Annotated in this window: 62 protein-coding genes, 1 pseudogene and 1 riboswitch (1 of these 64 cut by a window edge); of the genes and pseudogenes, 38 read left to right on the top strand and 25 right to left on the bottom strand. The window is 74.0% G+C overall.

Annotated features, from left to right (window positions below):
• Nucleotides 1-75 precede the first annotated feature (75 nt).
• The 8 genes from E6U81_RS00810 to E6U81_RS00775 all read left to right on the top strand — a co-directional run bounded on the left by E6U81_RS00810 (nt 76) and on the right by E6U81_RS00775 (nt 8215).
• A complete protein-coding gene (locus E6U81_RS00810; protein ID WP_136228081.1) occupies nt 76-492 on the top strand; it encodes a hypothetical protein in 417 nt (138 codons plus the stop codon).
• Nucleotides 489-1850 (top strand): NADH-ubiquinone oxidoreductase-F iron-sulfur binding region domain-containing protein, encoded by a 1362-nt coding sequence (locus E6U81_RS00805; RefSeq protein WP_136228080.1) that lies wholly within the window; start codon nt 489-491, stop codon nt 1848-1850. The genes E6U81_RS00810 and E6U81_RS00805 overlap by 4 nt, the downstream gene beginning before the upstream one ends.
• Nucleotides 1847-2038, top strand: a complete 192-nt coding sequence (locus E6U81_RS00800) for a ferredoxin (RefSeq protein ID WP_136228079.1) — start codon at nt 1847-1849, stop codon at nt 2036-2038. Before E6U81_RS00805 ends, E6U81_RS00800 begins: the two co-directional genes overlap by 4 nt.
• Nucleotide 2039: 1 nt before the next feature.
• Complete coding sequence (locus tag E6U81_RS00795) at nt 2040-4115, top strand: acetate--CoA ligase (protein WP_136228078.1); 2076 nt, start codon at nt 2040-2042, stop codon at nt 4113-4115.
• A gap of 34 nt (nt 4116-4149) precedes the next feature.
• A complete protein-coding gene (locus E6U81_RS00790) occupies nt 4150-5322 on the top strand; it encodes an acyl-CoA dehydrogenase family protein (RefSeq protein ID WP_136228077.1) in 1173 nt (390 codons plus the stop codon).
• Between the two features lie 64 nt (nt 5323-5386).
• Entirely contained in the window at nt 5387-6559 is a 1173-nt protein-coding gene (locus tag E6U81_RS00785) for an acyl-CoA dehydrogenase family protein (RefSeq protein WP_136228076.1), read from the top strand.
• An 85-nt stretch (nt 6560-6644) separates the two neighbouring features.
• The gene (locus tag E6U81_RS00780; RefSeq protein ID WP_136228075.1) at nt 6645-7607 is read left to right on the top strand and encodes a 3-hydroxybutyryl-CoA dehydrogenase; all 963 of its coding nucleotides are present in this window, start codon (nt 6645-6647) and stop codon (nt 7605-7607) included.
• Nucleotides 7604-8215 carry a TetR/AcrR family transcriptional regulator gene (locus E6U81_RS00775; protein WP_136228074.1) on the top strand — a complete coding sequence of 204 codons (612 nt, stop codon included), beginning with the start codon at nt 7604-7606 and terminating at the stop codon, nt 8213-8215. The genes E6U81_RS00780 and E6U81_RS00775 overlap by 4 nt, the downstream gene beginning before the upstream one ends.
• A 39-nt stretch (nt 8216-8254) precedes the next feature.
• Here E6U81_RS00775 and E6U81_RS00770 read toward each other — a convergent pair whose 3' ends face one another.
• Together E6U81_RS00770 and E6U81_RS00765 are read right to left on the bottom strand one after the other, a co-directional pair.
• Nucleotides 8255-9046 carry an N-acyl homoserine lactonase family protein gene (locus tag E6U81_RS00770; protein ID WP_136228073.1) on the bottom strand — a complete coding sequence of 264 codons (792 nt, stop codon included), beginning with the start codon at nt 9044-9046 and terminating at the stop codon, nt 8255-8257.
• Between the two features lie 53 nt (nt 9047-9099).
• Nucleotides 9100-9771 carry a TetR/AcrR family transcriptional regulator gene (locus E6U81_RS00765; protein WP_136228072.1) on the bottom strand — a complete coding sequence of 224 codons (672 nt, stop codon included), beginning with the start codon at nt 9769-9771 and terminating at the stop codon, nt 9100-9102.
• Nucleotides 9772-9839: 68 nt separating this feature from the next.
• On the opposite strand from E6U81_RS00765, the gene E6U81_RS00760 reads away from it, so the two are divergent.
• Together E6U81_RS00760 and thpR are read left to right on the top strand one after the other, a co-directional pair.
• The gene (locus E6U81_RS00760; protein ID WP_136228071.1) at nt 9840-11468 is read left to right on the top strand and encodes an FAD-binding oxidoreductase; all 1629 of its coding nucleotides are present in this window, start codon (nt 9840-9842) and stop codon (nt 11466-11468) included.
• Nucleotides 11469-11538: 70 nt separating this feature from the next.
• Nucleotides 11539-12144, top strand: coding sequence for an RNA 2',3'-cyclic phosphodiesterase (thpR, locus tag E6U81_RS00755; protein WP_136228070.1), 606 nt, complete (start codon nt 11539-11541; stop codon nt 12142-12144).
• Between the two features lie 156 nt (nt 12145-12300).
• On the opposite strand, the gene E6U81_RS00745 is transcribed toward thpR, so the two are convergent.
• Both E6U81_RS00745 and E6U81_RS00740 read right to left on the bottom strand, forming a co-directional pair.
• Nucleotides 12301-13140 (bottom strand): class I SAM-dependent methyltransferase, encoded by an 840-nt coding sequence (locus tag E6U81_RS00745; RefSeq protein ID WP_136228068.1) that lies wholly within the window; start codon nt 13138-13140, stop codon nt 12301-12303.
• 92 nt (nt 13141-13232) lie between these two features.
• A complete protein-coding gene (locus tag E6U81_RS00740) occupies nt 13233-14405 on the bottom strand; it encodes an alpha/beta hydrolase (protein WP_136228067.1) in 1173 nt (390 codons plus the stop codon).
• Nucleotides 14406-14579: 174 nt separating this feature from the next.
• Here E6U81_RS00740 and E6U81_RS00735 point away from each other — a divergent pair, with 174 nt between their 5' ends.
• The 4 genes from E6U81_RS00735 to E6U81_RS39575 all read left to right on the top strand — a co-directional run bounded on the left by E6U81_RS00735 (nt 14580) and on the right by E6U81_RS39575 (nt 17403).
• On the top strand, nt 14580-16037 hold the full coding sequence (locus E6U81_RS00735; protein ID WP_136228066.1) for an NUDIX domain-containing protein: 1458 nt from the start codon (nt 14580-14582) through the stop codon (nt 16035-16037).
• A complete protein-coding gene (locus tag E6U81_RS00730; RefSeq protein WP_136228065.1) occupies nt 16034-16609 on the top strand; it encodes an NUDIX domain-containing protein in 576 nt (191 codons plus the stop codon). The genes E6U81_RS00735 and E6U81_RS00730 overlap by 4 nt, the downstream gene beginning before the upstream one ends.
• A gap of 1 nt (nt 16610) precedes the next feature.
• Nucleotides 16611-17165, top strand: a complete 555-nt coding sequence (locus E6U81_RS00725) for an AAA family ATPase (RefSeq protein WP_240803544.1) — start codon at nt 16611-16613, stop codon at nt 17163-17165.
• Nucleotides 17166-17247: 82 nt separating this feature from the next.
• Complete coding sequence (locus tag E6U81_RS39575; protein ID WP_168714514.1) at nt 17248-17403, top strand: DUF6131 family protein; 156 nt, start codon at nt 17248-17250, stop codon at nt 17401-17403.
• 23 nt (nt 17404-17426) lie between these two features.
• On the opposite strand, the gene E6U81_RS00720 is transcribed toward E6U81_RS39575, so the two are convergent.
• Both E6U81_RS00720 and E6U81_RS00715 read right to left on the bottom strand, forming a co-directional pair.
• Nucleotides 17427-17813 (bottom strand): VOC family protein, encoded by a 387-nt coding sequence (locus tag E6U81_RS00720; protein WP_136228064.1) that lies wholly within the window; start codon nt 17811-17813, stop codon nt 17427-17429.
• 31 nt (nt 17814-17844) lie between these two features.
• Nucleotides 17845-19065 (bottom strand): aromatic acid exporter family protein, encoded by a 1221-nt coding sequence (locus E6U81_RS00715; protein ID WP_136228063.1) that lies wholly within the window; start codon nt 19063-19065, stop codon nt 17845-17847.
• A 161-nt stretch (nt 19066-19226) separates the two neighbouring features.
• Between E6U81_RS00715 and E6U81_RS00710 the strand changes: the two genes are divergently transcribed.
• On the top strand, nt 19227-19412 hold the full coding sequence (locus tag E6U81_RS00710; RefSeq protein ID WP_136228062.1) for a hypothetical protein: 186 nt from the start codon (nt 19227-19229) through the stop codon (nt 19410-19412).
• 38 nt (nt 19413-19450) lie between these two features.
• On the opposite strand, the gene E6U81_RS00705 is transcribed toward E6U81_RS00710, so the two are convergent.
• Nucleotides 19451-19825: a hypothetical protein gene (locus tag E6U81_RS00705; protein ID WP_136228061.1), complete on the bottom strand. Its 375-nt coding sequence runs from the start codon at nt 19823-19825 to the stop codon at nt 19451-19453.
• Nucleotides 19826-19969: 144 nt separating this feature from the next.
• Here E6U81_RS00705 and E6U81_RS00700 point away from each other — a divergent pair, with 144 nt between their 5' ends.
• Both E6U81_RS00700 and E6U81_RS00695 read left to right on the top strand, forming a co-directional pair.
• Nucleotides 19970-20506 carry a histidine phosphatase family protein gene (locus E6U81_RS00700; RefSeq protein ID WP_136228060.1) on the top strand — a complete coding sequence of 179 codons (537 nt, stop codon included), beginning with the start codon at nt 19970-19972 and terminating at the stop codon, nt 20504-20506.
• Between the two features lie 134 nt (nt 20507-20640).
• The gene (locus E6U81_RS00695; RefSeq protein WP_136228059.1) at nt 20641-20868 is read left to right on the top strand and encodes a hypothetical protein; all 228 of its coding nucleotides are present in this window, start codon (nt 20641-20643) and stop codon (nt 20866-20868) included.
• 29 nt (nt 20869-20897) lie between these two features.
• On the opposite strand, the gene E6U81_RS00690 is transcribed toward E6U81_RS00695, so the two are convergent.
• Nucleotides 20898-21353, bottom strand: coding sequence for a DUF5709 domain-containing protein (locus tag E6U81_RS00690; RefSeq protein WP_136228058.1), 456 nt, complete (start codon nt 21351-21353; stop codon nt 20898-20900).
• Between the two features lie 64 nt (nt 21354-21417).
• A complete protein-coding gene (locus E6U81_RS00685; protein ID WP_136228057.1) occupies nt 21418-21765 on the bottom strand; it encodes an STAS domain-containing protein in 348 nt (115 codons plus the stop codon).
• 101 nt (nt 21766-21866) lie between these two features.
• On the opposite strand from E6U81_RS00685, the gene E6U81_RS00680 reads away from it, so the two are divergent.
• Nucleotides 21867-22769: an oxygenase MpaB family protein gene (locus E6U81_RS00680; protein WP_136228056.1), complete on the top strand. Its 903-nt coding sequence runs from the start codon at nt 21867-21869 to the stop codon at nt 22767-22769.
• On the opposite strand, the gene E6U81_RS00675 is transcribed toward E6U81_RS00680, so the two are convergent.
• On the bottom strand, nt 22748-23056 hold the full coding sequence (locus E6U81_RS00675; protein ID WP_136228055.1) for a hypothetical protein: 309 nt from the start codon (nt 23054-23056) through the stop codon (nt 22748-22750). The two genes, E6U81_RS00680 and E6U81_RS00675, sit on opposite strands and share 22 nt — an antisense overlap.
• An 86-nt stretch (nt 23057-23142) precedes the next feature.
• Here E6U81_RS00675 and E6U81_RS00670 point away from each other — a divergent pair, with 86 nt between their 5' ends.
• The 4 genes from E6U81_RS00670 (at nt 23143) to E6U81_RS00655 (ending at nt 26433) form a co-directional block, all read left to right on the top strand.
• Nucleotides 23143-23541, top strand: coding sequence for a hypothetical protein (locus E6U81_RS00670; protein ID WP_136228054.1), 399 nt, complete (start codon nt 23143-23145; stop codon nt 23539-23541).
• Nucleotides 23542-23694: 153 nt separating this feature from the next.
• Nucleotides 23695-25128 carry a carotenoid oxygenase family protein gene (locus tag E6U81_RS00665; RefSeq protein ID WP_136228053.1) on the top strand — a complete coding sequence of 478 codons (1434 nt, stop codon included), beginning with the start codon at nt 23695-23697 and terminating at the stop codon, nt 25126-25128.
• A gap of 181 nt (nt 25129-25309) precedes the next feature.
• Nucleotides 25310-26182 (top strand): isocitrate lyase/PEP mutase family protein, encoded by an 873-nt coding sequence (locus E6U81_RS00660; protein WP_136228052.1) that lies wholly within the window; start codon nt 25310-25312, stop codon nt 26180-26182.
• Nucleotides 26179-26433 (top strand): hypothetical protein, encoded by a 255-nt coding sequence (locus E6U81_RS00655; RefSeq protein WP_206309803.1) that lies wholly within the window; start codon nt 26179-26181, stop codon nt 26431-26433. Before E6U81_RS00660 ends, E6U81_RS00655 begins: the two co-directional genes overlap by 4 nt.
• A 102-nt stretch (nt 26434-26535) precedes the next feature.
• Here the strand turns inward: E6U81_RS00655 and E6U81_RS00650 are convergent, their stop codons facing one another.
• Nucleotides 26536-26739, bottom strand: a complete 204-nt coding sequence (locus tag E6U81_RS00650) for a hypothetical protein (RefSeq protein WP_136228051.1) — start codon at nt 26737-26739, stop codon at nt 26536-26538.
• A gap of 151 nt (nt 26740-26890) precedes the next feature.
• Here E6U81_RS00650 and dacB point away from each other — a divergent pair, with 151 nt between their 5' ends.
• The 3 genes and pseudogenes from dacB to E6U81_RS40700 form a co-directional block, all read left to right on the top strand.
• Nucleotides 26891-28516 (top strand): D-alanyl-D-alanine carboxypeptidase/D-alanyl-D-alanine-endopeptidase, encoded by a 1626-nt coding sequence (gene dacB / locus E6U81_RS00645; protein ID WP_136228050.1) that lies wholly within the window; start codon nt 26891-26893, stop codon nt 28514-28516.
• 56 nt (nt 28517-28572) lie between these two features.
• A complete protein-coding gene (locus E6U81_RS00640) occupies nt 28573-29067 on the top strand; it encodes an NUDIX domain-containing protein (RefSeq protein ID WP_136228049.1) in 495 nt (164 codons plus the stop codon).
• A gap of 49 nt (nt 29068-29116) precedes the next feature.
• Nucleotides 29117-29359 (top strand): annotated as a pseudogene (locus E6U81_RS40700) (helix-turn-helix transcriptional regulator); the annotation flags it as partial.
• Nucleotides 29360-29631: 272 nt separating this feature from the next.
• Here the strand turns inward: E6U81_RS40700 and E6U81_RS39570 are convergent.
• The 4 genes from E6U81_RS39570 to E6U81_RS00620 form a co-directional block, all read right to left on the bottom strand.
• Nucleotides 29632-29931: a hypothetical protein gene (locus tag E6U81_RS39570; RefSeq protein ID WP_168714513.1), complete on the bottom strand. Its 300-nt coding sequence runs from the start codon at nt 29929-29931 to the stop codon at nt 29632-29634.
• Nucleotides 29928-30581 carry an Asp23/Gls24 family envelope stress response protein gene (locus tag E6U81_RS00630; protein ID WP_240803543.1) on the bottom strand — a complete coding sequence of 218 codons (654 nt, stop codon included), beginning with the start codon at nt 30579-30581 and terminating at the stop codon, nt 29928-29930. The genes E6U81_RS39570 and E6U81_RS00630 overlap by 4 nt, the downstream gene beginning before the upstream one ends.
• Nucleotides 30572-31159 carry a sigma-70 family RNA polymerase sigma factor gene (locus E6U81_RS00625; RefSeq protein ID WP_240803542.1) on the bottom strand — a complete coding sequence of 196 codons (588 nt, stop codon included), beginning with the start codon at nt 31157-31159 and terminating at the stop codon, nt 30572-30574. Before E6U81_RS00625 ends, E6U81_RS00630 begins: the two co-directional genes overlap by 10 nt.
• A gap of 128 nt (nt 31160-31287) precedes the next feature.
• The gene (locus tag E6U81_RS00620; protein WP_240803541.1) at nt 31288-32121 is read right to left on the bottom strand and encodes a class I SAM-dependent methyltransferase; all 834 of its coding nucleotides are present in this window, start codon (nt 32119-32121) and stop codon (nt 31288-31290) included.
• 138 nt (nt 32122-32259) lie between these two features.
• On the opposite strand from E6U81_RS00620, the gene E6U81_RS00615 reads away from it, so the two are divergent.
• The 5 genes from E6U81_RS00615 to E6U81_RS00595 all read left to right on the top strand — a co-directional run bounded on the left by E6U81_RS00615 (nt 32260) and on the right by E6U81_RS00595 (nt 36140).
• On the top strand, nt 32260-32784 hold the full coding sequence (locus E6U81_RS00615; RefSeq protein WP_136228047.1) for a hypothetical protein: 525 nt from the start codon (nt 32260-32262) through the stop codon (nt 32782-32784).
• Nucleotides 32785-32841: 57 nt separating this feature from the next.
• Nucleotides 32842-33576 carry a helix-turn-helix domain-containing protein gene (locus tag E6U81_RS00610; protein ID WP_136228046.1) on the top strand — a complete coding sequence of 245 codons (735 nt, stop codon included), beginning with the start codon at nt 32842-32844 and terminating at the stop codon, nt 33574-33576.
• 63 nt (nt 33577-33639) lie between these two features.
• Nucleotides 33640-34599 carry a DMT family transporter gene (locus tag E6U81_RS00605; RefSeq protein WP_136228045.1) on the top strand — a complete coding sequence of 320 codons (960 nt, stop codon included), beginning with the start codon at nt 33640-33642 and terminating at the stop codon, nt 34597-34599.
• Nucleotides 34596-35525: a 2-dehydropantoate 2-reductase gene (locus tag E6U81_RS00600; RefSeq protein WP_136228044.1), complete on the top strand. Its 930-nt coding sequence runs from the start codon at nt 34596-34598 to the stop codon at nt 35523-35525. The genes E6U81_RS00605 and E6U81_RS00600 overlap by 4 nt, the downstream gene beginning before the upstream one ends.
• Nucleotides 35526-35630: 105 nt before the next feature.
• Nucleotides 35631-36140 (top strand): hypothetical protein, encoded by a 510-nt coding sequence (locus E6U81_RS00595; protein ID WP_240803540.1) that lies wholly within the window; start codon nt 35631-35633, stop codon nt 36138-36140.
• A 70-nt stretch (nt 36141-36210) separates the two neighbouring features.
• On the opposite strand, the gene E6U81_RS00590 is transcribed toward E6U81_RS00595, so the two are convergent.
• From E6U81_RS00590 to E6U81_RS00570, 5 genes are read right to left on the bottom strand one after another with little or no spacing between them, the layout of a single operon-like run.
• Nucleotides 36211-36999 (bottom strand): enoyl-CoA hydratase, encoded by a 789-nt coding sequence (locus E6U81_RS00590; RefSeq protein ID WP_136228043.1) that lies wholly within the window; start codon nt 36997-36999, stop codon nt 36211-36213.
• A complete protein-coding gene (gene mmsB, locus E6U81_RS00585; RefSeq protein WP_136228042.1) occupies nt 36996-37898 on the bottom strand; it encodes a 3-hydroxyisobutyrate dehydrogenase in 903 nt (300 codons plus the stop codon). The genes E6U81_RS00590 and mmsB overlap by 4 nt, the downstream gene beginning before the upstream one ends.
• Nucleotides 37895-38968, bottom strand: coding sequence for an enoyl-CoA hydratase/isomerase family protein (locus tag E6U81_RS00580; RefSeq protein ID WP_136228041.1), 1074 nt, complete (start codon nt 38966-38968; stop codon nt 37895-37897). Before E6U81_RS00580 ends, mmsB begins: the two co-directional genes overlap by 4 nt.
• On the bottom strand, nt 38965-40116 hold the full coding sequence (locus E6U81_RS00575; protein ID WP_136228040.1) for an acyl-CoA dehydrogenase family protein: 1152 nt from the start codon (nt 40114-40116) through the stop codon (nt 38965-38967). The genes E6U81_RS00580 and E6U81_RS00575 overlap by 4 nt, the downstream gene beginning before the upstream one ends.
• 5 nt (nt 40117-40121) lie before the next feature.
• Nucleotides 40122-41621: a CoA-acylating methylmalonate-semialdehyde dehydrogenase gene (locus tag E6U81_RS00570; RefSeq protein ID WP_136228039.1), complete on the bottom strand. Its 1500-nt coding sequence runs from the start codon at nt 41619-41621 to the stop codon at nt 40122-40124.
• Nucleotides 41622-41992: 371 nt separating this feature from the next.
• Nucleotides 41993-42193, bottom strand: a riboswitch (cobalamin riboswitch).
• Nucleotides 42194-42315: 122 nt separating this feature from the next.
• On the opposite strand from E6U81_RS00570, the gene E6U81_RS00565 reads away from it, so the two are divergent.
• From E6U81_RS00565 to E6U81_RS00545, 5 genes are all read left to right on the top strand, one after another.
• Nucleotides 42316-43401 (top strand): PI-PLC domain-containing protein, encoded by a 1086-nt coding sequence (locus tag E6U81_RS00565; protein ID WP_136228038.1) that lies wholly within the window; start codon nt 42316-42318, stop codon nt 43399-43401.
• A gap of 112 nt (nt 43402-43513) precedes the next feature.
• Nucleotides 43514-44743, top strand: coding sequence for a cytochrome P450 (locus E6U81_RS00560; RefSeq protein WP_240803539.1), 1230 nt, complete (start codon nt 43514-43516; stop codon nt 44741-44743).
• Between the two features lie 207 nt (nt 44744-44950).
• A complete protein-coding gene (locus E6U81_RS00555; RefSeq protein WP_136228036.1) occupies nt 44951-45505 on the top strand; it encodes a rhodanese-like domain-containing protein in 555 nt (184 codons plus the stop codon).
• Nucleotides 45506-45629: 124 nt separating this feature from the next.
• A complete protein-coding gene (locus E6U81_RS00550) occupies nt 45630-45881 on the top strand; it encodes an EF-hand domain-containing protein (RefSeq protein ID WP_030652127.1) in 252 nt (83 codons plus the stop codon).
• Between the two features lie 154 nt (nt 45882-46035).
• Nucleotides 46036-46878: a class II glutamine amidotransferase gene (locus tag E6U81_RS00545; protein ID WP_136228035.1), complete on the top strand. Its 843-nt coding sequence runs from the start codon at nt 46036-46038 to the stop codon at nt 46876-46878.
• On the opposite strand, the gene E6U81_RS00540 is transcribed toward E6U81_RS00545, so the two are convergent.
• Together E6U81_RS00540 and E6U81_RS00535 are read right to left on the bottom strand one after the other, a co-directional pair.
• On the bottom strand, nt 46859-47947 hold the full coding sequence (locus E6U81_RS00540; protein ID WP_136228034.1) for a mechanosensitive ion channel domain-containing protein: 1089 nt from the start codon (nt 47945-47947) through the stop codon (nt 46859-46861). The two genes, E6U81_RS00545 and E6U81_RS00540, sit on opposite strands and share 20 nt — an antisense overlap.
• A gap of 86 nt (nt 47948-48033) precedes the next feature.
• Nucleotides 48034-48960, bottom strand: a complete 927-nt coding sequence (locus E6U81_RS00535; RefSeq protein ID WP_136228033.1) for a SigB/SigF/SigG family RNA polymerase sigma factor — start codon at nt 48958-48960, stop codon at nt 48034-48036.
• A 184-nt stretch (nt 48961-49144) separates the two neighbouring features.
• Between E6U81_RS00535 and E6U81_RS00530 the strand changes: the two genes are divergently transcribed.
• Entirely contained in the window at nt 49145-49525 is a 381-nt protein-coding gene (locus E6U81_RS00530; protein ID WP_240803538.1) for a helix-turn-helix domain-containing protein, read from the top strand.
• Between the two features lie 28 nt (nt 49526-49553).
• Here the strand turns inward: E6U81_RS00530 and E6U81_RS00525 are convergent, their stop codons facing one another.
• Complete coding sequence (locus E6U81_RS00525) at nt 49554-49985, bottom strand: SsgA family sporulation/cell division regulator (protein WP_136228032.1); 432 nt, start codon at nt 49983-49985, stop codon at nt 49554-49556.
• 266 nt (nt 49986-50251) lie between these two features.
• On the opposite strand from E6U81_RS00525, the gene E6U81_RS00520 reads away from it, so the two are divergent.
• Entirely contained in the window at nt 50252-50599 is a 348-nt protein-coding gene (locus tag E6U81_RS00520) for an SH3 domain-containing protein (RefSeq protein ID WP_136228031.1), read from the top strand.
• Between the two features lie 19 nt (nt 50600-50618).
• Here the strand turns inward: E6U81_RS00520 and E6U81_RS00515 are convergent, their stop codons facing one another.
• On the bottom strand, nt 50619-52193 hold the full coding sequence (locus tag E6U81_RS00515; protein ID WP_136228030.1) for an amidohydrolase: 1575 nt from the start codon (nt 52191-52193) through the stop codon (nt 50619-50621).
• 64 nt (nt 52194-52257) lie between these two features.
• Nucleotides 52258-52470: an MbtH family protein gene (locus E6U81_RS00510; RefSeq protein WP_060177497.1), complete on the bottom strand. Its 213-nt coding sequence runs from the start codon at nt 52468-52470 to the stop codon at nt 52258-52260.
• A 93-nt stretch (nt 52471-52563) separates the two neighbouring features.
• Here E6U81_RS00510 and E6U81_RS00505 point away from each other — a divergent pair, with 93 nt between their 5' ends.
• Nucleotides 52564-53324, top strand: partial view of an alpha/beta hydrolase-fold protein gene (locus E6U81_RS00505; protein WP_136228029.1) — the 5' portion only. Its footprint extends 334 nt past the window's final position; 761 of the gene's 1095 nt are visible here — the first part of the coding sequence; its start codon is at nt 52564-52566; its stop codon lies off the right edge, out of view.

Raw genomic sequence — 53324 nt, 5'->3', positions numbered from 1 at the left:
GATCCCCGGTCCCCCGCCGACCGGCTCCCGCCGGGCGCCGGGTCGACGGCGGCATCCCATCCCCCGGAGGCACGCATGAGCGGTCGTCGGCGTCTGGACTGGCTCGGGCTCACCCCCGAACCCGAGCGAGAACTCCCCACCGCGGTCGCCGCCCTGCGCGCCTCATTGCCCGGCACCGCCACCCCGCGGACGGCCGAGGAGCTGGCCGCCGCAGAACGCCGCCGCGTGGAGCGCCTGATCCTGCGCGGCAGCCGGCACGGCTGGCTCCGCTACCTCGCGGAGGTCACCGACCTGGTGACCGGCGTCGCCGCCGGGTCCCGTACCGGCGACCGGGCCGCCGCCCTGCTCGCCGGCGAGGTCGTCCTCGACCACCACCGCATGCTCATCGGCCTCCCGGGACCGGGATACGGCCGCACCGCGACGGACCGCACCGCGCTGGAGGGCGCCGTACGGGCCCTGCGCACCCACATCCGGACAGGAGGCAGCCGATGACCACGACCACGATCCGGCTCCCCGCGGCGCAGCCGCCGGGCACCGTCCTCGGGACGGCTCCGGACATCGGCGAGAGCGCCGACGCCTACCGCGCCGCAGGCGGCTACGGCACGGACACCGGCCCCGCCGAACTGCTCGCCCACCTCTCCGCCTCCGGCCTGCGCGGCCGCGGCGGGGCCGGCTTCCCGGCCGCGGTCAAACTGCGCTCCGTACGCGACAACGGCGGCCGCGACGACTGCGGCGGCCGTCCGGTCGTCGTCGCGAACGGCGAGGAGGGCGAACCCGGCTCGGCCAAGGACCGCTGGCTGCTGCGGGCCCGGCCGCACCTGGTCCTCGACGGCCTCGCCCGCGCCGCCGCGATCACCGGCGCGGCCCGCGGCTTCGTCTACCTCTCCGACCCGGCCGCGGGCGAGAGCGTGCGCCGGGCCCTCGCCGAGCACCCGCCGCCGCTCCCGGTCGAGGTCGCCCTGACCGACCACACGTACGTCGCCGGCGAGGAGACGGCGGTGGTCCGCCGGATCGGCGGCGGACCGGCACTGCCCGCCGCCAAGCCGCCCCGCCCGTTCGAGCGGGGGGTCGGCGGCGCCCCGACCCTGGTCTCCAACGTCGAGACGCTCGCCCGGATCGCGCTCACCGCCGCCCGGCCCGACCTGCGGCTCGACATCGCCCGCGGCACCCTGGTGACGCTCTCGGGCGGTCCGGCGGGGCCGGTGCTCACGGAGGTCCCGTACGGGATCCCGCTGCGCTCCCTGGCCTCCCGGCACGGCGTCCCCGACGCAGCCGGGGCGCTGATGGGCGGACTGTTCGGCGGACTCGTCGACGCCCGCGCCCTGGACCTGCCCCTCGAACCGGGAGCGCTCACCGCCGCGGGCACCGCGCTCGGCTGCGGCGCGATCCGCTTCCTCGACGCCGGCGCCTGCCCGGTGACCTGCGCCGCCGACGCGGCCGCCCACCTCGCGGCCGAGAGTGCCCGGCAGTGCGGGGTGTGCGTCTCCGGCACCTCGGCGGTCGGCGACGCCCTGTACGCACTCGCCGCCGGGACCGCCGGCCCGGACACCGCGGACCGCCTCGACCGATGGTCGCGGGGCCTGCCCGGGCGCGGCGCCTGCGGGCTGCTCGACGCCGCCGCCGGTATCGCCGGCAGCCTGCTCCGGGCCTTCCCCGGGCACGTCCGCTCCCATCTCGCCGCACCGTGCCCGGTGTGCGCGGCCGTCGCGCCCGCAGAGGGCCGCCGCCGCCTCACCGTGGCCGTGCCGGAGGTCGCGGACCCGCCGGCGGCCGCCTCCCCCGACCCCCATCCCGCACGCCCGCCCGTCCCGCTGCCGTCGCCGCTGCCCGCGCTGAAAGGAACGCCGTGAAACTCCTGCTGGACTCCACCCGCTGCCAGGGCTACGGACTGTGCCAGGAGCACGCCCCCGACCTGGTCGAACTGGACGAATGGGGCTATGCGAACGTCATCGCCGTCATCGTCCCGCCCGGCGCCGAGGACACCGCCCGGGCCTGCGCCGACAGCTGCCCCAACTCCGCCCTCCGTGTGGAGGGATGACATGGGACGTGATCTGACCTCCCTCTTCGACCCCGCCTCCGTCGCCGTCGTGGGCGCCAGCGACGATCCGGCGAAGTACGGGCACGCCGTCGCCTCCCAGGCCCTGCGCGCACCCGGCCGACGCCCCGTGCACCTGGTCAACCGGCGCGGCGGCACCGTCCTCGGCCGGACGGCCGCCACCTCGCTCTCCGCGATCGGCGAACCCGTCGAACTGGTGGTGGTCTCCGTGCCGGGCGCCGGCTTCGAGGCCGCCGTGGACGAGGCCCTGGCCTGCGGGGCGAAGGCGATCGTCGCCATCACCGCGGGCTTCGCGGAGGCCGGCCCGGCGGGACTGGCCCGCCAGCGGGCGGTCGCCGACCGCGTGCGCGCCGCCGGAGCGGTCCTCGTCGGGCCGAACTGCCTCGGCATCGCCGACAACACCACCGAGCTGTACCTCGCCTCGGACCGGTTCGCGCCCGGCGGTGTCGCCCTGCTCAGCCAGAGCGGCAACCTCGCGCTCGAACTCCAGCTCCGCGGCGAACCGTACGGACTGGGCTTCTCCCGCTTCGTCTCCCTCGGCAACCAGGCCGACGTCACCCTCGTCGACCTCGTCGAGGACTGCGCCCGCCACCGGGCCACCTCGGCGATCGCCGTGTACGCCGAGGACTTCGGCGACGGCCGGGCCTTCGCGGCGGCCGCCGCGGCCGCGGGCAAGCCGGTGGTGCTGCTGACGGCGGGCCGCGGCTCCGCCTCCGCGCGCAGCGCCCAGTCGCACACCGGCGCCCTCACCACCTCGGCCGACGTGGTCTCCGCGGCCTGCCGTGACGCGGGGGTCGAACTCGTCCGCACTCCGCGGGAGATGACCGTCGTACTGGCCGCGCTGGCGGCGGGTCCGCGGACGGCCGGGCGGCGCACCGCGGTCTTCACCGACGGCGGGGGCCACGGCGCGGTCGCCGCCGACGCGGCCGAGGACGCCGGGCTCGACGTGCCGGAGCTGGGCGCCCGGACCCAGGAGCGGCTGCGGAGCGTGCTGTGGGAGCAGTCCTCCGTCGGCAACCCCGTCGACCTGGCGGGCATGGGTGAGCAGCGTCCTCTCTCGTACGCCGACACGGTCGGGGAGCTCCTCGCGGGCGACGAGGTCGACGCCGTCCTGATGACCGGGTACTTCGGCGGCTACGCGGCCTCCGACGGCGGTCTGGGCGGCGGCGCGGCCGGCGGTTCCGTGCTCGCGGACGGCGAGACGCGGGCCGCCAAGGAGATCGTCGCGCACCTGGCCGCCGCGGCGAAGCCGCTGGTCGTGCAGTCGATGTACCCGCGGTCGGCGAGCTGCCGGGTGCTGGCCGAGGCGGGTGTGCCGGTGTTCTCGGCGACCGAGGACGCGGCCCGCGCGCTGGCGGCGATGACCGGCCGGGGGGCGTCCGGGCGGGGCGGTTGCGCCGTGCCGCCGCTGCCGCCCGCCGCCGCGCCGCTGCGGGATCCCGGGTACCACGCGGTACGGGCGCTGCTCGCCGACGCCGGAGTGCCCTTCCCGGCGGCGCGCGAGATCACGGACGAGGCCGGGCTCCTCGCGGCGGCCGCGGAGTTCGACGGCCCGTACGTGCTCAAGGCCCTGCACCTGCTGCACAAGTCCGACGCGGGCGGTGTGGCGCTGCGCCTGGCGGACCGGGCCGCGCTGCTGGCCGCGTACCGGGAGATGCGGGCCCGGCTCGGGGCACCCGCCTACTCGGTCGAGGCGATGGCCGATCCGACGGACGGCGTCGAGCTGATCGTCGGGGTGAACCGCGACCCGCGGTTCGGGCCGGTCGCGATGGTCGGGCTCGGCGGGGTGCTCACCGAGACCCTCCGCGACGTCGGCTTCGCCCTGGCACCCGTACCGGCCGGGCGGGCCGAGGAGCTGCTGCACGGTTTGCGCAGCGCGGCCCTGCTGGGCGGCGTACGCGGCCGGCCGGCCGTCGACGTGGCTGCGGCGGCCGCCGTCATCGAGCGCATCACCGCGGCCGCCGCCGCGCACCCGGAGATCGCCGAGCTGGAGGTCAACCCCCTGCTGGTCCGACCGGACGGGGTCCTCGCCCTGGACGCGCGGGCCGTCCTGCACTGACCGCTCCACCCCACCCCTGTGCTCTGGAGGACACATGGACTTCCGCTACACCCCCGAACAGACCGCCCTCAAGGCCCGGGCCGCCGGCTACGCGCGCCTGCTGATGCGCTACGAGGACCAGTCGGAGGAGGCCGGCGGCCCGCTGCCCGCCGACACCGTCCGAGAGCTGACCCGCGCCGCGATCGACGCCGGGGTCTACGCCATCAACATGCCCGCGGAGTGGGGCGGGGCCGGCCTGTCCCTGCTCGACCAGGTCATCGTCGAGGAGGAGTTCGGCAAGGCCACCAACTGCCTCTGGGACATCCCCTGGCGGCCCGCGAACGTCCTCGCGTACGGCACCGAGGCGCAGCGGGAGAAGTACCTGCTGCCGGTGATCCGGGGCGAGCGGTTCGACGCGTTCGCGGTGACCGAGCCCGGGGCGGGGTCCGACCCCGGCTCGGGCACGAGCACCGCGACCCGGACGGACGGCGGCTGGCTGCTGAACGGCGAGAAGTGGTTCGTGACCTGCGGTGACATCGCCGACTTCCTGCTGGTGCAGGCGGACGCGGGGCCCGAGCGGGCGGCGACGCTGTTCTTCGTGGACAAGCAGGCGCCGGGGGTGGAGATGACGCGCGTCCCGCGGTTCATGCACTCCGCGGTGAACGGGCACCCCGAGTTCACCTTCACCGATGTGTTCGTCGCCGACGAGGACGTGCTCGGCGGCGTCGGCAACGGATACGAGCTGACGAAGGAATGGTTCACCGACGAACGGCTGATGATCGCCGCCCGGACCGTCGGCGCGGCCGAGCGGGCCCTGGAACTCGCCCGGGACTGGGCCGTGGAGCGACGCCAGTTCGGCTCGCCCATCGCCGACTTCCAGCTGGTCCAGGGCATGCTCGCCGACTGCGCCGTCGACATCGCCGTCAACCGCGCCTACACCCACCAGGTGGCCTGGGAGGCCGACCGGCCGGAGACCGACCGCAAGACGCTGCATGCCAAGGCGTCGACGGCGAAGCTCGCGGCGAGCGAGGCGGCCGGGCGGGTCGTCGACCGGTGCGTACAGATCTTCGGCGGCCGCGGCTACGACCGCTCGTACCCGGTCGAGCGCATGTACCGCGAAGTGCGCGTGGACCGGATCTGGGAGGGCACCTCCGAGATCCAGCGGCTGATCATCGCCAACGAGCTGATCAAGCGCGGTACGCGGGCCCTCGCCCTGCCCGGCTCCTGACGGCCTGCCCGGCGTCCCTTCCGAACGACCGCTCCCCCACCACGACCCAGAGGACAGACAGCACATGGACTTCCGTCTCACCGCCCGTCAGGAAGAGCTCCGGAGCGCGGCGCGCGAACTCACCGAGTTCATCATGAAGTACGAGCTCGACTGCGAGGAGAACAACGGCCTGCCCCCGCAGGCGCACACCGAGATCCGCGACGCCGTGCTCGACAGCGGGCTGCAGGCGGTCAACATGCCGGCGGAGTGGGGCGGCGCCGGGCTCACCGTCCTGGAGCAGGTCACCGTCCAGGCCGAACTCGGCCGGCTCACCGGGGCGCTGTGGGACATGGTGTGGCGGCCGGCCAACGCGCTGTCCTACTGCACGCCCGAGCAGCGCGAGCGCTACCTCGTTCCCGTGATCCGGGGCCGGCGCCGGGACTGCTACGCGGTGAGCGAGCCCGAGGCGGGCTCCGACCCGCAGAGCATCCGGACGACGGCGACGCGGGCCGACGGCGGCTGGGTGCTCAGCGGCGAGAAGTGGTTCGTCACCGTCGGGGACCACGCCGACTTCATGATCGTGCTGGCCGCCGCCGGGGAGGAGCGCGCGCCGACGCTCTTCCTCGTCGACAAGGAGACGCCGGGCATCGAGATGACCCGGGTGCCGCGCTGGATGCACACCTTCGTCTACGAGCACCCCGAGTTCACCTTCACCGAGGTGTTCGTCCCCGAGGACGCGGTGCTCGGCGAGGTGGGCCAGGGCTACGACATCACGCGTTCCTGGTTCACCGAGGAGCGGCTGATGATCGCCGCGCGCACCATCGGCGCGGCGGAGCGTGCACTGGAGCTCGCCCGGGACTGGGCCGTGGAGCGACGCCAGTTCGGCTCCCCCATCGCCGACTTCCAGCTGGTCCAGGGCATGCTCGCCGACTGCGCCGTCGACATCGCCGTCAACCGCGCCTACACCCACCAGGTCGCCTGGGAGGTGGACGAGGGCGTCGCCGACCGCAAGACGCTGCACGCCAAGGCCGCGATCGCCAAGCTGGCGGCGAGCGAGGCCTCCGGCCGGGTGGTCGACCGGTGCCTGCAGATCTTCGGCGGCCGCGGCTACGACCGCTCGTACCCGGTCGAGCGCCTCTACCGCGAGCTGCGCGTGGACCGGATCTGGGAGGGCACCTCCGAGATCCAGCGCCTGATCGTCGCGGGCGAACTCGTCAAGCGCGGTACGGGCGTCCTGCGGATGCCGTCCGCGGGGTGAGCCGTGCCCCTGCGGGCGGGGGCGGCGCCCGCGGGCGCCGCCCCGGCCCGCGCACACGCACACGCACAGGAGGGAGGACGCGTCGATGACCGATGTCGAGCGGGTCGGGGTCGTGGGCTGCGGGCTGATGGGATCCGGCATCGCCGAGGTCTGCGCCCGGGCCGGACGCGACGTCGTGGTGGTGGAGACGAGCCGTACGGCCGCGGCCGCCGGCCTGGAGCGGATCACCCGCTCCCTGGGCCGTGCTGCGGCGTCCGGACGGCTGACCGCCGACGAACGGGACTCCGCCGTGGGCCGGATCGCGGTGACGACGGACCCGGCGCGGCTCGCGGACCGGGACCTCGTCGTCGAGGCGGTCGCCGAGGACGAGCGGGCGAAGCTGGAGGTATTCGACCTGCTCGACCGGGTGGTGGAGCGCCGGGACGCCGTCCTGGCGACGAACACCTCCTCCATCCCCGTCATCCGGCTGGCCGCCGCGATCTCGCGGCCGGAGCAGGTCGTCGGCCTGCACTTCTTCAACCCCGTACCGGTGCTCCCCCTGGTCGAGCTGGTGCCGTCCCTGCTCACCGGCGCGGAGACCGTCCGGCGGGCCCATGCGTTCGCCTCCGAGGTCCTGGGCAAGGAGGTCGTCCGCGCCCAGGACCGGGCGGGGTTCGTCGTGAACGCGCTGCTCGTGCCGTACCTGCTGGCCGCCGTGCGGATGGCCGAGTGCGGGACCGCGTCGGCCGAGGACATCGACCGGGGCATGACCCTCGGGTGCGCGCACCCGCTGGGTCCGCTCGCCCTGGCCGACCTGATCGGGCTGGACACCGTACAGGCCATCGCCCGGTCGATGTACGCGGAGTACCGGGAGGCGTTGTACGCACCGCCGCCGCTGCTGGCCCGGATGGTCGACGCGGGGCGGCTGGGCCGCAAGACGGGCCGGGGCTTCCACACCTACGGCGCCCACGGGGCCGGTGCGATGCGCGAGGATGGGGGCGGGGCGGCCGCGGCATCCGGGCCCACCCGGCCGGAGAGCGGGCGTCGAGACGGGGAGCAGCCAACGTGACCAAGGCCGAGCGCGCACTCGAGACGCGTGAGCGAATCCTCACGGCCGCGTGCGAGGTCATCGCCGACATCGGATTCGAGAACGTCAGCATGCGCAAGGTCGCCGAGCACGCCGGGGTGTCGAAGGCCCTGCTGCACTACCACTTCGACACCCGCGAGAAGCTCTTCGCGGAGGCCATGACGCACTCCTTCGCCCAGACGGGTACGGACACCGAGGGCGTCGCCGACTCGGTGCCCTCGTCCGTCGTGCTGGCCCGCATCCTGCGCAGCATGCTGCCCAGCGACGCGGAGCTGCGCCAGGACTGGAAGCTGTGGCAGGAGCTGTGGGTGCGGGCCCAGCGGGACGCGGCGGCCCGGCACCTGGCCGTCGACCTGTACGACCAGCTGCACGCGTGGGTCGGCGGGGCCGTGGAACGCGGCATCAGCTCGGGCGAGTTCGCCGAGTGTGACGTCGCGGCGCTGAGCACCCTCGTCCTGGCCCTGTGCGACGGCCTGGGCATCCGCCTGATGCTCGACGACCCCCGGGTGGACCTGGCGGCGGCCCGCGCGACGATCTGGCGGACCATCGCGCCCACGCTCGCCGTCGAGCCGGTGTTCCCGGACGTGTGACGCGTCGGACGCGGTCGGCTGCCGCGCCGGCTGCGGGCCTCAGTCCCAGAAGTCGCCGTCGTGCGGGAGCGCGGCGAAGTGGTCCGGGTCGTGGGAGAGGAAGACCCGGATGCCGGCCCGGGAGAGTGCGCGCAGGCGGCCGTGGGTGAGCAGCTTCTCCTGGACGTTCCAGTCGCTGGGCATCGGGAGGTCCTGCTCCAGGCTCTTCTGGAGGTGCGCGGCGTCGCCCATGAGGGCGATCCGTCCGTGGTGGTCGAGGTCCAGGATGATGCCCTGGTGGCCGGGGGTGTGGCCGGCGGTGCGCACGACGGTCAACGTGCCGTCCTCGAACAGGTCGCTGTCGCCGCGCAGTTCGAGGAAGTCGTAGCCCCGGCAGGCCGCGTAGTCGTTGAACGCGTAGCCCCGGGCGGTCCAGCGGTCGGGCCACCAGGCGTGGCGCAGTTCCTCGTGCTGGGCGACGTGCACGGCGTGCGGGAAGTAGGTCATCCCGCCGGCGTGGTCGAGGTGCAGGTGGGAGTAGACGACGTAGCGGACGTCTTCGAGGCGGTAGCCGAGGCGTTCCAGCTGTGCGTCCACGGCGTGGGCGCGGGTGAACCCCTCGGCGCCGTACGCGGTGCGCAGGCCGGGTCCCCAGTGGGCGTCGGCCGCCTCGGGGTCGGCCACGCGGTGGTTGATGCCCGTGTCGAACAGGACCGGTCCGTGGGTGGCGTGCTCGATGACGGCCACCGTCGACGGGACGGTGATCGTGCCGCTCGCGCCGTACTGCAGGCCGCTCTTCGGCATGGTGAACGGCCCGGCGTCCACCGTCGTCACACGCAGTCTGGCGACCACGGGACCTCCCTCTCGCGGACCGGCGCGGCCGGCGGCGCGTTCCCCCGTCCAGGCTAACCCTGCGGGGGCTGCGGCACGCGTCGGCCCGGATCCGCCGGGCCGGGCGGGTCGGGTGCGAGGGCCGCGGCGGCCGCGAAGAGGCGGGCGCAGCGGCCGGTCATGGCTTCCGGGGATTCGTCGGGGTGTTTGACCCACCAGCGGACGAGGGTGGCGACAAGGTCCCGCCAGACGTACTTGAGGGCGTCCGCGTCCAGGGGGTCGCCGGAGCCGGTCGCCCGGAGCAGATCGGCGGTGCCGCCGGCGGCGAGGTCGTCGATGGCGGACCAGTACTGCGCGGCCCGGCGGGCGGCCGCGCCGTCGGCCGGCAGGGAGGTGTCGTACAGGACGAACCACGCCTCCCGCCGTCCCTCCAGGGCGGTGAAGATGCTCTGCAGCACCCGCAGGGGCGTGTGCGCGGTGGTCCCGTCCGGACCCATCGCGGTGCGGATCGTGTCCAGGAGGCGGTCCCCGACGGGCGCCAGGCAGGCGAGGTACAGGTCCTCCTTGGTGCCGAAGTACTGGTGCAGCAGGGTCTTGGTGACGCCGACGCGCTCGGCGATGGCGGCGAGGGAGGCGGCCGCGTAGCCGCGGGTGCCGAACTCCTCGGTGGCGGCGGCCAGGAGCTGCTGCTGCCGGTGCTGCCGGGGGACTCCCTTGGTACCGGCTTTCGAGCGTGGGGTTGCCATGGCCGGATATTATCAGTAAGTAATTTACCGCAAGGTAAGTTCCGCACCGCGACCTCTGGAGCGCCCCCATGCCCGGTACGACGCCACAGCCCGCCTCCGCCACGCGCACCCGGTCATGGTGGGGGTGGGGGTGGGCGGACGCGCACCCCGACGATGCGGAATGCGCCGCGATGGGCGCCCTGATACCGGGCACCCTCGCCCACCCGCTGCCCGTCCCGCACGTCCGCGACCTGGACATCCGCCGCCCCGCCGCCGAGCCCCCGGCGAGCCTGGCGCACCTGGTCACGGCGGACCCGGAGGACCGCGCCGCGCACGCCATGGGCAAGGCCTACCGGGACGTCGTGCGCGCCCTGCGCGGACGCCCCGGCCGCATCCCCGACCTGGTCGCACGCCCGACGGACGAGCGCGAGGTGGCAGACCTGCTGGACTGGGCCGGCGAGCGGCAGGTCGCGGTCGTCCCGTACGGCGGCGGCTCCTCGGTCTCGGGCGGAGTGGAGTACCGCGGCGACGCCCATCGCGCCGTGCTGTCCCTCGACCTGACCGCCATGGACCGTGTCCTGGAGGTCGATGCCGTCGGCCGGGCGGCGCGCATCCAGGCCGGGACCCTCGGCCCGGCCCTGGAGGACCAGCTGCGGCCCCACGGTCTGACCCTGCGGCATTTCCCGCAGAGCTTCGAGTTCTCCACGCTGGGCGGCTGGCTCGCCACCCGGGCAGGCGGCCACTACGCCACCGGGCGCACGCACATCGACGACTTCGTCCAGTCCCTGCGCGTGGTCACGCCGGCCGGCACCAGCTCCTCGTGGCGGCTGCCCGCGTCCGGGGCGGGCCCCTCCCCCGACCGGCTGTTCCTCGGCTCCGAGGGAGCGCTCGGGATCATCACCGAGGCGTGGGTGCGGCTGCAGGAACGCCCCGCCCACAAGGGGTCCGCATCCCTCGCCTTCAGTGACTTCCAGGCCGCCCTGGAAGCGGTGCGCGCCATCGCGCAGTCGGACCTGTTCCCCGCCAACTGCCGACTGCTCGACGCCGGCGAGGCAGCGCTGGCGGGCGCCTCGCACGACGGATCCGCCGTGCTCGTCCTGGGGTTCGAGTCCGCGGACGGGCCGGTCGCCGCCCGGCTCGGCCAGGCCGTCGACCTGGCCCGGTCCCACGGCGGCCGGCCCGCCGCGGCGTCCGCGGCCACGGCGGCCGCGGGCGCCGCGGCGGGCGGCGACGCCGACGCGGCCGTGAGCGCCTGGCGCTCGGCCTTCCTGCGGATGCCCTACCTCCGCGACGGCCTGGCCAGGATGGGGGCGGTCGCGGAGACCTTCGAGACGGCGGCCACCTGGGACCGGATCCCCGGCCTGATCGAAGCGGTCCGCAAGGAGGTCGGGGAGGCGGCCCTCAAGGGCTCCGGCCACCCGGCGACGGTCAACTGCCGTCTGACGCACGTCTATCCCGACGGAGCGGCCCCGTACTTCACCGTCCTCGCGGCGGGCCGCCCCGGCGACGAGGTGGCCTTCTGGGACGACCTCAAGGCCGTGGCGAGCGACGTCCTGCACCGCCACCGGGCCACGATCACCCACCACCACGCCGTAGGCCGGGACCACCGCCCCGGCTACGACCTCCAGCGGCCCAACCCCTTCGCCCTCGCGCTGCGCGCGGCGAAGCACGCCCTCGACCCGCGGGGCATCCTCAACCCGGGCGTGCTCGTCGACTGAGCGGCGCCCCGCGAGAGGGTGCGGGCCGCAAAGATGACCGGAGCACGCGTCGTGGGGTACGAAGACTTCTGTGAAGGAACAGATCCGGCCCTCGACCGTTCGCGTGTTCATAGCGCTCGCCCCGCCCGATGACGCCAAGGAGGAGCTCGCGAGGGCGCTGCGGCCCGCCTACGCGGCGTACCCGGGCATGCGGTGGAACCGCATCGAGGACTGGCACATCACCCTGGCGTTCCTCGGGGAGCTCCCGGTCGGGACCGTTCCTCTCCTGCGGCCGCCGCTCGCCGAGCTGGCGGCGGCCCGCCGGCCGCTCGAACTGGCGCTGAGCGGCGGCGGGCACTTCGACGAGCGGGTGCTGTGGAGCGGTCTCGACGGGGACCTCGACGGCCTGCACCTGCTGGCCTCCGAGGTGCGTGCCGTGGTCGAGGAGTGCGGCGTCCCCTTCGAGGACCGGCCGCTGCGCCCCCATCTCACCCTCGCCCGGACCCGCCGGAACGATCCCGCGTGCGTGGTGGAGGCCGCCGCCGGGCTCGGCGCGTTCTCCGGCCGCCGGTGGCGGACCGCCCGCCTGCACCTGGTCGGCAGCAACATCGGCCGCGGCCCGGGCCCGATCCACTACCGCGACATCGAGGCCTGGAGCTTCCACCACGGGCCGTCCGGCGACGGCGACGGCGCATGACCCGCCTCTCGCCGTGGAGCCGGTCGACAAGGGACCGGTGGTTCGACGAGCTGGAACGCCGCGGGATCGATCCGTGGGAGGACGAGGTACCGGCCGCGTTCCAGGATGACCGCCGGCTCGCTTCCCTGCCTCGGGACCGACGAACCGGCACCCGGCCTACGGCGTCGCCCGCAGCCGGGCCACGGAGTACGCGGGAGCGCCGAGGGTGAGCAGGCGGAACAGCCCGGCGGCCGCCCGGTGGCCGATGCCGATGCGTTCCATCACCGGGTGGTCTGCGACCCACTCCCAGCCGGGAGCCGCGGCGGCCAGCCCGCGTCCGCCGCGGGCGCCGGAGCGGAACTGTGCTCCCGTCGCCTTGACGATGGGGTGCCGGCCGCTGAGGGCGACCTTCGGGTGGAAGTAGTCCGCCACGAGTTCGACGCCGGGAAAGGCCTCCCGGCAGGAGGTGGGGAAGGCCCGCAGCCCGGCCGGGTCCAGGTACATGAGGACCCCTTCGGCCAGGACGAGTACGTTCCTGCGCCCGCCGACGAGCGGCAGCAGCCGCTCCGTCCAGCCGGGCTCGGTGATCGAGGCGGGGAACACTCCCGTCAGGTCGTCGGGAAGGAGCGTGGCGCGCAGTTGCACGACCTCGGGCACGTCGATGCCGAGCCAGGTGACGGAGGCGGGCCGGGACGGGGCGAGGCGTTCGGCGCGGGTGTCGAGGCCGATGCCCACCGAGATGACCACCGCGTCGGGGTGTTCACGGCAGAAGGCCGAGGTGAGTTCGTCGAGGACGATGGCGCGGTGCACGGAGCCGCGCGCGTTGCTCCGGTCCGTCAGCACCTCGGGGGCCCGGAATCCGGTGGCGGCCGGCACGGAGGCGGCGGCGGGGTCGCGGAAGGTGGTGCCGGGCAGGAGTTCGGCCGCGTGGGCCCGGCCGTAGAGGGGCGTGAGCAGGGTCATGGCCACGCCGCTCAGGCCGTGGGCGGAACCGCCGCTCTCGGAAGGGGTCGACATCTGTGTGGCTCCTCGGTCCGATGGGTCGTCCGGAACAGGGCGGGTACGGGGGCTCCCGCCGCGGCTCGCGCGCCGGGCGCCCCCGTGGCGCGTCAGCGGCGGTGGAACACCACCTCCGGGTCCGCCGCCGTCGGGCCGTCCAGGCGGGGCGCCGGCAGGCCGCGCAGGTGGAGATCGAAGAACGCGCCGACGTAAGCGCGGGTGATCTGCTGCGACCGGATGCCCGGCAGCGGGGTCTCTGGGTGGGGGGATCCCGCCCCGTCACTCAGTACGGGCCAGTCGGTGAAGGCCGGGTGGCCCGCTCCCGTGACGGTCAGCCAGCGCTTCCAGCCGTCCAGCCGGGGCCAGTTGTCCTCCCAGGAGGTGTCGGGGAAGTCGGGCGGCAGCAGCGCGGGGTCGCCGGCGAGCATCAGGAAGGGGCGGCCGCCGAGTCCGCGCTCGGGTATCGGTGTGAAGAAGGTGCCGTCCATGTTCACCCCGGCGTCCACGCGCGGGTCCGCGGCCATGGCGGCCGAGGCGGCCGCTCCGCCGATGGAGTGGCCGGCCGTGCCGATGCGCTGCGCGTCGATCAGCCAGGAGTAGCGCCAGGCGGAACGCGGGCCGGTGAGACGGTCGAGGAGGAACCTGACGTCCTGGGCCCGGCCGTCGCAGACCCGGTGCAGCGACCCGTCGGGGAAGACCTGCTCGCAGGCCTTGCAGGTGAGGACCCGTCCGCCGGGGAAGGTCGTACCGTCCGATTCGTACGCATGGTCCACCGCGGCGACGACGTAGCCGCGGCTCGCGAGGTCCTCCGCCAGGGTGGTCAGCGAGGCGCGCGGCATCGTGAAGCCCGGGGAGAGCACGATCAGCGGATGGCGGCCGGCCGCCGGCCGGGGCAGGGCACCTGCCCTGGCGTGCGTGCGGGTGGCCGCCACGCCTTCGGGGGTGACGTGGTCGCCGAGCTGCCCCCGGTCGGTGAGCAGTGCCTTGGCCTCGGCGACCGCCATGTAGGGGGCGGGGCTGCCGGTGCGGGCGAGGGCCGGGTAGTACAGCGACGCCAGCAGTTCCCGGTCCGCGGTCGGCACCCACGGGTCCTTGCGCTCGCGGTCCACCAGGTGGAGGGTGTCCCGGCCCACCGCGAAGGCGCCGGTGGGGCGCGGGAGTTCGAGCCCGGAGGCGCCCCCGGCCGGTGCGGCCCGGGCCGCGGCGGGCGTCGCGAGGGCGCCGGGTGCGGCGAGGACCAAGCCGGCGGCCACTGCCGCCAGCACACGGATGATCTTCTCCATGCCCCGCACCCTAGACCATTCATAGGCAAGGCTAACCTAACTAGGCCGGGGTGGGCGGGGGTTGCGGGCCGCGGCACGACCCTCGCTCGGGTGACCGCCCCCGGAACGACCGTGACGGGCCCGTTCCCGAGCCATTCTTGGAGCCGGCCCCTCCCCCGGAACTGTGAGGTTCACGTGCCGCCCACCCGCTCCCCCCTCCGCGATGCCGTCGCCGCCTACCTCGAACGCCATCCCGCCGAACGGGACACGCTCCGCGACCTGTTGCCGTCCTTCGACGCCGGGGACGATCCCGCCGGCCGGGCGGCCCCGCCCGGGCACATCACGTGCAGTGCGGTCGTGGTCGACCCCCGCCGGCGCGTCCTGCACGTCCGGCACCCGGCCGACGGGACGCTCCGCCTACCGGGCGGGCGCGTCGGGCCGGACGACCGTACGCTCCTGGCCGCGGCCCTGCGCGGGGTGCGGGAGGGGGCGGGGATCGCGCCCTCCGCCCTCTGTCACACCGCCGAGTACGGGGGCGTGCCCGTCCACATCGGCGTCCGCGCCGTCGGGGCGGGGCCGGCCCAGGGCGAACCGGCCCGCCCGCACTACGACGTCCGCATGGTCCTGCACCTCGCCGACGGGGACGCCGACCGGGCGCCGTACGCCGACGGGAGCCCGGGGACGCAGTGGCTCCCCTTCGACGAGGTCGGCCCGCCCGCCCTGCGGGCCAGGCTGCTGGAGCCGGGGCCCGACGGCCGGGCCCGGCCGGTCAACGCCTCGGCGTTGATCCACGACGGCGCCGGCCGCTACCTGCTGCACCTGCGGGACGACGTGCCGGACATCTGGGAGCCGGGGGCCTGGGCCCTGCTCGGCGGCGGCCGTGAGCCCCAGGACACGTCGCTGGAGGACACCGTCCGCCGGGAGTTGCGGGAGGAGGCCGGACTCGAACCGTCCACCGTGGAGCCGTACGCCGTGGAACACGTCATCGGAACCGACGGCACCACCGTCCCCGTGCAGATCTTCACCGCCCGCTGGAACGGCGACCCCGGTGCCCTCGCCCTCACCGAGGGGGTCATGCTCGCCTGGCACGACCCGCAGACCATGCCCCGTCTGCGCATGAGCCCCTCGACCCTCGACCTGATCCGCCGGCACGCCGAGGACCGACCCCCGGAGCCGGCCGGCGCCGGGGCCGCGAACGCGGCGGTCCCCCACCTTGTCGGCGTCCACCTCTACCTGGAACGCGACGGCGAGGTCCTGCTCGGGCTGCGGCACCCGGACTCCGCCTACGCGCCCTCCACCCACCACTTCCTCGCCGGGCACTGCGAGCAGGAGTCCGCCGTGAGCTGCCTGGTGAGGGAGGCGCGGGAGGAGGCCGGACTCGTCGTCGACCCGGCCGACGTCGACCTCGTCCACCTGGTGCACGTCGTGGACCGGCCGGGCGCCCGGCCGCGCATCCAGCTGGTCTTCCGGGCCCGGCGCTGGCTCGGCGAGCCGCAACTGCTGGAACCCGACCGGTGCGTGGCGTGGACGTGGTGGCCGCTCGACGCGCTGCCGGAGCCGGTCGTCCCCTACACCCGCGCCGCGGTCGAGGGCATCCGCGCCGGACGTCCGTACACCGAACTCGGCTGGGGCCGCCCCGGGAGCGCCGGATGACCGCCGCGCGCAGGCACACGCTGCCGCTCGACGTACACCTCCTGCTGCGCCGCGACGGCGGGCGCGGCCCCGAGGTCCTGCTGTCGCGGCGGGCCGGTCCGGTGTACGCGACCGGGATGTGGCACCTGCCGTCCGGCCACCTGGAGGCGGACGAGGACTTCGTCGAGGCCGTGATCCGCGAGGCCCGCGAGGAGACCGGGATCCTCATCGACACGCGGGACGTGCGCGCGGCGGTCACCGTGCACCACCGCCCCCCGGTGGGCTCGTCGTCCCGCCTCGGCGTCTTCTTCGAGGTGCGCAGGTGGTCCGGGCTGCCCCGGATCATGGAGCCGGACCGGTGCGACGGCATGGGCTGGTACGCACTGGACGCGCTGCCGGCGCCGATGGTCGCGTACTGCCGGGCGGGACTTGACGCCTACGGGGCCGGGCTCCCCGCGGCCGTGCACTTCCAGCGGGCGGGCGACCCCGTGGACCACCGGGACGGCGAACCAGGCCCCGGCCGAACCGGGTTCCTGGCCGGCCCGGCGGCCGCCGGCCCGAACCGGCCGCCCCCGTACGAAGGGGGCCGCTAGCGTGCGCCGCGCGCCCCTGGGGAGCGAGGGCACCCGGCTCGTGGTCGTCCGGGGGAACTCGGCGTCGGGCAAGTCATCAGTGGCGGCGGGGATCCGCGCCCGGTTCGGCCGCGGCCTCGCCCTGGTCGCCCAGGACAACCTGCGGCGGACCGTACTGAGGGAGCGCGACGTGCCGGGCGGCGCCAACATCGGGCTGATCGACACGGTCGCCCGGTACGCGCTGGACGCCGGCTACCACGTGGTGGTCGAGGGCATCCTGTACGCCGACCGGTACGGCGACATGCTCGCGGGCCTGCTCCGCGACCACCTCGGCGTCTCACGCTGCTACTACCTCGACATCCCGATCGAGGAGACCCTGGCCCGCCACGCCTCGAAGGCGGACCCCGACTACCTGGCCCAGGTCACCGAGCTGGATCTGCGCGCCTGGTACCGCGAACGCGACCTCCTGCCCGGTGGCGTGGAGACCGTCGTCGGAGCCGGCAGCGCCCTCGCCGAGACGGTCGACCGCGTCATGCGCGAGACGGGCCTCGACGGGCTGCCGCCGCGGACCGACTGATCAACCAGGGCGAAACAGGCATAAGGTCTCGCAATCGTGGTAGACGCCCCGCATACCGGTTCGACAGAACCAGGAGGTAGTCATGATCGTTCTGGGCGTCATCCTGCTGATCATCGGCTTCGTCACGGGGATTTCGATCCTCTGGACGATCGGCCTGATCCTCGTCATCATCGGCCTGGTGCTCTGGGTGCTGGGCGCGGTGGGGCACGCCGTGGGAGGTCGCAAGCACTACTACTGACGCCGGCCCTCCTGGCTCCGCGCTCAGGGGCGGTAGCGCAGTGGGTGGTCCCCCGGGACCTCCACCACGGCGATCCGCACACCGTCGGGGTCGGCGATCCACATCTCGACCAGCCCCCACGGTTCACGCAGCGGAGGCCGCAGCACTTCGGCGCCGCGGCTGTGCAGCTCCTCGTACGCCGCCTGAACATCGGCGACTTGGAGCCACAGCCGCAGGCCCGGCGCGGGCGGCGCGTCGGCCCGTCCCGACACTTCGAGGAAGCCGCCTCCGAGGAAGTACACCGTGCCGCGGTCCGGTCCCGTACCGAACTCGCGGTACACGGCGAGGCCGAGGGTCTCGCCGTAGAACGCGCGCGAGCGCTCGGGGTCCGTGGGTCGCAGCAGGATCCTGCTGCCCAGTACGTGCACCATGCCCCCACCTTCGCGCACCGCGCCCCCTTCGTCACCCCGGCCGCTTCGCGCCGCCGCGCCTGCGCGCCCGTGTCCGCAGCCGGCCGCGCAGCCCGCGGGTGCGCCGCGTACGGGTGTGCTCGTCGAGTTCCTCCAGCAGGCGCTGGGAGCGCTTCTCCACGCCCAGCTCGTCGAGGACCCGGTCGATCTCGGAGAGCAGGGCACCGCGCAACTGCCAGTGCTCGGGGTCCTCGCGGGCGGAGGCCAGCAGCAGGTCCGCGAGCCGGTTGCGGTGGACGCGGGCCACGGCCAGCTCCCCGGTCAGGCGGGCCTCGGCCTCTTCCGCGTTGGCGCTCACCTGGGCGGTGATCAGCTGGGCGAAGCTCTCCACGGCGACCGCGGTGTGCCGCAGCACCTCGCGCAGCGCGGCGGCGGTCTCGGGTTCGAAGAGCGGGCCGTCGGGGCGGGCCCTGGCCAGGTCGTTGAGGGTCCGGCTGGCCACGCGGAGCACCACCGCGCAGATCTCCAGGGTGTCCAGGCCGGTGCGCAGGACCAGCCGGAAGAGCAGGCCCTCCTTGACCCGCGGATTGAGCCGGAGACTGTCCTCGGCCTGCCGCAGGGCGGTGTCGACCTGCGCGATGTCGTTGTCGAGGCGGCGCGCCTCGTGCAGCCGGGCGGCGGCCCGTTCGACCCGGTCCGGGCCCGGGAGTTCCTCGCCCAGGTGGTCGAGCAGGCGGCTCATGCGCAGGGCGAGGTCGGTGATGGCGTCGCCCGCCGGGCCGATCCACAGGGGTGGTGCCAGAAGGAGGTTGACCAGGAGCCCGACGACCGCTCCGATGACGGTTTCCAGCACCCGGTCCCAGGCGGTGTCCGCCACCTGGGTGACGCCGAGGACGAGCATGGCGCTGATCGCGACCTCGGGGACGAACTCGTCCACGCGCACCAGGTGGCCCACCACCAGGGAGGCCAGGATCAGCAGGCCGAGGCTCCACCAGGTGAGGCCGACCAGCACGCTGAAGCCGATGGCGATCAGGACGCCGACGACCACCGAGTTGACCCGGCGGATGCTGGTGGTCAACGTGGAGTAGAGCGTGACCTGGACGACGAGCAGAGCCGTCAGCGGTGCGGTCAGCGGATTCGGCTCGCTGCTCAGGCGGAGCGCCACGACATAGCTGATGACGGCCGCGGCGGTGGAGCGCAGCGCCTGGACGGCGACCGGCTCGCGGCGGCGCCGTGCGACACGGGTGGCGATGCTGCTGATCGTTTCGGGCATGACTGCGCATCTTCCCAGGCCGCGCCGGATGACGCGTGCCGGAACGGACGAGTCCGGTCGTGTCGTATCGGGTCGCGCCGGCCCGTGTCGCCGGTGCCCTGCGGGGTAGGTGGAGGACGTCCGAAGTCCGCGTCGATCGGATCCGCGAGGGAGCGTCAGCCATGAAGGGTACGGAGGACAGGCGTCAGCAGCCGGCCGGGGGCCGTGGGGAACACCCGCAGGAACACCCCGGTCCGGACCCGGTGCACCCCGAGGCCAGCAAGCCGGTCGCGGGCAAGACCCCCGAGGAGCTGCGGAGGCGGCAGGAGAGCAAGATGTCCCGTCCGCGCGAGGAGGACGCCGGCTGACGGCGTCCGCCCCGAGGCGCGGGGGCCCGCCGGGCGGGTCAGGTCTCCCAGGGGCCTTGGTCGTAGGTACCGGCCTCGACCTCCAGGGCGAGTTCCTGGAGGACCTCGATCGAGGAGACGTCCGTCCGCCCGCCGTCGTGCGCGATCGCGAGGCTGGTGAACGCCAGGCTGAATCCGGAGACCATCGTGTGCAGGGCCGGGCCGAGCGCCTCGGCCACCAGGGTCGCCACCTGCTGCGGCGACGCGTCGGCGGGCACGCTGATCGACGGCAGCATTTCGTTCAGGAGCTGTGTGGCCACTCCGGCCGTTTCGGCTGGGCCGTCGGCGTCCTCACCGGCCTCGGCCGCCCGGCGGATGTCCTGGGCCTCGGTGAGGATGCCGATCACTCGCCTGAGTACGTCTGCGCGTTCCATCCTGCGGAGCCTAGTGCTACCGCAAAGGTTCACCTGTCGCGGCGCCCGGCCCGGGTGCGCGCGCACCGGACCGACCGCACCATGACCGTGTAGCCGTACGCGGACCCGTACGCGCTCCGCCGACCGGCCTGAAGGGAGAGCGCCATGTCCTCGGACCCCGCGCCGCAGACGACCGGGAGCCGGCTGCTGCTGGTCCGGCACGCCAAGGCGGTGCCGAAGGGCGATCCCGCCGAGGACTTCGAACGCGCCCTGGGCGAGCGCGGCAGGGCCGACGCACCCCGGACGGGCCGCTGGCTGGCGGAACAGGGCTACACGCCCGACCTGGCGCTGTGCTCGCCCTCGCGCAGGACGCGCCAGACCTGGCAGCTTCTGGTCCCGGCGCTGGCGGACCCCCCGGACGCCGTCTACGACGAGAGGCTCTACGACGCGGCGCCGAACGAGCTGGTCACCGTACTGGCGGAGCGGGGAGCGGGCTTGGGCTGTCTGGCGCTGGTCGGCCACAACACCGGCATCCACGAGCTGGCCACGGCCCTGTGCGGGAGCGGTCCGGAGGAGCTCCTGGAGCGGCTTCGGGACGGGTTCCCGACGTCCGGCGTCGTGGTGGTGGACCTGGCGGGCGGCTGGGAGGACTTGGTGCCCGGCAGGGGGCGGCTGACCGCCCTCTGGGCCCCGACTCACTGACACGGCTTCACCGGTGCACCGGCACTGCACCGGCACTGCACCGGCACTGCACCGGCACTGCGCATAATTGGTGCGCATCCGCGCGGTGTTGCTGCAACCATGGTGCCCTTCTGCCCTTCGGAAAGGACGTCACCATGGATCAGCTTCCCCCTCACCCCGATACCGAGCGGTACTCCGTGACCCTGTGCCCTCCGGCGGTCACGGTCGTCTCGGAGCTGACGGCCGCAACCGGCGTCAGCAAGTCCGACGTGATCAACCGGGCCGTGCTCCTGCTCGGGTTCATCGAGCGCGAACGCGCGAAGGGCAACGACCTGATGATCCGCGACACCGCGGGCGCGCTGGAGCGCATCCACATCATCTGACCCCTCGTCCGGCGTCCCGCCCCCGCCGTTCAGTCCATGTCCTCGGCCGTCGGCAGCTCCTCGACGACGTGCACCGCGGCCTCCTCGGCCGAGGCCGCGCCGCCGTCGATTCCGACGTCCCGGGCCAGTACGGAGATGTGGCGCTGCGGGGCTGAGTCGTCGACCGCGGCCAGACGACCCGCCCGGTCCGGTCCGGCGAGCATGGCGTCGCCGGCCTCGTCGGTGATCTCGTCCTGGTCGGAGACCTCCGGCTGCTCGCGCGCGAGGCGCTGCTCCAGCGTCTCGCCCGTGCGCGCCTCGGCGGCGGTCGTGCCCCTGTCGTCGACGGCCAGGGGGCGGTCGAGCGGCACGTACGCAGTGTCGAGGGTGTCGTCGAGGCCCGGCTCGTCGAGGGTGTTCTCCAGGTCGGGTTGCGCCTCGGCGGACTCGTCGCTCTCCTGCGGCTGGTAGACGTCGTCGCCGTAGGCTTCGTCGGCGCTGCTCATCGGGTTCTCCGATCGGTCGGGGTCGGCGTGCCGCCGGCAGGGGGCGCACCGGTCCCCGGTGCGCTCAGCCGGGCACGGTGGCGTCCAGGGGGAAGGAGCCGCCCGAACCGGTCAGTTCGAGCAGCCGCAGCAGCTGGTGGCTGGGCGCCGCCAGGCGCAGGACGTGTCCGGTCCGGACGGCCTGCCGCCGGGCGTCCAGCAGCGTGTTGAGTCCCGCGGAGTCGCAGAAGGAGGAGTTCCGCAGGTCGACGATGATCTCGGCGCCCTCGGGCGCCCGGGCCAGGGCCGCGGCGAGCGTCTCGCGCAGGGCGCCCGCGTGGTCCAGATCCATCTCGCCGCTCACCCGCACCACGTGGGGGCCGCGGTGCTCGGTGCCGGCGGCCTCCGCTTCGGGCGCGTCCTCGGCAGCCATGACGTACCTCCTTGTACATGGGGCACCTGCCCGGAGCGACGTCTCTCAACCGCCCTCACGTCCATGGGACCGCGGAGCGGCGCCGGGCGCATACTGGGCGCATGGCGAGCCCGACGACGGCAGTCCGGCGGATCAGGCGGCAAGCCGGCGAGGCGGTGTTCCTGCGCGTCGCCGGTCCCGACGGAGCCCGCAACCGGGAGCGCATCCACCGGACTCCCGGGCCCCGCTGGTTCGGGCCGGACCGGCCGGTGCGGCAGGTCCACGGGGACGCGTCGATGTTCGTCGGCGGCCTGGCCGCCCTGCTGCTGCAGTCCCTGCACCCCGTCGCGATGGCCGCGGTGGCTGCACACTCCGGGTACCGCGGCGACCCGTGGGGGCGCCTGCACCGGACCAGCACCTTCCTGGCGGTGACCACCTTCGGTACGAGCGCCGACGCCGAGGCGGCGGTGGCCCGCGTGCGGGCGGTGCACGCCCGCGTCCGGGGCCGCACGGCCGACGGCGCTGCCTACCGGGCCGACGACCCGGAGCTGCTGGGCTGGGTGCACACCGCCGAGGCGGACTGCTTCCTGCGGGCCCACCAGCTCTACGGCAGGCACCCGTTGGATCCGGCGGGCTGCGACGCGTACCTCGCCGACACGGCGCGGGTGGCCCGGGCACTGGGCGCGGACCGGCCGCCGGAGGACGTACGGGAACTGGCGCTGCGGATGGCGCGGTACCGGCCCGGCCTGCGGCCGACGGCCGCGTCCCGGGACACGGCCCGTTTCCTGCTGACCGATCCACCGCTGCCGGGAGCCGCCCGGCTACCGTACGCGCTGCTCGCGGCGGCGGCCGTGGACCTGCTGCCGTCGTGGGCGAGGACGGCCGTCACCGCCGGTTCGGGTTCCGCGGCCGACCGGGTACCGGGCCCGGCCGCCCGTGCGGGAGGCCGGGCCGTGACCCGGGCGATCCGCTGGGCGCTGCCCCCGGCTCCTGGCCGTGCGGCTCAGTACTCCTCGTCCGGGTAACCCCAGCTGATCTCCGGCCTGGCAGCGGCGGCCACTTCGGCGACGGTCATGGCGAAGAGCCCCTCGAAGTGCGGCTGCCACCGGTGGAAGCCCGAGATGGAGAGCGGGAAGCGGCTCTTCCCGGAGACGAGGCACGCGCCGTCCTCGCCCACGCCCGCCGTGATGCGGACGTAGCCGTCGATGGCCTCGTCCCTCATCAGTTCCTCGAGGGCGCCGACGACTTCCCGGGCCTGCAGCTCGTCGGCCACCCCGGTGACGGTGAATGCAAGATCGATGTTGACTGACATGGTGGGAGACTAGGCGGTGCCACCGACACGGCGGCCGCCCCGCCGACAGCCCCAGCAGCAGTCCCGATCGCAGAAGAGGACAATCGATGACCCTCCAGGAAGGCCAGCGGGTCGTGCTGGCGGCAGACCTCAGGCTGGCCGGGACGGTCGTCGCGGCCGAGGGCTCCCCCGCGGGCGAGGAGGCCGTCGCCGGATCGCTCTGCCTCGCGTCGGGCACCGGGGGCACCGTCGAGCGGGTGGACGCGCCCCGGGAACGGGAGCAGAGCCACGAGGTGCGCGAGTACGTACGGCTGAAGGCGCTCATGGACGACTTCGGCCACCAGATGCCCCCGGCCAGCAGGCGGCAGCTGGAGGAGCAGGTGGCCTCCCTCGAAGCCGACTGGACCGCCCACCGGGAGCACGGACCGCGGGTGACGGTCCGCGTCCGCCTCGACAACGGCTTCGTCCTCGACGACGCGCACGCGGACCTCTTCACCTCCGCCTGACCTGCCCGTACGGGCCCCGGTCGGCGGGGCGCGCAGCTCTCTCTGGCAGTCGTAGGGGTCCCGCGTTTCACTGGAGGGAGCCGCGACGGTGCGCCCGCGGAGGAGTTCCTTCCGGCCGCCGGGACCCCGCCGGGCACACGCCGGGAGGTCTTCGTGAACACGCATACGCCGCCCCGTTTCGACCCCACGCGGGTCCCCCATCTCCTGGGCTCGTTCGCGCCGGTCACCGAGGAGGTCGACGCGGCCGACCTCGAGGTGACGGGCGAGCTGCCGCCCTCCCTGGACGGCCTGTACCTGCGCAACGGCCCCAATCCGCGGTTCACCCCGATCGGCTCGTACCTGTACCCCATCGACGGCGACGGGATGCTGCACGGGGTCTGGCTCTCCGGGGGCCGCGCCCGGTACCGGAACCGCTTCGTGCGCACGCCCGCACTGGAGGCGGAAGAGAGGGCCGGGCACGCCCTGTGGGGCGGCCTCGAATCGATGATCGTGCCGGATGCCGACCAGGTCGGTCCGGAGCTCGCGGGTACCTTCCGGGACCTTCCCGACATCAACGTCGTCCGGCACGGCGGGCGGATGCTGGCCCTCGCCGAGTCGGCGTGCCCGTACCGGATCGACGCGGGCCTGGCGACCCTGGGCCGCGAGGACTTCGGTGGAGCGCTGCCCGCCGGCATCACCGCCCATCCCAAGGTCGATCCGGCCACCGGCGAGATGGTCGTCTTCTGCTACGCCCTGGAGCCGCCGTACCTCACCTGGTCGGTCATCGGCCGTGACGGCGCCGTCACGCGCGGGCCCACGCCCGTCGAGGGGGTGGACGAGCCGATGATGATCCACGACATGGCCCTGACCGGCCGCTACGCCGTCCTCGTCCTCGCCCCGGTCTTCTTCGACCTGGCGGCGGCCATGGCGGGGGGCTCGTTCCTGTCCTGGCGGCCCGAGCGCGGCACCCGCGTGGCGCTGATCCCGCGCGACGGCGGGCCGCTGCGCTGGGCGACGGACGAGGCGTTCTGGATGTGGCACACGGTGAACGCCTACGACGACGGCCCCGGCGAGGACGCCCCGGTGGTCCTCGACTACGTGGAGTGGAGCAGGCTGACCGTCGGGGCGCCATCCGGGACGGAGACGGAGCCCGTCAGCGGCGGCCTGACGCGGGCCCGCATCGACCCGGCCGCCGGCCGGATGGCCCGCACCCGGCTGGACGACTCCCGGGTGGAGTTCCCCCGGGTCGACGACCGGCTCGTCGGACGGCGCCACCGGTACGCCGCACTGGCCACCGAGACCGGACGTGCGGACCTGCTCCCGGGCGAGTACGACGCCGTGCGCTGGTACGACACGGAGACGGGTGGCTCCCGTGTCTGGCGGGCGGGGAACCTCTCGGTCGGCGAGCCGGTCTTCGCCCCCGAGCCCGGGCGGGACTCCGACGGCCACGGCCACTGGCTGACCTTCGCCACCGACCGCACCGACGGGGCGAGCTGGTTCCTGGTCATCCCCGCCGAGGACCCGGCGGCGGGGCCGGTGGCCCGCGTCCGGATCCCCGTCCGGGTCCCGCTCGGCCTGCACGGCTGCTGGCTGCCCACCGAGGCCTGAGGCCGGCCGCGCCTCAAGTGACGTTTCTGTGGTGAACCGGCTACGCCGTAGGGGTGAGTAAAGGCTTCATCCGTGAAAGTACCGCTCTTCACCAAGGAAGGATCTGCTTTAGGTAAAGAGTCCTGGTGGCGCGGCTCTCTGCCCTCCCCTGTGTCGACGCGCACCTCGGAGGAACCGAACGATGACTTACGGGAACAAGCTGCGGGAGCAGATCGCGAAGCCCGGCACCACGCCGCTCATCGGGGTGTACGACATGTACTCCGCCTCGGTGGCGGCCGCGCACTACGACGGGATGTTCGTGTCCGGCTTCGGGTTCGCCGCCTCCTACTACGGGCTGCCCGACATCGGCTTCATCGCCTGGCCGGACATGGTGGCCTTCGTCCAGCGGCTGCGCGGCGCCTTCCCCCGTCACCACCTGCTCGTCGACATCGACGACGGGTACGTCGACCCCGAAGTGGCCTGCCACGTCGTGGAGGGCCTGGAGCGGATGGGGGCCTCCGGCGTCATCCTGGAGGACCAGAAGCGCCCCCGGCGCTGCGGCCACGCCGACGGCAAGCAGGTGCTCCCGCTCACCGAGTACCTGGAGAAGCTGGAGATGGTGCTGGCGACCCGCAAGGACCTGGTGGTCGTCGCGCGCACCGACGCGACGGAGGAGGCCGACATCATCCACCGCGCCCAGGCCCTGGCAGCGACCGACGCGGACGTCGTCCTCGTCGACGGGGTCCGCAGCGTCGAGTGGATCGAGCGGATCCGCGAGGCCGTCGGCGGCAAGCCGCTGCTGTTCAACCAGATCGCCGGCGGGAAGTCACCGCGGCTCTCGCTGACCGAGCTGACCGACCTCGGCGTCGACATGGCCATCTACAGCACCCCGTGCCTGTTCGCCGCGCACAAGGCGATGGACACCGCCCTCGCCGAACTGCGGCTCGCCGACGGGCGGCTGCCCGCGGCCGACGGGGGCGAGGAGGTCGGGGTCGGCGAGTCCACGAGGCTGCTGACCAAGAACATCTCGCGCCACCACCCCGTACCGGTGGCACGTGAGAGCGTGAAGGTGTGACCGGGGCGCGCATCCGGGCCGCCGCCGCGCTCGCGGTGGCCCTCATCGGCGGCGGCGCGACACCGGCCGCCGCGAGCGGCAGCCTGATCACCGTCATCGACAACTCGCACTCCGACTCCGTGGTGGAGGTCGACCGCGCGGCCAACCTCCAGAGCGGCAGCGGGACGGCCGGCAGCGACCACGACGGCAGCGCCGTCGACGTGCTCGCCACCCTCGTCGACGCGGTGCGCCCCGCCGACGGGAACCGCTGAGACCCCGCGCGACCCGCGCGACGTGAACGGCCGGCCCGCTTCGGCGGGCCGGCCGTTCGGCCGTTGCAGGCGGCCTCGTCCCGGTGGCGGGGGGCGGCGGTGTCAGTCCTCCCCCAGCAGGTCCAGGTCCTCGACCACGTCGGCGACGTCGTCGGAGAGCTCGTCGGCCGGGCCGTCGGCCGGCGCGGACACCGCGGTGGCGGCCGGCCCTGAGGCGGGGCCCGCGGCGTGGGCGGTGGTGGCGGCCGAGAGGGCGCAGCCCGCGAGGGCCAGGGCAAGGGCGGCGGTTCGTACGTTCAGGCGCATGCCGTGAGAACGATCTTGCCCACGGGAGGTCACACCGTGTCACCGGGGCGGTCGCGGCCGGAGGGCGCCCTTCGGGACGTGCATGCCGCAACCGGCCGTGCCACGCTGTTGACAGGCCTCGGGGAGACAGCCGCGACGAACGGAGCGCGCTGTGAACGGTCCGAACCGCTCAGCACCGCTGCGCCGCGGCCTCGCCGCCGCCTGCGCCGCGCTCCTGTTCGTGGCGCTGGCCACCGGTACGGCGGCGGGGGCGGACCCGTCCCCGGCCCCCTCGCCTTCCCCGTCCCCCGCCGGCGGGCTCGACCCGCGCATCACGGAGATCATGCGCAAGCCGGAGTACCGCAATGCGCAGTGGGGCCTGCTGCAGACCGGACCGGACGGCGGCCGCGTGGTCCACAGCATGTATCCCGACCAGTTCTTCATCCCCGGGTCCACCGCCAAGCTGGTCAGCGTCTCCGGCCCGTGGCACACCCTCGGCTCCGAACACCGCTTCGTGACACCGGTCTACGCGGTCGGCGACCGCAGGGGCGCCACCCTGACCGGCGACCTCGACCTCGTCGCCCAGGGCGACCTCACCCTGGGCGGCCGGACGCGCCCCGACGGCACGGTCGCGTACACGGACCTCGACCACACCTACGCCAACGACTTCACGGGGGCGACCCTGACCCCGGAGAACCCCCTCGCCGGCATCGACGAGCTCGCCCGCCAGGTGCGCGCCGCGGGCATCACGCGCGTCGACGGGGACGTGATCGTCGACAGCAGGCTGTTCGCCCCCGACCCCGTCCTCGACCCGACCCCGACGCCGCTGATCGTCAACGACAACCTGATCGACCTCCTGACCACCCCCGGGGACCGGGCGGGCGCGGACGCCCGGCTGGACTGGCGGCCGAAGGTCGCCCCGTACGAGGTCGGTTCCACGGTGAAGACCGTCGCGGCGGGCGGACCGACCGACATCACGGTGACGGCCACCGACGGCGGCACCCGCATCCGGCTGTCCGGCACGATCGCGGCGGACGCCGAGCCGCTGCTGCGCACCTCCCCCATCGCCGACCCGGCCGCGTTCGGGCGTGCCGCGCTGATCCAGGCACTGGCACGGGCCGGCGTACGGGTCACCGCGGACCCGGCCGGCCCCAACCCGGTCGCCCGGCTGCCGCGCGACTACGAAGGCCGGCCGCGGGTGGCCGCGTACACCTCCCCGCCCTACGCCCAGTACGCCAAGCTGATCCTCAAGGTCAGCCACAACCTGGGCGCCAACCTGGGCATCTGCCTGATGGCCGTCACGACCGGCAGCCGCCAGTGCGAGGACGGCTTCCCGGTGCTCGCCGACTTCCTGGACGAGGCGGGCGTCGACCGCGGACAGCTGCAGCTCATGGACGGCCGGGGCGGGAACCCGGCCGACCGGGCCACGCCCGAGGCGCTGGTGCAGATGCTGACGTACTGGCAGCGCACCCCGCAGGCGCGGCTCTTCCGCGAGGCCCTGCCCATCCTCGGCGTCGACGGGCTGCTGGCCGAGAACTGCCGGGACTGCCCGGCGCGCGGGAAGGTGTTCGCCAAGACCGGTGCGGCGGTCGGCGGGGACGCGCTCAACGACCGCCTGGCCGTCGGGGCCATCACCATCGCCGGGTACCTGGACCGCGGCGGCGGCCGCTTCGACCCCTTCTACGCGGGAGTCAACGGCGCCTCCACCCCCGGCCCGAACACCCAGGACGTGGTGGCCGTCGCCAACGACCTCGCCATGATCGCCGCCTACCTCCAGGAGGCCCCGCCGTCCCCCTGACCACCCCTGCCCCGGCCGCCGGGGGCCCGGCCGCGGGCGCCTGGCAGGGTGTTCCCATGGGCGAACGTGTCGAACGGGTCGACGAGCACGACGAGGTCCTCGGCGTCGTGGACAGGGGCGAGGCGATTCGTCACGGGTGGCTGCACCGCGTGGCGACGATCGTGTGCCGTGACACCGGGGGACGCATTCTCGTCCACCGCCGCCCGGAGGACGCCTCCCGGTTCCCGGGCCATCTCAACTGGATGCTCGGCGGGGCCGTGGGCGTCGCCGAGTCCTATGAGGATGCCGCCGCGAGGGAACTGGCGGAGGAACTCGGCGTCCTCGACCGTCCACGCTTCCTGTTCAAGTTCCTGTGCGCGGGTGCGATCAGTCCGTACTGGCTCGGCCTGCACGAGGTCGTCGTCACGGGGCCCGTGCGGCCCGATCCCTCGGAGGTGGCCCGGTACGGCTGGGTGAGCGAGGGCGAGCTGGACGAGGTGGTTCGTCATCGGGCGTTCGTTCCGGATGCCCGGGAGGCGTTCCACCGGTATCGGGCACGGCCGTTCGGATGAATGACGAGAGCCCCGCATCACGGACCGGAAGTGCGGTTGTCAGACCTGTATGACAGTCGATCAGTTTCTTCCTCGTCAGATCGTCCGACCGCCGGTGGAGAAGTCCTCCGCACGGCAGGCAGTGGGGCTTCCGGAGCCCGGTGAGCGGCGTCGGCTCCGCGAGCAGTGGGGTCTGACGACCCGGCAGGTCGCGGCGGCGTTCGGGGTGACCCCGGCGACCGTGCGGTCCTGGGAGTGCGGGCGCACGGCTCCGCGGGGACGCCGGCGTGCGGCGTACCGGCGGTTCCTGGCGGGGCTGGCCCCGCACGACGCCGTCGACGTGCCGGGTGCCGCGGGCTCCCCGCCGGTCCCGCCGGCCCCGCCCGTCCCGGCCGTTCCGCGCAAGGCGGTGCCGCCGTCCCCGGCGCCGGCGGTGCGCATCGTGGGGCGGGTGGACCCGGTCCCGCCGGCGCGGGTCCGCCGGCTGCGGGTGCTGGGGGCGGCCGCCTGCGCGTGGTCCCTCGCCGCCCTGTGGGTGGTCCTCACCTGTCCGCCCCCCGCTCTGAGAGGCACCTCGGACGGCGGTCACACGATGCCGGTGACGGTGACCTTCACCGCCGTCGCCGGCGCGGCCGCCGCCCCGGCGGCTGCCGTACGCACCGCACGGGCCACATCCGCCGTCCGGTACGGCGACCGGGCGACGATCTCGATCTGCAGGGCCCGGACGGACCCGGCGGCGTCGAGGGCGACGCGCACCGCGCCCGGCCGGCGTACGGCGGCGTGCAGCAGGCCGCGCAGGCCGGGGCGCAGGCAGGCCACGCCGGGCACGGCGAGCACGGCGTCCGTCACCGCCGCGGAGACGGCGTCCGCCCGTGGCGTCGTCATGGTGTGCCCCCCTCCGGCCGGTGCGGCGGGCCGTGGAGGTCGGTGACGGTGACGTCGAGCGAGGAGACGGTCAGGCCGAGCCGTTCGTGCGCGCCCCGGACGGCGGCACGGCGTACGGCTTCGGACGTGGCCCGCAGGTCGTGTCCGTACTCGGCCGTGACCTCCAGGTGCACCGTGACCGGCCCGCGTGCGGGCTCGCCGCGGCCGCCGGGCGGTGCGATGCGGCAGCTGCCGGCCCGGACGCCGGGGACCTCCTCGGCGGCCGTGCGCAGAATGCGGGCGGCGACGGACTCGTAGACCCAGATGTCCTCGTCCGCCCCGCCGAGCGGCAGGGTGCGGCCGGGGCGCAGTTCCAGGCGCACCACGTCCATGACCCTGCGGACGAGGGCCGATGTGTCCACAGGACCGTCGGCGGCGGCTTTCGTCGGAGCGGCTGCGGCGGTGCGGAGCCGTTCCAGGTCGGCCACGGCTTCCCGGCAGTGGGGGCACCGGAGGGTGTGCGGGTCCGCCGGGGCCTGCCCGGCGTGCCCCGTGCGCTCGGCCTGCTCCCATACGGCGGCCAGGTCGCGGCCGCAGGCGAGGAGTTCGGCGTGTTCCTCGTCGGGTCGTCCTTCGGGCGGCCCGACGGGTTCGGGGTGGTTCATCGCCATGCGGCCATCGCCTCCGTCAGCACGCGCCGGGCCCGGAAGACGCGCGCGCGGACCGCTTCCGGGCTGATGCGGACCGTCTGGGCGATCGATTCGTAGGGCCTGCCCTCGATCTCCCGCAGGACCCAGCACACCCGCTGCTCCGCGGACAGGCAGCGCATCGCGAGGTCGAGATCGTGGGCGGCCGCATGCGATTCGGCGGCCCGGACGGGCGACGACCGGTGCTCCGGAGCGGCCGGCTCCGCAACCGCGTCGAGGTCGGCGACCGGTCTGCGGGCGCGCAGCAGGTTCAGGCAGCGGTTGGTCACGATGCGGTGGAGCCATGTGCCGAATCCCGCCTCGCCCCGGAACTCCGGCAGTTTGCGCCAGGCGCTGACGAAGGCGTCCTGCACGGCGTCCTCGGCGTCCGCGCGGGTCCCCATGAGGCGTTCGGCGAGCTGGAGCATGGCCGCTCCATGGCGGTGGACGAGCACCTCGAACGCCTCCTCGTCCCCTTCCGCCGCCCGCACGGCCAGCAGCCGGTCCGCCGCGCCGGACACACCGTCGGCGTCCTCACCGTCGGGGTCCCCTTGAGCACTCACGCACGGGCTCCTTCCAGCCTCCGCATGCTTTGACACCTCCGTCGCGGGTTTCGTTACGGCCGGAAGATCCGCACTGTCGTTCGCATCGCGACCGTCGCGGTCAACCACCCCTGCGGGACGGCCCGGTGCTACGGGCGGGCGGCGGTGATCAGGTAGTAGTCCAGGATCTGCTGTTCCCAGGCGGCCATGAAGTTCCGCGGCCAGGTCCCGGGCTCCCAGAGGCGGGCGAGCCAGCGGTCCCAGCCGGGCCAGACCTGCCGGCCGATCGAGTCGGCTCGGACGTCCCCGAAGCCGGCTTCGGCGAGGGCCTGCGCCAGCCGGGAGACGGGCCGGGCGATGTCGAGCCCGCTGGCGAACGTCTCCAGCAGGCCGGCGAGACGCTCCTCGGGCGCGGGCGCACCCTCGACGCTGAAGAAGCCGGCGACCGCCACCCGCCCGCCGGGGCGCAGGACGCGGGCCGCCTCGCGGGCGAAAGCCGGCAGGTCCGGGAAGTGCTGGACCGCCTCGACGCTGTACAGGCAGTCGAACTCCGCGTCGCCGAGGGGCAGGCTCTCGGCCGCTCCGAGGACGAAGCGCAGCCGCTGCGGCCGGGCGGCGAGGAGCGGGGAGTTCGCCTCGCGGGCCCGCCGGAGCTGCTGGGGGTGGATGTCCACGCCGGTGACCGTGGCGGGCCCGTACTCGTCGAGGGCGAGGGCGCATCCGAGGCCCAGGCCGCAGCCGATCTCCACGGCGCGGCCGCCGTCCGGGGCGACCGCGTCGAGCACGTGCCGGTAGAGGTCCTGCTCGCTGCGGATCCGGTCCTCCTGCGACAGCGGCCGTTCGAGGTCGACGGAGTGCCAGTAGCCGAAGTTGATGAACCCTCCGGCGAACACCGGCACGGCGCTGAGATCGGCCGGTCCGTACGTCTCCCACACCTCGGGCCGTACGACCGGAGCGGGCTGCTCGACAGGATCTTCCGACACCACGTCACCGCCTCCTCGTGACGGGGGCGTTGCGCCCCGGATCCACCAGTGTGGCCCGCGGAGGGCCGTCACGACAGGGGGCACGCCCGGGCCCGCGGGGCCCACGCACCGCCGGGCCCTGCGGCTTAGGGTGGCGCCATGGATCATGCCGATGCCGCAGCCTGCGACTCACCCGCCGCGGAGGCTGCCGCTGCCGCCGCCCGGCTGAAGGAGCGGCTGTACGCGACCATCACCATGATCTCCGTGGTGATCGGCCTGGCCGTGTCGGAGCACGCCGACGCCGTCGGGACCGCGGCCACGGTGCTGACCGCCGCCGTCGGGCTGTGGCTGGCGGCCCTCGTCGCCGACCAGCAGGCCCACCGCGTGGTCCACGGCCGGCTCGCCACCGGAGCCGAGTTGCGGCACATGCTGTGGGTCAGCAGCCCCCTGCTGCTGTCCGCGGGCGGCCCGCTGGTCCTGATCGCCGCCTCCGCCCTCGGGGTGATGGACCTGCAGACCGCCCTGTACGCCGCGGCGGGCGTGAGCGTCGCCGGGCTCTTCGGCTGGGGCTGGTACGGCGGCGTCCGCATGGGCAGCGGCGCGGCCCTCGCCCTGCTGGCCGGTGCGCTCGACGCGGCGATCGGCCTGGCCGTCGCCCTGGTGAAGGCGGCGGCCGGCCACTGAACCGATGCGGTGGCGAACGGTTCGTCGTATGCCGAAATCATGGGGCATCCTGGATGCATGAACCAGTTGCATCCCGGGCCGACCGCGGACGCCCCGGCCCCCGCCGCCCGTCTGGCGGCGTTCGCCGCCGCCCTGGCCGACGAGACGCGGGCCTCGATCTGCCTGACGCTGCTGGAGGGGCGTGCCTGGACCGCCGGTGAGCTCGCCCGGATCACGGAGGTGGCCCCCTCCACCGTCTCCGGCCACCTGGCCCGGCTGCTCGAGGCCGGGATCTGCGTGACCGAGCGCCAGGGCCGCCACAGCTACGTGCGCGTCGCCGACGCCGCCACGGCCCGCCTGCTCGACGAACTCGCCTCCTACGCCGTGCCGGACCGGGACGCCGCGCACGCCGTACCGGTGGTCGCCGCACCGGATCCGCTGGCCCGGGCCCGGACCTGCTACGACCACTTCGCCGGACGGCTGGGCATGGCGGTGACCGACGCGATGGAGGAGCGCGGCCTGCTCCGCACGGAGGGCGTGTTCGAGCTCACCGAGGCGGGCCGCCTCTGGTGCGCGGAGGCGGGCATCGCCCTGGCCGCCGAGGGGCGCCGGCGGCCGGCGAGCTCCTGCCTGGACTGGACGGAGCGGCGCCGCCATCTGGGCGGTCTGGCGGGGGCGCGGCTGTGCGCACGGTCGCTTGAGGAGGGATGGGTGGTGCGTCCGCCGGGCGGCGGGCGTGCGCTGGAGGTGACCGAGGCGGGCGAGCGGGCCTTCGGCGACCTGCTGGGGATCACCCGGCAGGCGTGGGCCTAGCCTCTCCCGCCCTCGATTGATATTTCGGTCGACGCCGAAATGTTGCGGTCGTAGAGTGGTGTCATGACGTTCCGCTCGAGTCCGATCCCGCCCGGCGTCCTCACGGCCGGCGCCGTCACCTTCACGGTGTTCGCCTGGGCCTCCGCCTTCGTCTCCATCCGCAGCGCGGGAGCCGCGTACTCCCCGGGCGCCCTGGCTCTCGGGCGGCTGCTGGCCGCCTCGCTGGTCCTCGGCGTCCTGCTCCTGATCCGCCGCCAGGGCCTGCCGCCCCGCGAGGCCTGGCGCGGGATCCTGGTCTCCGGCGTGGTGTGGTTCTGCGGGTACACGGTCGCGCTGAACTGGGGTGAGCGGCTGGTCGACGCCGGTACGGCCGCCCTGCTCGTGAACACCGGGCCCATCCTCATGGCGCTGCTCGCGGCCCGGCTGCTCGGCGAGGCGCTGCCCCCGCGCCTGCTGGCGGGCATGGCCGTCTCCTTCACCGGGGCGGTGGTCGTGGGCCTGTCCATGTCCTCCGGGAACGGCGGCTCCACCTCGCTCCTCGGCGTCGTTCTCTGCCTGCTCGCGGCGGTGGCCTACGCGACCGGCGTCGTCGCCCAGAAGCCCGCCCTCTCCTACGGCACGCCCCTGCAGATCACCGCGTACAGCTGCATGACGGGCGCCGCGGTCTGCCTGCCCTTCACGGGGCAGCTGCTCGACGAACTCCCCCGGGCGCCCGCCTCCGCGACCCTGAACATGGTCTACCTGGGCGTGGTCCCCACCGCCCTCGCCTTCACCACGTGGACCTACGCCCTGGCACGCATGCCCGCGGGCCGGCTCGGCGCGACGACGTACGCCGTCCCGGCCATCGTCGTCCTGCTGAGCTGGGCCCTGCTGGCCGAGGTACCGGCCTGGCTGACGCTCCTCGGCGGGGTGCTGTGCCTGGCCGGTGTGGCGGTCTCCCGGTACGCCCCGCGCACCCCGCGCACCCCTCGGACTCCCGTCGACGGCACTCCGCTCGCTCCCACGAAAGGCAACCGCACATGAGGATCCTCACGGTCGGCGCAGGCGCGGTCGGCGGCTTCTTCGGCGCCCGGCTCGCGGAAGCCGGACAGGACGTCTCCTTCCTGGTCCGGCCCGCCCGCGCGAAGGCCCTGCGGGCCCGCGGCCTGCGGGTCGAGGGCCAGGGGGAGAAGCTCCACCTCACCCCTGAGCTGGTGACGGCCGACGCCCCCGGCGGTCCCTACGATCTGATCCTGCTCTCCGTGAAGGCGACCGCCCTGCACCCGGCGCTGGCCGACATCGGGCCGGCCGTCGGCCCGGAGACGGCCGTCGTGCCGCTGCTCAACGGGGTGGCCCACCTCGACGCCCTCGTCGCGCGCTTCGGCGCCGGGGCGGTCCTCGGCGGGGTCGCGAAGGTGGTGACCACCCTGGACGAGGACGGCGGCATCCGCCGCATGGCACCGCCCGCGGTCATCCTGACCGGAGAGACCGACGCCCGCCCCTCCGCCCGCGTGGACACGATCCGTACGGTCCTGAACCGGGCGGGCATCGACTCGCCGGACACGGGGGACATCGTCGCCGCCATGTGGCACAAGTGGGTCTTCATCTCCACCCTGGTCGCCGTGACCTGCCTGATGCGCGGAACGGTCGGGGAGGTGAACGCCGTTCCGGGCGGGGCGGCCCTCGGGGCGTCCCTGCTCGCCGAGGCGGCGGCGGTCTCCGCGGCTGCCGGGCATCCGGTGCCCGACGCCGAACTGGCCTTCACCGAGAGGACGGTCACCACTCCCGGTTCCCCCCTCACCCCGTCCCTCTACCGGGACCTGATCGCCGGATCGCCGACGGAGGCCGACCACGTCCTGACCGACCTCACCGTCCGGGCCCGCGCGCTGGGGGTGGCCACTCCCCTGCTGGACCTCGCAGCCCTCCATCTGCGCGTCCACGAGCACCGCCTGGCCGCGGGACGCGCCTGAGGCCCGCCGCGCGGTTCCCTCCGGCGCCGCTCACCCGGATGCCCCGTCCAGTGGGCATCCGGGCCGCCGGGCCGTTGACTGGAAGGCCGGAACACCCTTGGAGGCGTGGTGGCGGCGGTCGCGTGGACGCGTGGTGCGGCAGGTGTGGTGCTGGCGGCGGCGGTGCTCGGCGCCGCGGGCTGTTCGGGCGGCGACGGCAACCCGTCCGGTGCCGTCTCCAGTGCCGCGTCCGCGGTGAGGTCGGCCGGCGAGGCCGTCTCCTCAGCCGCCTCCGAGGCGGCGAAGGCCGCCGAGTCGGCGGCGGCCGTCGCCAAGGACAAGCTCGGCGAGGTCAAGAACGGGGTCAACGCCAAGGACCAGGTGTCCCTGGGCACCGTGGCCACCGACCCGGACGGGTACACCACGGTCCCCGTGACCGTGCGGAACACCGACGACGCCACGAAGTCCTTCGCGGTGCAGGTCGAGTTCAAGGACGAGAGCGGCAACCTCGTCGACACCGTGGTGGTGACGGTCTCCGACGTCGCCGGCCAGGGCACCGGACAGGGCACGGCCCGCAGCACGCACAAGCTGTCCGGCACCGTGACGGCGCAAACCGGCACGGCCCTGCGCTACTGAGGACCCGACAGGTCACGCAGACCACCGGAGCGCCCGCGACGGACGCGTTCGCGGGCGCTCCGGCGCGGCCTCAGCGGTGTCTGAAGTCCGGCGTCCGCCTCTCCACGAAGGCGGACATGCCCTCCTTCTGGTCCTCGGTGGCGAACACCGCCTGGAACAGCCGCCGTTCGAAGCGGACCCCCTCGGTGAGGGTGGTCTCGAAGGCCCGGTTCACGGCCTCCTTCGCCATCATCGCGACGGGCTTCGACATCCCCGCCACCGTCTCGGCGACCGCGAGGGCCTCCGCGACGAGGTCCTCGGCAGGGACGATCCGGGAGACGAGCCCGGCCCGCTCGGCCTCGGCGGCGTCCATGGTGCGTCCGGTCAGGCACAGCTCCATCGCCTTGGCCTTCCCGATCGCGCGGGTCAGCCGCTGGGAGCCGCCGATGCCGGGAATGACACCGAGCTTGATCTCCGGCTGCCCGAACTTCGCCGTGTCGGCGGCGAGCAGGATGTCGCAGAGCATGGCGAGCTCGCAGCCGCCGCCCAGCGCGTGGCCCGCCACGGCGGCCACGGTCGGGGTGCGGACCTGGCCCAGCCGGTCCCAGGCCGCGAACCAGTCGCTGAGGTACATGTCCATGTAGCCCTGCGGCCGCATCTCCTTGATGTCGGCGCCCGCGGCGAAGGCCCGCGCGGAGCCGGTGACCACGATGCAGCCGACACCGGGATCGCGGTCGAGGGCCTCGGCCGCCGCCACGACCTCGTCCATGACCTGGAGGTTGAGCGCGTTGAGGGCCTGGGGGCGGTTGAGGGTGAGCAGGGCCACCCGGCCCTTGCGCTCGACGAGGATCGTTTCGTACGGGGTGCTCGGGGTGCTCATGCGGTGCTTCCGTTCCGGGGGCGCAGGGTGCGGACGATGGCGGAGAAGTCGAGATCCGCGCCCTCGCCGGCGGCGAAGGCGGCGTACATCTCGGCGGCCCGGCGGCCGAGCGGCGCTTCGACCCCGCCCGCCGCGAGGGCGTTCGCGGCGAGGCCGAGGTCCTTGGCCATGAGGGGGGCGCCGAATCCGGGCCGGTAGTCCCGGTTGGCGGGACTGCCGGGGACCGGCCCCGGCACCGGGCAGTTGACGGTGAGGGCCCAGCACTGGCCGGAGGCGGTGGAGGCCACGTCGAAGAGCGCCTGGTGGGAGAGGCCGAGGCTCTCGCCGAGGACGAAGGCCTCGCTGACGGCGATCATCGAGATGCCGAGGATCATGTTGTTGCAGATCTTGGCGGCCTGTCCGGCGCCGGCGGATCCGCAGTGAACGGTCCGTTTGCCCATGGCGGCGAGCAGCGGCTCGGCCTCGGCGAACTCGGCCTCGCCGCCGCCCGCCATGAAGGTGAGCGTGGCGGCCTCCGCTCCCATCACGCCGCCGGAGACGGGTGCGTCGAGCGCCCGGTGCCCGGCGGCGGTGGCGGCGGCGTGGGCGGCCCGGGCGTCGGCGACGTCGATCGTGGAGCAGTCGACGAACAGGGTCCCGGGCCGGGCGGCGGCCAGCAGCCCCTGTTCCCGGTAGAGGGCGAGGACATGGCGGCCGGCCGGCAGCATGGTGATGACCACGTCGGCCCCGGCCGCCGCCGCGGCGGCGGAGTCCGCCGGCTCCACGCCGGCGGCCGCCGCGGCAGCCAGGCAGTCCTCGGCCAGGTCGTGGCCGACGACCCGGTGGCCGGCCCGGACCAGGTTGGCGGCCATGGGGCCGCCCATGTGGCCGAGGCCGACGAACGCGATGACACGGTTCACCAGGGCACCTCCGAGAGATGGTCGGCGGCGGCGAGGCGGAGTTCGCGCTCGCCGAGCGGTGCGAAGAACCGCGCCACGTCCCCGTCCGCGACCTCGGCGGGAGTGGCGGGGTCCCAGCGCGGAGTGCGGTCCTTGTCGATCACCTGGGCGCGGATGCCCTCCGCCAGGTCGGGGTGGGCCAGGGCCGCGCTGGACACGCGGTACTCCTGGTCCAGGACCTTCTCCAGCGGGCCGAGCCCGCGGGCGCTGCGTACGGCGGCGAGGGTGACCTTGAGGGCGGTCGGGGGCTTCGTCAGCAGGGTGCGCGCCGCCTCCTGGGCGGCGGGCGCGGGATGGCGTGCCAGCCGGTCGGTGACCTCCTCGACGGTGTCCGCGGCGTAGCAGTGGTCGATCCACTCGCGCTGCGCGTCGAGTTCGCCGGGCGGCGCCTCGGCTACGTGGGCCGCCAGGACGTCGTGGACGGAGCCCGAGGCGAGTGCGGCCAGCAGGGCCGGCAGCCGCTCGGAGGGTACGAAGTGGTCGGCGAGTCCGCAGCGTTGGGCGTCGGCCGCGCCGATGGGGGTGCCGGTCAGGGCCAGGTGGGTGCCCAGTTCGCCGGGGGCGAGGCCGAGCAGGTAGGTGCCGCCGACGTCGGGGACGAAGCCGATGCCGGTCTCGGGCATGGCGACGCGGGAGCGTTCGGTGACGATACGGACGGTGCCGTGGGCCGAGATCCCGACGCCGCCTCCCATGACGATGCCGTCCATCACGGCCACGTACGGCTTGGGGTAGCGGGCGATGCGGGCGTTGAGGCGGTACTCGTCGCGCCAGAAGTCCAGCGAGGCGGTGCCACCGGTGGCGGCGTCCCGGTGGATGGCGCGGATGTCGCCGCCGGCGCACAGGCCGCGCTCCCCCGCCCCCGTGATGACGACCGTCTCGACGGCGGGGTCCGCCTCCCAGGCGTCGAGGGCGTCGGCGACGGTGCGGACCATGGCGTGGGTGAGTGCGTTCAGCGCCTTGGGCCGGTTGAGGGTGATGTGGGCCGCGCGGCCTTCGGTGCGCAGCAGTACGGGCTCGTCCGCGGCCGTCATCGGACGGCCTCCGTGAGGCCCCGGGCCACGATGACGCGCATGATCTCGTTGGTTCCTTCCAGGATCTGGTGCACCCGCAGGTCGCGGACGATCTTCTCGATGCCGTATTCGCTCAGGTAGCCGTAGCCGCCGTGGAGTTGGAGCGCCCGGTCGGCGACGGAATAGCCGGTGTCGGTGGCGAAGCGCTTGGCCATCGCGCAGAGCCGGGGTGCCAGCGGGTCGCCCCGGTCGAGGGCTTCGGCGGCCTGGCGGACCAGGGCGCGGGCGGCCGCGAGTTCGGTGGCCATGTCGGCGAGGCGGAACTGCAGTCCCTGGGCGTCGAGGAGCCTTGCGCCGAAGGCCTGCCGGTCGGCCAGGTGGGTGAGGCTGCGGTCGAGGGCGCTCTGCGCTCCGCCGAGGGAGCAGGCGGCGATGCCGAGCCGGCCGCCGTTGAGGCCGTTCATGGCGATGCGGAATCCGTCGCCCTCGGCGCCCAGCCGGCGGTCGGGCGGCAGGCGGACGCCGTCGAGGACGACCTGCCGGGTGGGCTGGGCGTTCCAGCCCATCTTGCGTTCGTTCGCCCCGAAGGAGAGGCCGGGGTCGTCGCGTTCGACGACGAAGGCGGAGATGCCGCCGGGGCCTTCCCCGCCGGTGCGGGCCATGACGATGTAGACGCCCGAGCTCCCCGCGCCGGAGACGAACTGCTTCACGCCGGTCAGCACGTAGCAGCCCCCGTCGCGGTCGGCCCGGGTGCGCAGGGCCGCCGCGTCGGAGCCGGCTCCCGGCTCGGTCAGGCAGTAGCTGCCCAGGGCCGCGGCCGAGCAGAGGTCCGGGAGCCAGCGGGCGCGCTGGCCGTCGTCGCCGTAGCGGTCGATCATCCAGGCGACCATGTTGTGGATGGAGAGGTAGCCGGCGATGGAGGGGCAGCCCGTGGCAAGGACCTCGAAGATCAGGGCTCCGTCGGTGCGCGTGAGTCCCGAACCTCCGTGTTCCTCGCGGACGTAGACGCCGCCGAGGCCGAGCTGCGCCGCGCGGCGCAGCACGTCGGTCGGGAAGTGCTTGTCGCGGTCCCAGTCGACGGCGTGCGGAGCCAGGTGTTCCTGCGCGAAGTCGAGGGTGACCTCGGCGAGGGCGAGCTGGTCCTTGGTGAGGGTGGTGGTCGTGGTCACGGTGCTCACCCCATCGTCGGGATCGTGAAGGACGCGCCTTCCTTGACCCCGGAGGGCCAGCGGGAGGTCACGGTCTTGGTGCGGGTGTAGAAGCGGATCGAGTCCGGGCCGTGCTGGTTCAGGTCCCCGAAACCGGACCGCTTCCAGCCGCCGAAGGTGTGGTAGGCGACGGGCACCGGGATGGGCACGTTGACGCCGACCATGCCGGTGTTCACGCGGCGGGTGAAGTCGCGGGCGGTGTCACCGTCCCGGGTGAAGATCGCGACTCCGTTGCCGTAGGGGTGCTCGCTGGGCAGGCGGAGGGCCTCCTCGTAGTCGGCGGCCCGTACGACGGACAGGACGGGGCCGAAGATCTCCTCCCGGTAGATGCGCATGGCGGGGCGCACGCGGTCGAAGAGGGAGGCGCCGGCGAAGAACCCGTTCTCGTGGCCGGGCAGGGTGAAGCGGCGTCCGTCGACGACGAGTTCGGCGCCCTCGCCCACCCCGATGTCCACGTAGCGGCGCACCCGGTCCAGGGCGTCGCGGCTGACCAGGGGCCCGAAGTCGGCGGCCGGGTCGTCGGAGCGGCCGATGCGGAGGGTGCCGAGCCGTTCCTTGAGGGCGGCGACGAGCGCGTCGGCCGTCTCCTCGCCCACGGGTACGGCGACGGAGATGGCCATGCAGCGCTCGCCGGCGGATCCGTAGCCGGCGCCGACGAGCGCGTCGACGGCCTGGTCGAGGTCCGCGTCCGGCATGACGATCATGTGGTTCTTCGCCCCGCCGAAGCACTGGGCGCGCTTGCCGTGCGCGGCCGCGGTGGCGTAGATGTGCGCGGCGATCGGGGTGGATCCGACGAAGCCGAGTGCCTGCACGCGGGGGTCTTCGAGGAGGACGTCGACGGCCGCCCCGGTGCCGTTGACGACGTTGAGCACACCGGGCGGCAGGCCCGCTTCCACGAACAGTTCGGCGAGGCGCAGCGGTACGGAGGGGTTGCGCTCCGAGGGCTTGAGGATGAAGGCGTTTCCACAGGCCAGGGCAGGTGCGGCCTGCCAGAGGGGAATCATTGCGGGGAAGTTGAAGGGGGTGATGCCCGCGACGACGCCCAGCGGGGCGCGCAGCGAGTGCACGTCGATCCCGGTGCCGGCGTTGTCGGTGAACTCGCCCTTGAGCAGGTGCGGGACGCCTGCGGCGAACTCGACGACCTCCAGGCCGCGCTGGAGGTCTCCGGCCGCGTCCGGGACGGTCTTGCCGTGCTCGGCGGAGAGCATCCGGGCGAGCTCGTCGCGCTCGTCCTCGACGAGTTGGAGGAAGCGCAGCAGGACCCGGGCGCGGCGCTGGGGGTTCCAGGCGGCCCATGTCGCCTGGGCTTCGGCGGCGTCGGTGACGGCCGTCCGTACTTCGTCGGGGTCGGCGAGCGGTACGCAGGCCTGTACCGCGCCGGTGTTGGGGTCGTACACGTCGGCGAAGATCCCGGAGGTGCCGGGGGTGCGCTTGCCGCCGATGAAATGCGTCAGTTCACGGACCATGGTTTCCTGCTCTCGTCAGGTGGGATCCGGGGATGGCACGGCGGACCGACGGCCGCACCCGGTGGGGTGCGCCGCTGGGGAACGCCGTGGGACAGGGCGGCGCGAGGCCGCCGAAGAGCCGACGGGCCGAAGGGCCCGTGAAGCGAGAACCAGGAAGGCCTGCGGATCAGGGTCGGAGCGCCCGGGTCATCCGGTGCCGTGGCGTTCGGCCACTGGTGACGACGCGGCCGACCGCGGCGGCGGGCCGTTCGGCCCCGGCCGTGATCTGCCGGGCACTCCTAGGTCGACGCGGGAATCACCGCGTGCTCCGCCGGATCACCAAGGCCATGGGTACGGACCGGTGCCATGCGTGTCTGCTCCATCCTCGTGGACAACACGGAACAACCCACGGCCGGTATCCTGACTCCCGGATCGACGCGCGCGCCCCGGCCTTCCCGATGGATTCCTCCGTCAGTGGCCTGTCCTGCTGAAGCGCGCACTCCCCGGTCACAGTGGCGGGACCGCGCCGGATTCGCACCGGCTTCCCTGCACCGCGGGTCTCTGCACTCCCGACGATATAGTTGGACGTCCTAGTAAGTCCACCCCTGCCGGGTGGCCGTGCCGGGAACCGGGCCGTCGCCGGTCGCGCCGTCGTTTACCGGCCGTACGCGTCCGCAGGGGGGCGCAGCGGCGGGCCGCGCGCTAACCTCCCGCCATGATTGACATGAACATGCAGCGCGCGGGCTTCCGCGGCCGCCCCGCCGGCGCGCTCCGACGAGGCCACGCCCGGCGGACCCTGGTCGGTCTCCTCCTGCTGGCACTGCTGGGCACGGTGACCACGGCGACGGCCTCGACCGCCCCGCCCGCCCCGCCCGCGGCGGCGGCCGCGTCCGGCGCACCGGCCGGCCTCGCGGCCGCCCGCTGGGGCGACCGGCGCCTGGACGAGGTCTCCTTCCTGACCACCCACAACGCCTTCACCAACTACGAGGACTCCCGCTGGAGTTCGGTGAACCAGTCCGAATCGGTGCGCGGCCAGCTCGAAGGCGGCGTGCGCGGCCTGAGCCTGGACACCCACTGGTACGAGCGCAGCACTTGGCTGTGCGTCATCAGCTTCGGGAGCGACTGCTATCCCAGCGACGTGTACCTGTGCCACGGCGAGTGCAAGACCTTCGCCGGTGCCACCTACGCCCTGCCGCGCCAGTCCTTCCACGGCACGATGCAGACTGTGGTGGACTTCCTCGCCGCCCACCCCCAGGAGGTCGTGACCGTCTTCCTGGAGGACTACGTGAGCGCCGACCAGCTGCGGCAGTCCCTCGGCCGGGTCCGGGGGCTGTCCGACATGGTGTTCCGGCCCGACGAGTGGGGCGTGCGGCAGAACGGGTGGCCGAAGGTCGCCGACCTCGTCACCTCCGGCAAGCGGCTGCTGATCTTCTCCGACCGGTCCGACCGCGAGAACCTGGGCGTCATGTACGACCGGGCGTGGACCGTGAGCAACTTCTGGAGCCTCGGAGACCTGGGCAACGACCTCACGTGCGTCAGCCGCTGGTCCGACCTGCCCCTGGACCGGCAGGAGCCCGGCTTCCGTCGCCTGTTCACGATGAGCCACCACCGCAACGTGCCCACCGTGCTGACGGCGGCCCTGGACAACGGCGCGAAGCTGCGCAGCCGCATCGCCGAGCAGTGCCGGCCCGCGGCCGGGGGCCGCGACCCGAACTTCGTCTCGGTCGACTTCCACCGCCTGTCGGACGGCAGCGGCCACACCCCCGCCTCGATCGTCGCCGAGCTCAACGCCGGTCCGTAGAACGGGGCGTGCGCCCTACCGGGCACGGCCGGGTTCGGGCAGGATGACCCGGCGCACCGGAGGGCGCTCACGGCGGCGCCCGCCCGGCCCGACCGTGATCCGGAGGTCCCCTTTGACGTGGCACGACGACCAGGCACGGCGCGACGAGCTCTACCGCGACCCGTACCCGCTGTACGACCGCGCCCGCCGGGCCGAGGGGCTGACGTACGTGCCCGAGTTCGACGCGTGGCTGGTCGCGCGCGACCGCGAGGTACGGGAAGTGCTCCTGCGGGCGGAGGACTTCTCCTCCGCGAACTCCCTGCTGCCGGACGTCCCGCTCTCGGAGGCGGCGCTCGGCGTCCTGCCGCGCGGGTTCGGGCCCCGGCCCACGGTCGTGTCCTCGGACGGCGCCGCCCACCGCCGGCACCGGGCCCCGCTGAACCGGGGCCTGTCGGCCGCGCGGGTGGCCGCGCTGGTCCCGTACGCGCGCACGTGCGCCGCGGAGCTGGTGGACGGCTTCGCGGCGGACGGGTCCGCGGAACTGGTGCAGGCGTACGCACAGCGGCTGCCGGGGATCGTGGTCGGGCGGCTGATCGGGCTGGACCCCGCCGATGTGCCCGCGGCCGTGCACGGCGGCTACCGGGCCGAGGAACTGCTGTTCCGGCCGCTGCCGCCGGAGGGCCAGGCGGCCGCAGCCGAGGACGTGGTCGCGCTCCAGCACCTGCTGGACGGGTACGTGCGCGACCGGCGCGCCCACCCCCGGGACGACCTGTGCTCGGTCATGGTGGCCGCCCTCGCCCCCGGTACGGGCGAACTCACCCTGGAGCAGCGCCACGAGCTGGTGACGAGCCTGCAGAACCTTCTGATCGCCGGATTCCTCACCACCGGCGCCCTCATCGCCACCACCCTGCTGCACCTGCTCGACGACGACCGGCGGCAGTGGCGGATGCTCTGCGCCGATCCCTCGCTGATCCCGGCGGCAGTGGAGGAGGCCGCCCGCCACGACACCGCCATCCAGGCCTTCCGGCGGACCACCACCCGCCCGGTGGCCCTGGGCGGTACGGAACTGCCCGCCGGGGCCGCCGTCCTGGTGGCGTACGGTGCGGCCAACCGCGACGAGGAGCGGTACGAGCGGGCCGGCGAGTTCGACATCACGCGCCCCGTGGACCGGCGGCACCTCGCCTTCGGGCACGGCCCGCACGGCTGCCCCGGATCCCGGCTGGCGCGCGAACAACTCCGTCTGACGCTCGAACTGCTGACGGGCCGCATGCCGGGGCTGCGGCCAGCCCCCGGCCGTCCGCGGCCGCGGATGCGGCCCACCCTGATCCACCGGTCGCCGGAGGCGCTGCACGTGACCTGGTGACCAGGAGCGGGTGAGGCAGTGAGCGGGGCTCCGGTTGTTTCCGGAACATGGCAGTCGTGTGGCAGGTGCGCCGGGATCCGGCCGAGGCTCCCTGCGGGTGCCTAACATCCCCGGCATGGCTCCGGCGTCGCGCGCCGTACCGCACCCCGTGCGGCGCGCCGCCGGGCCTCCCCTCGCCCGCCCCCACCGCCAAGGACCAGGTCCGCCATGAGCGTCCCCGCCTCACTCGACGTCGAGCAGGCGCGCCCGCGGCTGCGCGAGCTGACCGTCGTCGACGTCCGCACGCCGGGCGAGTTCGCGTCCGGCCACCTCCCGGACTCCCTCAACGTGCCCCTCGACCGGCTCGTACGGAGCCTGCCGCAGCTGCGGCAGGCCGCCGACCGCGGCGCCCTGCTGATCGTGTGCGCCTCGGGGGCCCGCTCGGACAGCGCGGTCCGCACCCTGGCGTCCCACGGCATCCCCGCGTCGAGCCTCGCGGGCGGCACGGAGGCCTGGGCGGCCGGCGGCAACGCACTGGAGCACCCCGGCGGCGGCGCCCGGCCGCGGGCCGTGTGGGCCATGGAACGCCAGGTCCGCTTCGCGGCGGGCACCCTCGTGCTGCTCGGCCTGTTCCTCGGGCTGCTCCTCCACCCGGCCCTCTCACTGCTGTCCGCGGCGATCGGGGGCGGACTGGTCTTCTCCGCGCTCACCGGGACCTGCGGGATGGCGGTCGTCCTGGGGCGGCTGCCGTTCAACCGGCGGGATGGCGAAGTCCTGCGGTGACATCCGCTCCGGGGTCCGGCACGAGGTCCTGCCCCGGGTGCGGCAACCTCCCGGGTGCCCGCAGCGTCCTTGCGTACAGGACCCGCCGGCCGAGGCGGCGCGTGCACCGCGGAGAGGACATGTGATGAGTGAGAAGGCCCGTCGGTTGTTCGACGCCCTCGACCTCGACCAGGACGGCACCCTGACACGGGCCGAGGTCATCGGCGCCCTGCGCTCCAAGGGACCGACCCTCGCCGCGCAGGGGGCGATCCCCTTCTGGGGCGTGGGGGACACCGAGGAGTCCTCGGCGCTCTTCGACGCGGCCGACCAGAACGGCGACCGGGTACTGAGCTTCGAGGAGTTCGCGGCCGTCGTCGACCGCCGCTTCGGCTGGTAGCCCCCGCGCCGTCCGGCGGGCGGCCGCCCCGCGTGCGCCGCCCGCCGGGCGGCAGGAGAATGGCAGGGGCGGCGGGGCGCCCACGCGGGAGGTTACGGCCCCGGCCGGCCCGCGGCGGCCGACCGGACGGGGCGGACGAGTCAGGTGATCGCACATGTGCCGGTGGCTGGCGTATTCGGGAACCCCCGTGCTCCTCGACACCATCCTGTACAAACCCGCCCACTCGCTGATCGACCAGAGCCTCCACTCGAAGCTGGGCGTGGAGACGACCAACGGCGACGGTTTCGGCATCGGCTGGTATCCGGACGGCGGCAGCGGCGACGGCACGCCCGCCCTCATGAGGGACGTCGGTCCCGCGTGGAACAACCGCAACCTGCGGGAGCTCTCGGACCACGTCACCTCACCCGTGTTCTTCGCCCACATCCGGGCGTCGACGGGTACGGCGGTGCAGCAGACGAACTGTCACCCCTTCCGGCACGGCCGCTGGATGTGGATGCACAACGGGGCCGTCGCCGGCTTCCACGCCATGCGGCGCGACCTCGCCCTGCTCGTCGACCCCGCGCTGTTCGGGGAGATCGAGGGGACGACGGACTCCGAGGTGATGTTCTACCTGGCGCTGACCTTCGGCCTGGAGGAGGACCCTCCGGGCGCCGTCGCCAGGATGGTGGGGGTGGTGGAGCGGGTCGGCCACGAGCACGGCGTGGAGTTCCCGATGCAGATGACGGTGGCCGTCACCGACGGGGAGGGCGTGTGGGCCTTCCGCTACTCCAGCCAGGGCGCCTCGCGGTCGCTGTTCTACAGCAGCCGGGTGGACACGCTGCGCAAGCTGCACCCCGACATGCGCTTCCTCCAGGACGTGTCCGACGAGACCCGCCTGGTGGTGTCCGAGCCCCTCGGTGATCTGCCCGGGGCGTGGAACGAGGTGCCGGAGAGCAGTTACGGCGTGGTCAAGCCGGGTGAGGACGGGCTCTACCCCTTCACCCCGCTGGCGGCCTGACGTCCATACCCGTACGGACCTCCGTGCGGGGCGACGGCACGGCGGTGGACGTGGCGACGCGGGGCAGGGCGTAGGGGTGCTTCTCGGCCAGCCAGGCGACCAGTTGCTCGCGCACCTCGCAGCGGGCGGTCCACAGCCGGTCGGGGTCCTTGGCGGTGACGATCGCCCGCACCACGATGGTGGTGGGGGTGGTGTCGGTGACGGACAGGTCCCAGCCGCGGCCGTCCCACGCCTCGCAGCCGTCGAGGACCTCCTTCAGCTTCTCGCGCATGAGGGAGACGGGTGCGGTGTGGTCACAGTGGAGGAAGACCGTGCCGGTCATCTGGATGCCGCCGCGGGACCAGTTCTCGAAGGGCCGCGAGGTGAAGTACGAGACGGGCATGGTGATCCGGCGCTCGTCCCAGGTGCGTACCGCGATCAGCGTGAGCGTCACCTCCTCGACCACGCCCCACTCCCCGTCGACGACGACGGTGTCTCCGATGCGCACCATGTCGCCGAACGCGATCTGGAACCCGGCGAAGACGTTGCCGAGGGTGGACTGGGCGGCCACGCCCGCGACGATGCCGATGATGCCCGCCGAGGCCAGGACGGAGGTGCCGACGGCCCGGAAGGCGGGGAAGGTGAGCAGCATCGCGGCGGCCGCGACCACGGCGACGACGGCGGTGACGATCCTCCTGATGAGCGTCACCTGGGTACGGACCCGGCGTACGCGTGAGGGGTCGCGGGTGCCCAGCGCGTAGCGGGCGTACGAGGATTCGACCACGGCGGAGGCTACGCCGACGACGCACCAGGCGCCCGCCCCGATCAGGACGAGCGTCAGGGTCCGGCCCACGGCGGCCTCGTGGTCGCGCAGCGGCTGCCATTCGATCTGGCGGTACGCGCCGCGCAGGACGGCGGTGAAGAGCAGCACCCGCACGGACGGCCCGCAGCGGCGCAGCATGTTCCACAGTGGTGTCTCGGGGTGGCGGGCGTCCGCCCGCCGCAGCAGCAGGTCGGCGAGGCGGCCCACGACGAGGGTGAGGACGACGGAGCCGCCGAGGACGGCCAGCAGTCGGACAAAGCTGTTCATGACTCCCCGGTGTCTGGTCTCGGGAACGGGTCGGGGCGGCCGGGCGCGGTCGGGCGCCCGGCCCCCTGAGGTCCTCGGACCGCGGGTCAGTCGTGCAGCATCTCCTCGCGCAGGGTCTCCAGCGTGCGGGCGAGCAGGCGGGAGACGTGCATCTGGGAGAGGCCGACCTCCTCGCCGATCTCCGCCTGGGTCATCTCCTGGCCGAAGCGCAGCTCCAGGATGCGGGTGCTGCGTTCGTCCAGACCGGCGAGCAGGGGTGCGAGGGCCTGCCGGTCCTCGACCGCCTCCAGGGCGGGATCGACATCACCGACGGTGTCGGCCAGGGAGCGGGCGGGCTGTCCGCCCGCGGCGCCCCCCGCGCCGCCGGATTCGGACTGGGGCGCGTCGAGGGACTGGGTGGAGTAGCCGTTGGCGGCGACCAGGCCCTCACGGACCTCGTCCTCGGTGAGTCCCAGGTGGGCGGCGAGTTCCGCGGGGGTGGGCGCGTGGTCCGTCTCGGAGGTCAGCTCCTCCGTGGCCTTCGCCAGCAGCAGGCGCTGCTCCTGGAGCCGGCGCGGGACCCGCACGGCCCAGGTGGTGTCGCGGAAGTGGCGCTTGATCTCACCTGTGATGTAGGGCACGGCGAGCGTGGTGAACTGGATGTTCCGGTCGGGGTCGTACCGGTCGATGGCCTTGATCAAGCCGATGATGCCGACCTGGACGATGTCCTCGTTCTCGGGGCCGCCGGGACGGTCGCGGAACGGCCGTGCGGCGAAGTTCACCAGTGAGATGTTCATCTCGATGAGGGTGCCGCGCACGTACTGGTACTCGCGGGTGCCCTCTTCCAGGCTCCGCAGCCGCTCGAAGAACACCCGGGTCAGCTGCCGGGCGTCGCAGGTCGACAGTTCCCGCGGGCAGGGCACCTCGGGCAGCCCGCTCAGCGCGGGTCCGGCCACGGCGCCGCCGTCGGGGGCGGCGGCCGTAGTGGGGGGCGTCGTCGAGGGCGTGGCCTCGGTCGTGGCCGTGATGGTCATCGTCTTCGCTCCTTGGGCACAGGTGCTTGCGGCGCGTTGCGCGATTGCTCGCTCGTTGCTCGGTCGGTGCGGAAGTCCGCTTCCGCTTCCCTGCACCCTGCCGGGAGCCCGGACACACGTCAAGTTATACCCGAAAAGCTTTTCCGGATTTGCTTTTCGCGATACGTCACTCAAGAATGTCGGCGTGGAGAACGAGCACACGGGTTCCCGCCGGAACCACTGGACCTTCCTGACGAACCACGCCCGGGTCCTGATCGCCATCGCGCGCGACCCGGGGATCAGGCTGCGCGACATCGCGGCGGGCTGCGACCTCACCGAGCGCACCGTGCAGGCGATCGTCACGGACCTGGAGACCGACGGGTACCTCACGCGGACCCGGGACGGCCGGCGCAACCGCTACGCCATCGCCCCCGGCGCGCGCTTCCGCCACCCGGCCGAGGCCGGCCTCGAGATCGCCGGGCTCCTGGCCTACCTCACGGGAACGCCGGGCGCGCAGACGCCGCCGCCCGCTCCCACCGCCCCGGACGACGTCCCCCACGGCGACGGGGCCCTGCCGCTGCTGTGATCGCGGCAGACCGGTGCGCAGCCGGGACCTAACGGTCCGCGAGCAGGCCTTCGAAGAACTCCCAGTCCAGGCGCTCCGCCTCGGCACCGGCCGGAACCGCCGCCCAGCTCTGCTCCAGCATGGACGCGATCCCCGCGCGGTCCAGCACGAAGAGGGCGTACGGCGGCGCCGTCCCCAGCCGCAGGAGGACCTGCGCCGTGCGGCCGGGCCCCGCCGTCGGCCGGATCCGCACCTCTCCCGTCCCCGCCAGGGTGCGCAGTCCCCTGGCCAGCAGGTCACGGCCGATCACCCAGGTCACGTCGTCCTCTCCCGGCTGGTGGAAGGTGAGCTCGACGTACAGCGGGGCGCGGGCGGACCAGTGGAACGTGACCCGGAGCGGGAACCGCAGCCGGGTCCGCACCTGGTGGATCTCGGTCGTCCAGGTCAGGTCCTGCTCGGGGAAGCGGGGCCGGTGGTCCATGATGACTCGTCTCTGCAGGAGGGCGGCGGGCGGCCGGGGCCGGGATCGCACGGTCCGGCCGGAACGGCACCGGCGACACCGGGTGCCATGGCTCGTCTGCTCGCTCGTCCGCTTCCGAAACAGCCGTGCGGGCCATTGGGGGGAACGGCGGACGTGTCGGCCCGGAAGCTCCGGGGTCCGCACGGATAGTCGTACCGGGCACTCCCGGCCGACCACGGTCCGTCATGGCATGCCCGTACCGAAGTCGTCGGAGAGCGGGGCCGCAGATGAAGATGTCCGTAGTGATGTGCGCGCTGGTGACGGGCCTGGCGCTCGGCCCGATGGGCGGCGCGGGATGGGCCGCCCAGCAGCACGGGGCGCCGGCCCCCGCCGCGCCGCGGGCCGCGTACCCGGTCGGCGAGGTGGTCTCGGACGCGCCGCTCCACGTGCGCCAGAGGCCGACGGTGTACTCCGGCGCCGTCAAGACGCTCCGCCCGGGTCAGCGTGTGCTCCTCAACTGCCAGACCCGCGGCGGGTGGGTGGACGGCAACCCGCTGTGGTACCGCCTGCAGGGTTCCAAGGGCTGGGTCTCGGCCCGCTTCGTCCACGACCACCAGCCGGTCCGCCCCTGCTGACGGTCCCGCCGGCGCCGGCTCACAGCGGCTTGCCGGCCTCCCGGCCGTCGACGTACGTCGCCACCACGTCGATGTCGCCGATCGCCGAGACGTCGACGCGCCGCGGGTCGTCGCCCAGCACGACCAGGTCCGCGCGCTTGCCCGGGGTGAGACTGCCCGCGCTGTCCTCCCAGCGGCAGGCGCGGGCGCCCGCGACCGTATAGGCGTACAGGGCCTCGTCGACGGTGATGCCCTCGTCCGGGCCGATCAGCCGGCCGGACTCGGAGGCGCGCTCGACCATGAACTGGACGGCCCGCAGCGGGGAACCGTCCGTCACCGGGCGGTCCGAGCTGCCGACCAGGGTGATGCCGTGGTCGAGGAACCCCCGGCCGCGGTACAGCCACGGTGCCCGCTCCTCGCCCATGATCGCCGCGTAGTCGTCGCCGAAGTAGCGCAGGAAGTTGGGCTGGACCACCGCGCTGATCCCCAGCCGCGCGAAACGCGGGAGCTGGTCGGGGCGGATCAGGCCGGCGTGTTCGATGCGGTGCCGGGCGTCGGGCCTGGGCCTGCGCCGCTGGGCCTCCTCCAGGGCGTCCAGCGCCACGTCGGCCGCGCGGTCGCCGATGGCGTGCACGGCGAGCTGCCATCCGGCGAGGTGGCCGTCGACGACGGACCGCGCGAGGACCTCGGGGTCGTCCTGCAACTGGCCGGCGTGGTCCATTCCTTCGTACGGGGCGCTCAGGGCGGCGGTACGGGCCATCATCCCGCCGTCGGTGAAGATCTTGAGGGCTCCCACGGACAGCCAGTCGTCGCCGAAGCCGGTACGCAGGCCCAGGTCGAGCGCTTTGGGGATGCCGTCGGCCTCGTGCGCGCCGACCGGCCGCAGCAGGTCGGCGGAGACCATCAGCTGGACCCGCAGCGGCAGCAGCCCCTTCTCCCGGGCGAGTTGGTAGGCGCCCAGTTCGACCGGGGTGTGCCCGAAGAGGGCGCCGCCGATGCCGGCCTCGGCGCAGGCGGTGATGCCCTCGGCCACGCAGGTGCGGGCGGCGCGCCCGATGGACTCGGCCAGCTCCTCCTGGGAGTACGGCAGTCGCAGCGCGCGGGCGGCTCCCATCGCGCCCTCGGCGAGGAAGCCGTTCTCGTGCGGGACGTCCGCGGCGAGCAGGTCCAGGACGGCGGTGTTGACGACGCATCCGTGCCCGGAGTCGTGCAGCACGTACAGCTTGTGCCCCTGGCTGACCCGGTCGAGGTCGGCGGCCGTCAGGTGGCGGCCCAGCGCCCGCTGGTCGTAGCCGACGATGCTCACCCAGGATCCGGGCGCGTTCCTGGCCGCGACCGCCTCGGCCACGACCGCGAGGGCGTCCTCGATCCGCGTGCAGCCCGCCATGCTGGCGGTGTTCTGCTTGAATCCGGTCCAGGGCAGGTGCACGTGGGAGTCGATGAACCCGGGGAGCACCGTGGCGCCCTGGAGGTCGATCACCTCTCGCGCGGGCAGGGAGGCGACCGCCTCGTCCAGGCCGACGATCCGGCCCCGCCAGATGCCGAGCTCGTGGGCGACCGGGCGGTCCGGGTCCATGGTGAGGAAGCGGGCGTTGGTCAGCCTGGTGCAGAGCATCGTGCGGGGTCCCCAGAGGTGGTGGCCGGCGCCGCCGGCGGCGCGACGGACGGGCGGTGAAGGGTCAGGCGTCCATCGAGCGGGCGAGGGAACGGGGGCGCAGATCGGTCCAGTTCGCCTCGACGAAGTCCAGGCACGCCTCGCGGGTGTTCTCGCCGAGGGCGATCGTCCACCCGCCGGGCACGTCGACGAAGGACGGCCAGAGCGAATGCTGGCCCTCGTCGTTCACCAGGACGAGGAAGCGGCCCTCGGCGTCGTCGAAGGGGTTGGTACTCACGGTCGTTGCCTCCCCGGAACGTCACGATTAGGTTAGGCTCGCCTAATTGCAACGAGCTTAGTCCCTCCCCTTGCCGCTCACAAGGAGACCTCCATGCGCCTGACCGAGGACGCCTTCGCCGCGTACGGACTCCCCGGCGAACCGGGTTCGGAAGCGTTCTGGGCGGCGGCGGGGACCCCCGCGTCGGTCCCCGCGGCGGACGGCGGCTGGGCGACCCTGTTCCTGTGGCGCGGCTCGCCGGCGAGCATCGGCTTCGAGAGCTGGTCGGAGCCGGTGGCGCTGAACCGGTGGGGCGCAACGGACTGCTGGTACGCGGAGGTCCGCATGCCCGCGCGGCTGCGGGTCACCTACCAGTTCCTCGCGGACGGCGCCGCGTTCGCCGATCCGTTCAACCCGCTGGGCGCGGGCGGGGACCGGTCCATCGCAGCCACCCCGGACGCGTCGGCCCAGCCGTACTGGCCCGTACTCGGTGCCGGTGCCGACCAGGTGCTGCCCCTGCCGCGCACCCGGGTCCGCTGGACGAGCGAACGCCTGGGCGGGCGGCGAACCGTACGGGTCCATCCGGCGGGCGGCGGCGGACCGGTGGTCCTGCTGCTCGACGGGGACGACTGGCTGTACCTGCACCCGGCCATGACGGCGTTCGACGCGGCCGTCGCGGCCGGGGAGATGCCGCCCGTCACCCTGGTCTTCCTGCCGACCAGGGACCGGGAGGCCGAGTTCGGGTGCCGGCCCGGACTGTGGGAGGCGGTACGGGACGAACTGCTGCCGCTGGTGGCGGAGACGGGCCTGCCCGCGGGGCCGGACCGCCTGGTGGTCGCCGGACAGAGCCTCGGCGGGCTGAGCGCCATGTACGC

It is taken from the genome of Streptomyces sp. A0592 (genome assembly GCF_004795115.1).
GTDB classification, from domain to species: domain Bacteria; phylum Actinomycetota; class Actinomycetes; order Streptomycetales; family Streptomycetaceae; genus Streptomyces; species Streptomyces erythrochromogenes.
This window is presented reverse-complemented; position numbering and strand designations above follow the sequence as displayed.

Excerpts from the sequence above, each read along its gene's own strand:
- E6U81_RS00810 (WP_136228081.1), top strand. The coding sequence starts at position 76 with ATGAGCGGTCGTCGGCGTCTGGACTGGCTCGGGCTCACCCCCGAACCC.
- E6U81_RS00805 (WP_136228080.1), top strand. The coding sequence starts at position 489 with ATGACCACGACCACGATCCGGCTCCCCGCGGCGCAGCCGCCGGGCACC.
- E6U81_RS00795 (WP_136228078.1), top strand. The coding sequence starts at position 2,040 with ATGGGACGTGATCTGACCTCCCTCTTCGACCCCGCCTCCGTCGCCGTC.
- E6U81_RS00790 (WP_136228077.1), top strand. The coding sequence starts at position 4,150 with ATGGACTTCCGCTACACCCCCGAACAGACCGCCCTCAAGGCCCGGGCC.
- E6U81_RS00785 (WP_136228076.1), top strand. The coding sequence starts at position 5,387 with ATGGACTTCCGTCTCACCGCCCGTCAGGAAGAGCTCCGGAGCGCGGCG.
- E6U81_RS00780 (WP_136228075.1), top strand. The coding sequence starts at position 6,645 with ATGACCGATGTCGAGCGGGTCGGGGTCGTGGGCTGCGGGCTGATGGGA.
- E6U81_RS00765 (WP_136228072.1), bottom strand. The coding sequence starts at position 9,771 with ATGGCAACCCCACGCTCGAAAGCCGGTACCAAGGGAGTCCCCCGGCAG.
- E6U81_RS00760 (WP_136228071.1), top strand. The coding sequence starts at position 9,840 with ATGCCCGGTACGACGCCACAGCCCGCCTCCGCCACGCGCACCCGGTCA.
- E6U81_RS00745 (WP_136228068.1), bottom strand. The coding sequence starts at position 13,140 with ATGTCGACCCCTTCCGAGAGCGGCGGTTCCGCCCACGGCCTGAGCGGC.
- E6U81_RS00740 (WP_136228067.1), bottom strand. The coding sequence starts at position 14,405 with ATGGAGAAGATCATCCGTGTGCTGGCGGCAGTGGCCGCCGGCTTGGTC.
- E6U81_RS00730 (WP_136228065.1), top strand. The coding sequence starts at position 16,034 with ATGACCGCCGCGCGCAGGCACACGCTGCCGCTCGACGTACACCTCCTG.
- E6U81_RS39575 (WP_168714514.1), top strand. The coding sequence starts at position 17,248 with ATGATCGTTCTGGGCGTCATCCTGCTGATCATCGGCTTCGTCACGGGG.
- E6U81_RS00720 (WP_136228064.1), bottom strand. The coding sequence starts at position 17,813 with ATGGTGCACGTACTGGGCAGCAGGATCCTGCTGCGACCCACGGACCCC.
- E6U81_RS00715 (WP_136228063.1), bottom strand. The coding sequence starts at position 19,065 with ATGCCCGAAACGATCAGCAGCATCGCCACCCGTGTCGCACGGCGCCGC.
- E6U81_RS00710 (WP_136228062.1), top strand. The coding sequence starts at position 19,227 with ATGAAGGGTACGGAGGACAGGCGTCAGCAGCCGGCCGGGGGCCGTGGG.
- E6U81_RS00705 (WP_136228061.1), bottom strand. The coding sequence starts at position 19,825 with ATGGAACGCGCAGACGTACTCAGGCGAGTGATCGGCATCCTCACCGAG.
- E6U81_RS00700 (WP_136228060.1), top strand. The coding sequence starts at position 19,970 with ATGTCCTCGGACCCCGCGCCGCAGACGACCGGGAGCCGGCTGCTGCTG.
- E6U81_RS00695 (WP_136228059.1), top strand. The coding sequence starts at position 20,641 with ATGGATCAGCTTCCCCCTCACCCCGATACCGAGCGGTACTCCGTGACC.
- E6U81_RS00690 (WP_136228058.1), bottom strand. The coding sequence starts at position 21,353 with ATGAGCAGCGCCGACGAAGCCTACGGCGACGACGTCTACCAGCCGCAG.
- E6U81_RS00685 (WP_136228057.1), bottom strand. The coding sequence starts at position 21,765 with ATGGCTGCCGAGGACGCGCCCGAAGCGGAGGCCGCCGGCACCGAGCAC.
- E6U81_RS00680 (WP_136228056.1), top strand. The coding sequence starts at position 21,867 with ATGGCGAGCCCGACGACGGCAGTCCGGCGGATCAGGCGGCAAGCCGGC.
- E6U81_RS00675 (WP_136228055.1), bottom strand. The coding sequence starts at position 23,056 with ATGTCAGTCAACATCGATCTTGCATTCACCGTCACCGGGGTGGCCGAC.
- E6U81_RS00670 (WP_136228054.1), top strand. The coding sequence starts at position 23,143 with ATGACCCTCCAGGAAGGCCAGCGGGTCGTGCTGGCGGCAGACCTCAGG.
- E6U81_RS00660 (WP_136228052.1), top strand. The coding sequence starts at position 25,310 with ATGACTTACGGGAACAAGCTGCGGGAGCAGATCGCGAAGCCCGGCACC.
- E6U81_RS00650 (WP_136228051.1), bottom strand. The coding sequence starts at position 26,739 with ATGCGCCTGAACGTACGAACCGCCGCCCTTGCCCTGGCCCTCGCGGGC.
- E6U81_RS00640 (WP_136228049.1), top strand. The coding sequence starts at position 28,573 with ATGGGCGAACGTGTCGAACGGGTCGACGAGCACGACGAGGTCCTCGGC.
- E6U81_RS39570 (WP_168714513.1), bottom strand. The coding sequence starts at position 29,931 with ATGACGACGCCACGGGCGGACGCCGTCTCCGCGGCGGTGACGGACGCC.
- E6U81_RS00630 (WP_240803543.1), bottom strand. The coding sequence starts at position 30,581 with ATGGCGATGAACCACCCCGAACCCGTCGGGCCGCCCGAAGGACGACCC.
- E6U81_RS00615 (WP_136228047.1), top strand. The coding sequence starts at position 32,260 with ATGGATCATGCCGATGCCGCAGCCTGCGACTCACCCGCCGCGGAGGCT.
- E6U81_RS00610 (WP_136228046.1), top strand. The coding sequence starts at position 32,842 with ATGAACCAGTTGCATCCCGGGCCGACCGCGGACGCCCCGGCCCCCGCC.
- E6U81_RS00605 (WP_136228045.1), top strand. The coding sequence starts at position 33,640 with ATGACGTTCCGCTCGAGTCCGATCCCGCCCGGCGTCCTCACGGCCGGC.
- E6U81_RS00600 (WP_136228044.1), top strand. The coding sequence starts at position 34,596 with ATGAGGATCCTCACGGTCGGCGCAGGCGCGGTCGGCGGCTTCTTCGGC.
- E6U81_RS00590 (WP_136228043.1), bottom strand. The coding sequence starts at position 36,999 with ATGAGCACCCCGAGCACCCCGTACGAAACGATCCTCGTCGAGCGCAAG.
- E6U81_RS00580 (WP_136228041.1), bottom strand. The coding sequence starts at position 38,968 with ATGACGGCCGCGGACGAGCCCGTACTGCTGCGCACCGAAGGCCGCGCG.
- E6U81_RS00570 (WP_136228039.1), bottom strand. The coding sequence starts at position 41,621 with ATGGTCCGTGAACTGACGCATTTCATCGGCGGCAAGCGCACCCCCGGC.
- E6U81_RS00565 (WP_136228038.1), top strand. The coding sequence starts at position 42,316 with ATGATTGACATGAACATGCAGCGCGCGGGCTTCCGCGGCCGCCCCGCC.
- E6U81_RS00555 (WP_136228036.1), top strand. The coding sequence starts at position 44,951 with ATGAGCGTCCCCGCCTCACTCGACGTCGAGCAGGCGCGCCCGCGGCTG.
- E6U81_RS00550 (WP_030652127.1), top strand. The coding sequence starts at position 45,630 with ATGAGTGAGAAGGCCCGTCGGTTGTTCGACGCCCTCGACCTCGACCAG.
- E6U81_RS00545 (WP_136228035.1), top strand. The coding sequence starts at position 46,036 with ATGTGCCGGTGGCTGGCGTATTCGGGAACCCCCGTGCTCCTCGACACC.
- E6U81_RS00540 (WP_136228034.1), bottom strand. The coding sequence starts at position 47,947 with ATGAACAGCTTTGTCCGACTGCTGGCCGTCCTCGGCGGCTCCGTCGTC.
- E6U81_RS00535 (WP_136228033.1), bottom strand. The coding sequence starts at position 48,960 with ATGACCATCACGGCCACGACCGAGGCCACGCCCTCGACGACGCCCCCC.
- E6U81_RS00525 (WP_136228032.1), bottom strand. The coding sequence starts at position 49,985 with ATGGACCACCGGCCCCGCTTCCCCGAGCAGGACCTGACCTGGACGACC.
- E6U81_RS00520 (WP_136228031.1), top strand. The coding sequence starts at position 50,252 with ATGAAGATGTCCGTAGTGATGTGCGCGCTGGTGACGGGCCTGGCGCTC.
- E6U81_RS00515 (WP_136228030.1), bottom strand. The coding sequence starts at position 52,193 with ATGCTCTGCACCAGGCTGACCAACGCCCGCTTCCTCACCATGGACCCG.